The organism is Bacteroidia bacterium (assembly GCA_020852255.1).
Taxonomy (GTDB): domain Bacteria; phylum Bacteroidota; class Bacteroidia; order JADZBD01; family JADZBD01; genus JADZBD01.
In genome coordinates this window covers 1-57,671 of the sequence record JADZBD010000007.1, presented here as the reverse complement: position 1 = coordinate 57,671, position 57,671 = coordinate 1, and the positions used below count along the sequence as shown (strand labels likewise).

Here is a 57,671-nt window from a genome sequence, read left to right as displayed (position 1 = left end):
TCCATATCCGAAATAAGATCCGATCGCTTCCACAAATTCTGCAGCAAACGAGGGGCGGATCAGGATGGTAAAGATAAGGCCGTATACGGAACCCCAAAAGTGGGCGTAATGATCAATATGATCGGCCGACCTTCCTGCACGGTACCAGCTGTAGGCCAGGTAAGCCGCACCGAATATCCAGGCAGGGATGCTCACCGGAATAAACAGAAGACCGAAGCCGGCGAGAGGGTCCATCACGATGTAGGAAAAAACAACGGCGCTTACTGCTCCAGATGCTCCGAGCGACATGTACCCGGTATTGCGCTTATGCTTTTCGTAGGAAGGAAACGCTGAAACCATAATTCCTCCCACATACAGAAGTAAATAAAACAGCGCACCTTTCCACACTCCGAAGTATAGCGCGTAATTCATCTCTACTCCCGCACCTCCGGCATCGGCATTGCGTCCGAACATAAAAAGCGCGAACATATTGAAGAAAAGATGGAAATAATCGGCATGAACCAATGCATGCGAAAAGAGGCGATACATCCCATTTCCCCCGCTCATCTGTGAGGGAATCAGCATGAACCGGTACTGCAGACTTCTGTCGGAGAGTGCCTTAACAGAAACCAGGATAGTTGCGCCAATGATAATATATGTAAGGGGTATTATCATTATATATTATTGTATGTCAGTGCCTTACCCTTTAAATGTCCCACTTTATCATTTTTTTATGCACCACAGGCAACCTTCTGTCCTCTCAGTTGGTCTAATCAGTAGAAACGTGAATCGTTCTTTGAGTTCTGTCACGTAAACAACCAAGAAAGCTTGAGCCAGCCGTAATTAATGCCTTCTTGCTTGTTGAAAAACCCCTCGATCCTCTTCCTGGTCTCGGATTCGAGGGGTTTTCTTTTTCCCCTCTGACCCGGACTACTTCACGTTCAGCATTATATCTTTCTGTATCTCCCTGACATAGGAACTTTTATCCAGCACCTTTATTTTCTCGATGCTGCCAACATAACCGGGAGCATCAACCATGATCTCGTACTCTCCTGGGGGGAGAATAATCACATATTTTCCTGAAAAAGGATTGGGAAGGTAGTTACCGACAATCTCCTGCGAGGAGGAATTGGTCACAGTAATGAGCACATCGGTGTAATTCACTACCTTTTTTCCGCCGTTCACTCCCACGATACCGGTAAAAACAGTGTATTCGGGATCAACTTCATTGAACGTAACCCGGTATATATCATAATCACCGAGTCCCTTTTCACGCAGGGCGGCAATATAGCCGTATCGTCCGTTGTCAGAGATACGGAAGTTCATGTTATCCGCTGAGCTATTGATGGGAAACCCCAGGTTTCTCGGCTGTCCGAAATGGCCGGTAGAAGGATCTGCCTCCGCTTTGAAGATATCATATCCTCCCATGGAAGTATGTCCGTCTGAACTAAAAAAAAGTGTTTTTGAGTCCGGGGAAATATTGGGGAAATCCTCGTTTTTGGGAGTATTAACTGTTGGTCCCAGGTTTTGTGCGGGCCCCCAGCTTCCGTTCGGAAGTTTTTTGCTCATATACAGATCTGTGCCGCCCAATCCTCCGCTGCGGTCGCTTGCAAAATAGATCGTACTTCCATCAGAGGAGATAGACGCAGCGATTTCTGCTCCTTTGGAAGAATTGATTGTTTCCGGGAGCTTGGTGGCGGTTTTAAAATTCCTGCTTTCATCGGAATAAGAAATAAAAATATCTCCGTTGCCGTCAAAATCTTCCGCATAGATCAGCAGGATGTCTCCTTTGGAAGACAGCCCGATCACTTCCTCATGATCATACCGTCCTTCCACCAATTTTCCCAGGGGCTGGGCGTTCATAAAAATACCATCTTTTACTTTGGAGATGTAGATGCGACTGGTATAGGCACCATCCGGCTGTTTTTCTTCTCCGCCTTCCGGTCTGCGGCTATTGAAGATCAGAAAGGATTCGTCCGACGGAATGAAGGGATAAAAATCATTGTACTCCGAATTCACTCCGGCACCCAGGTTATCGAACGACATGTCCATTCCGAAATTGAGAAGTTCTTTCGCATTGAGGCAGAACTGGATCTGGCGGGCCACGTCGTTAATATTTTCCAGTTTGCCTTTATTCATATCCTTGAAGGCATTAAATGTTTTTATGGCATCGTCGTAGCGGAACGCGAACATATAAGCTCTTCCAAGCAGGTACCACGCATCGAACTCTGTTTTAGTAATCCGGGTCACAATCTCCAGATAAGGAACTGCTTTTGCTTTGCTCACATTGGAATTCAGGTAGCAGACTCCGGTCCGGTAGTTGTACTTTTCATTTTTGGGTTCCTGATTTAGGAGCACAAGATAATCCTCCAGGGCATCTTCGTAATTGCCATTCACAAATTTGTCATTGGCCCCTTTCGGTGTCACATCCTTGGATTTCTGGGAGAACAAAAACATGCCTGAACTGAGCAGGACAAGAACAAATGCAAAAACCTTTTTCATGGTATTTTCTTAGGGGTGCAAATATAGCACCCTTCAGTGGATTTACCTTGCTAGAGCCTGGCAAAGACGCCCCAGGTAAAGGGAGTCCAGGGGGCCACTCCTACTCCTGCATCCCTGAGTTTCTGACCTGTCCAAACGTTACAGGTCCTGAAAAGATTATACCTGCATCCGGCATCATAAAATGCATCGTTTTCCCCATAACCGGGATGTGCCACTCTGGAAGCCTTGTCACCCCGCATTATCACATCTTCAGAAATACTGTGAACCAGTTTTTTATACGCGGCAGCGCTAAGCCGGATGATCTTGCATCGTTCCCCCTCTGCAGGCGGATCACTATAATGAGTAATGTGCAATGCTCCTGTACCCAGCCCGAATGCTGCCTGCAAAGCTGTAGCCAGGCTGAGATCTTTCCAGGCGGGTGTTTCAGTATAAAATTTTTTATCACCCCATCCAATGGCCACAAAGCCGTAATTGCTGTCCGCAACAACCGTATTTGCGGGGTCAAAGAGTGTGAACCAGGAGTGTGAACCGGAAATCGCAGGCAGGAGAATGTCTGTGTGCACTCCGTTGGATACCACACGAATCTCAATGTCACCTTTTGTATTATCCGCCTCAGGGTTGGATCGGAAAAAAGTCATGATCCATGCTGTCAGGATATAGAGGCCAACCATCAGGGGAATAATCAGGAGCAGGCGAAGCGCGAGGCGAAGCTTTTTTTTGAATCCGTTCATGATGGGTTTTACGTTTCTGACGCCTCCCGGATTCCTAAATTGTGTTAAGAAAAAATTATCCTCGGCGGCTGTAATTAGGGGCTTCGCGTGTTATCATGATATTGTGGGGGTGGCTTTCCGCCATTCCTGCTGCCGTGATACGGATGAATCTGGCTTTCTGAAGCGCGGGGATATCCTTCGCTCCGCAGTATCCCATTCCGGCGCGCAATCCGCCGATCAGCTGGTAAACAATTTCTGATAACGTTCCTTTGTACGGCACACGACCGGAGATTCCTTCCGGTACCAGTTTTTTGATGTCATCTTCGACGTCCTGGAAATACCGGTCTTTCGATCCGGCCTGCATTGCTTCGATGGATCCCATACCGCGGTAAGATTTGAACTTTCTCCCTTCGAAGATGATCGTTTCTCCGGGCGATTCCTCAGTACCGGCGAACATTGATCCCATCATCACGCAGCTGGCGCCTCCGGCAAGTGCCTTCACAATATCTCCGGTAAAACGGATTCCGCCGTCGGCGATAATTGGAATATTTTTTCCTTTAAGTGCTTTGGCTACCATACTAATGGCGCTTAGCTGAGGTACTCCAACGCCGGCAATCACCCGTGTAGTGCATATAGAACCGGGACCAATTCCCACTTTTACCGCATCCGCACCGGCTTTTACCAGTGCCAGCGCCGCTTCTCCGGTGGCAATATTTCCCACTACTACCTGCAGGTCAGGAAACGCGCTTTTCACTTTTTTAAGAATATCAATCACCCCCTTGGTGTGTCCGTGAGCCGTGTCAATGCAAATGGCATCTACCCCTGCCCTCACCAGCGCCTCCACCCTGTCAATTACATCTGCCGTAATTCCCACCGCGGCTGCCACACGCAACCTTCCTACCCCGTCCTTATTGGCATAAGGCCGCACCTTTACTTTCACAATATCTCGAAACGTAATTAACCCGATGAGTTTGTTGTTCTTATCCACCACCGGCAATTTCTCGATCTTATGTTTCCGGAGAATTTCCTCCGCCTTTCCGAGATCCGTTCCCTCCCTGGCAGTGATGATATGCTCCGAAGTCATGACTTCCCGGATCGGTCGCTTCATTTTCTTTTCAAAGCGCAGATCACGGTTGGTAACAATCCCTATCAATCGTTTGTGTTTATCCACCACCGGTATACCCCCGATCTTATTCTCTCGCATCAGTGTGAGTGCATCGCCAACCACCGCCTCCTCTGAGAGTGTAACCGGATCAATGATCATTCCGCTTTCAGAACGCTTCACTTTGCGCACCTGCTCCGATTGCTGTTCGATCGTCATGTTCTTATGAATCACACCGATCCCTCCTTCCTGGGCTAACGCGATAGCCAGCTGGTACTCCGTTACGGTGTCCATTGCGGAGGATACCAAAGGAGCGTTCAGACGGATTTCGCGTGTGAACCGGGTGCTGATATCAGTTTCTCTGGGAAGAACTTCCGAGTAAGCGGGCACCAGAAGTACATCGTCATACGTGAGACCTTCACCTAAAATTTTTTCAGAATCTAATGGCATGGGTATGAATTTTAGCGAATTCTAAAATTCGTGCAAAGGTATGCAAAAAAGGCCTCCATTATTCAATATTTCCGTAACTTTAAGGTACAATGAACAAGATCACGATCGTTCTATTGATTCTGGCGGCCTTCGCGCTTTCCTGTCACCGGAAATCGCTGAGCACTGGCAGCACCGAAAACAAAAAGGTACCTGGTTCGGTAGAATGGATACGCTTTGAGGACCTGGCCGCAGCCCAGATAAAGGAGCCGAGAAAAGTGTTCATTGATGTATATACCGACTGGTGCGGCTGGTGCAAAAAAATGGACGCCCAATCTCTTACCCACCCTGTTATCGTCAAGTACCTCGGAACTAAGTTTTACGCAGTAAAATTCAATGCAGAGACGAAAGATACAATCCGGTTCAACGGACATACGTACACTTCCACTAATCCGGGCGGAGCGCGTGCCACTCATCAGCTTGCCCTTTCTCTGCTCAATAACAAGCTGGGATATCCAACCACTGTGTACCTCGATGAGGATCTAAAGATGCTCGGCCCTTTGCAGGGATTCCTTGATCCGAAGACACTGGAAGCAGTGTTGCATTATTATGGAGACGAAGCGTATAAAACCACACCCTGGCCCACTTTCCAGGAAACATTCACCGGAGAAATTCAATAACTGACATGAATCTGAAAGAACGGGTGATCCTGATACTGAAAAAGCGCAGTTATACCTATGCGGATCTCGCCAAATACCTTGGTGTTACAGAGGCACAGCTGGATCACACCTTTGCCAATAATTCCATGGAAGTTCGAACGCTGGAACTCATCTCCAAAGAACTACGTATTCCTCTGTACAGCTTTTTCCGCGATCCTTCACGTCCAGGCATCGAATACCGCGAACCATTCTACACGGAGAATATCTGGGAAGATGAGAGCCGGTCGCTGGAACTGGAACTGAGTGCCATGAAAAAAGAAATTGAACAACTCAAAATCATCTGCGCCGAGAAGGACCTGCTGATAAAGGCGCTTGAACAAGAACTAAAAGAAAAGTCATGAAATACATTTTTTTTCTCTCTCTGATGTGGATGATGTTCAGTTGCGGGGAAGCATCATCCCCTTCCGCTCCTGCTGAACCGCCGGCACACACAGATACGCTGTCCGGCGACAGCACTAAAGTCTCTGCTTCCTATTTATGTCCGTGCGGTCACTGCGGATTTGAAGGGAGCTCTTCACCGGGCGATTGCCCGAAATGCGGAATGGAACTGGAAAAAGTAAAACCATAATAGTTTCGAGGAATGGGTGGCGGGGAAGGAAATAAACGGGAAGTACCCCACATAGATGTAGTCGCGCCGTAAACTGGCAATGGCATAAACGTCATACATCTGAAAAAGGAGGGTGGCCAATGGGACTTGAATCTACCTGTCTGGCTGTCGCCAGACAGTCAGACAGGCCCAAGACCCTCAGAACTCCATGCCTTGAACGCACCTCTGATTTTCCTTAATTTTTGCTTCCCCCAGGCGCGCTTCATCTGCTTCTCCCGTGCACGCGCTAATACCCGGGTGGAAAATTCCTCTGAATAAATTAACACGTAAGGTGTGTAATGACATGTGGTTGGTTCGTACCCGCGATTGTGTTGCGTAAAACGCCGGATTACGTGATCCGTGAGTCCCACATAGATGTAGTCGCGCCGTAAACTGGCAATGGCATAAACGTAATACATCTGAAAAAGGAGGGTGGCCAATGGGACTTGAACCCACGACCCTCAGAACCACAATCTGATGCTCTAACCACCTGAGCTATGGCCACCATGTTGGAAAGCTTTGCTTTCTAACGGGTTGCAAATGTAATTCTTTTTATCCTTGTAAAAAAGCCGGGGACAATAATTCGTAATTTTGAATGATGAGCAGTAACAAAACGATCACCCTGAGGATCGAGGGAATGGACTGCGCCTCCTGTGCCAACACTATTACCCAAATTATTCTAAAGTCCGGCTCCAGGAATGTACATGTTGACTTTATTGGCGGGGAGGCTGTTTTTGATACGGTGGATGCAGATGTTCTTAAAAAAATCACCGGCGCCATTCAAAAATCAGGGTATAAAGTCACCGGCACAGGTGAAAAACAGGAGCATAGTCACGATCACACGCATGCTATAGCACCCTTACTTCTCCTATCGGCTGTTTTCACTGCTCCGTTGTTGCTGCACATGTTTTCGGATTTACCTCTGCTCGCAAATCCGCTGTTCCAACTGCTTTGCGCCATTCCGGTAATGATTATTGGGCTGCTTCATTTTGGCCGCAGCGCATGGGGTTCTCTCCGCACAGGATGGCCGAACATGGATGTGCTGATCTTTACCGGCTCTTTCTCAGCATTTATTTACAGCATACTTGGTGCTTTTATTTTTCATCCTGGTGATCATGCCCACCATTACCTGTTTTTTGAAACAGGTGCTACCATTATTACACTGGTGCTGATGGGTAACTGGATCGAACAGCGTTCTGTCAAAAAAACGTCGTCTGCCCTAACGGATCTGTACAAGTTACAGGATACAACGGCAAAAAAAATTATCATTGAAAATGGACGGGAGGTCATCCGTCAGGAGGAATCAGTTAGCCTGGTATTGGGCGACGAGTGCCGGGTGAATACCGGCGACACTCTTCCGGCCGACGGTATCATCTCGGAGGGTGAAGGAGTAACCGATGAGAGTATGATCACCGGTGAAAGTGTGCCAATTTCCAAACAAACCGGCGGTAGAGTGTATAAAGGTACTCTACTTACCTCGGGAAGCCTTCGCATCAGAGTAGAATCGCGTGCCGGAGATTCTGTACTCGGAAAAATCATTGAGCTGGTAAAGGAGGCGCAACGTTCGAAACCGGAAATTCAGCGACTGGGAGATAAGGTAGCCGGTATCTTTGTTCCTACTGTTTTAATGATTGCTCTACTGACCTTTCTTCTATGGAAGTTTGCGCTGCAAAAAGAATGGACGGAAGCCCTCATGCCCGCGCTGGCGGTACTGGTAATTTCCTGCCCCTGTGCCATGGGGCTGGCTACACCAACCGCTGTGATGGTAGGATTAGGACGTGCCGCACGCAGAGGTATTCTCATCCGCGGAGGAAGAACGCTGGAAGAAATGGCGGGTATCAAGGAGATTCTTCTGGATAAAACCGGCACACTCACTACGGGTGTTCTGCGTGTGGAGGCGAGCGGAGTTACCGGCGAAGTCACTGAAGCGTATTGCCTTTCGGTGATCTACCAGCTGGAAATGTTCTCCTCCCATCCCATCGCGCGTTCCCTTCTGGCTTACCTTAAAGGAAAGACATCTCCGGTGACCATCAGTGCCATCCGTGAGAATAAAGGATTCGGAATGGAAGGGACTCTGGAAGACGGCACACCGGTGCAATTCGGATCCGCAAGAATTCTTTCCTCGGGCGCGAATGTTCCGCCTGCTGATTTGTATCTGACGATTGGAACACGAGCGGTTTATTTTATCCGTCTGGGAGAGGAGTGGAGAACGGGAGCGGCTGAAGTCATCGCCGGCCTGAAAAAAATAGGCATCCAAACCACGCTGGTCAGCGGCGACCGTGAGGAAAAATGCAAACGCGCGGTTGAAATCGGGATCACGGAAATCTATTCCGGAAAACTGCCGCATGAAAAGCTGCACATTGTGGAAGAAAAGAAGAAACTGCAGCCGGTGATGATGGTGGGAGATGGAATCAACGATGCCCCTGCACTGGCGGCCGCTACGGTAGGCGTGTCTCTTGGAAGCGGAACCCAGATTGCGATTCGATCCGCTCAGGTGATCCTTACAGGGAAGAGTGATCTCTCGAAACTCACAGAAGCCTGCCTGATCAGCCGCCATACCCTGCTCACCATCAAGCAGAATCTGTTTTGGGCATTTGCCTACAACATCATCGCCATCCCCCTGGCAGCAGCAGGAATGCTGCATCCCATGATCGGGGCGTTGTCTATGGCCTTTTCCGACCTGGTGGTGATTGGAAATTCGCTCCGCCTCAAAACGAAAAAACTTCACTGATGCGGCGACCTCTTAAATATCTGGTACGCTCCTTCGGGTATGATATTATTAAAAAAGGAGTACACCCGGAAGAGGGGGAAATTCCTGCCGATCTCCATGGAACCGGATTCGGAGATCTGTTCATGCGTGTTAAAAACGCCTCGGTCACATCGGTGGAGCCTCTGTATCACCTCTACGAGGCGGTACAGCACACAACCCGTGCAGCTTTACCGGGTGTGTTTGTTGAATGCGGAGTATGGAAGGGAGGAAGTGCCATGATGATGGCGCTCTCATTACTTAAAAATAACAAAACCGATCGCGAGATCTGGATGTACGACACATTTGAAGGGATGAGCGCCCCCGGTGAAATGGATGTGGATTTCCGCGGAGATAGTGCCTCCGACCTCCTTTCCACACAGCCCAAAGGGATGGAATATAAAAACGTCTGGTGCGTGAGTCCGCTGGAAGAGGTGCAGGCAAACATGAATGAAACCGGGTACCCGAAGGATAAAATGAAATTCATCCGTGGAAAAGTGGAAGATACAATTCCGGGGACCCTACCTGGACAGATTGCTTTATTACGGCTGGACACCGACTGGTATTCCTCCACGCTGCATGAACTCATTCATTTGTATCCGCTGCTGGTAAGCGGCGGCATTCTTATTATCGATGATTACGGTCACTGGAAAGGGGCACGCAAGGCCGTGGATGAATACTTCGCAACACTCGAACATCCGCCGATGCTTCACCGGATTGATTACTCCGTAAGAGCAGCTGTAAAACCATGAAGCCCAAGGAACCGCTCCACATCCTTTTTCTGTCCGGATGGTATCCTAACCGGATCCAGCCGACACTGGGGAATTTTGTACAGAAACACGCGGAAAGCGTTGCACGGCTGCATTCCGTTTCTGCTCTCCACGTGGTATCGGATCCAAAACTGACGGTGCCCGTAGAGGTCATTAAAACAGATATCCGCGGTGTCAGAACCTGGAACATCTATTTCAGACCTTCCCGGAATAAACTGCTTCATGCCGCACGTTACTTTCATGCCCACCGTCTGGGCTGGAAACAGATCAGGAGCGACCGGGGAAAACCCGACCTGGTACATCACAACATCCTTTTCCCAGCCGGAATATTTGCCTTATATCTGAAATGGTTCCACGGCCTGAAATATATTGTAACAGAAAACTGGACAGGCTATCTTCCCGCACATAAAGGTGCCTATACGGGCCCACTCAGAAAGTGGTTCACCCGCCTGATTGCCAACCACGCGGAACGGCTGACGCCCGTTTCCCGTGACCTCGCTCTCGCCATGAAAGATCACGGATTCCGGACTCCGTCAGAAATCATTTATAATGTGGTAGAAACCTCGTTGTTTACACCCGGAAAGTCTCCGGCACGTCCATTTACGTTCCTGCATATTTCCACTTTGCTAGATGAACATAAAAACATCAGCGGCATGCTCCGCGTAATCGCAGAGCTGAAGAAAGATGGCGGAAATTACCGCTTTATCATTGCCGGTGACGGGGATTACAAAGCCTGGGAAAGAAGAGCGGAGGAATCCGGCCTGGAAGATGTTTGCCAGTTTGGCGGGGAAATGACAACAGAGGAGGTGGCAGAACGCATGAAACAGGCGGATTGTTTTGTACTGTTCAGTAATTACGAAAACCTTCCCTGTGTTGTGGTAGAAGCGATGAGCGCCGGGTTGCCTGTGATAGCCACCCGGGTGGGCGGCATGCCAGAACACATTCAGGAATGGAACGGAAAAATTGTGAATGCAAAAGACGAAGCGGCTCTGGTATCCGCGCTAAGGGAAATGATACGTGAAAAAGATAAATACGATTCCCATCGTATTCGTGAATATGCCCTGCGCGAATTCAGTTACGAGGCTGTGGGAAAAAAATTTGATGAACTTTACCACCGGATACTGGCATGAGTAAGATCGGAAAGCTATTCAAGGCCCTGCGCATGATCGCAGTCCAACCCTGGTTGCTCAATCATATTGTGGAGAGCGACGGCGAATACCTTTCCCGCATAAAGAGAAAATACGGCATCAGCGCACTTCCCACCCTACCTCTGGAATATTTTCTCGGACGGGAGTGGAAAGTAGAGCCGTACAGCTTTCTCGACGGCACCTCCACCCCAGTGGACCTCGCCTTGCTCAGGGCACTGGCCGCCCGTTTTACCGATTGCAGGTACCTGGAAATCGGAACCTGGCGCGGGGAAAGTGCTGCCAACGTGGCCGCCGTGGCAAAAGAATGCGTAACTGTGAATCTGCCGGATCACACCATGCGTGAAATGGGCCTGGATGAACGCTACATCCACTCGCACCGGATGTATTCCGGAAAACTTTCGAATGTAAAGCATGTGCAGGCAAACTCGCTCAAAGACGACCTCTCTCATCTTGGAAAATTTGATCTGATATTCATTGACGGAGACCATCATTATTCCTCCGTGATATCAGACACCCGTAAACTGCTTCCCCTTCTGAAAGACAGCAACTCCATCATAGTGTGGCATGACTATGCTTTCTCGCCACTGAGCATCCGGGGAGAAGTATTTCTGGGAATTCTGGACGGACTTCCGTCAGAAAAACATTCCCGGCTTTACCAGCCCTCCAACAGCCTCTGTTGCGTAATGTTGCCTGAAGAAGTAAAATCCTATCCGTTCGATCCCTTCCCTGAACACACTAACCACTTCATTATCAACGTTCAAGGCTAAATTCTTAGACCCGTACGAAGATTTGAAAATTGTTGATAACCCCATTGGGTTGGGGAACGCCGTTTTTTATCTTTGCCCTTCCCAACAAAACCCGAATTCATCTAAATGTTAAACCAAACCCAAAAAACAATGAAAAAAACGTTACTGTTTGCCGTAGCGTTCGGAACCGGTCTCGCGCTTTGTGCGCAGAATTCGGTGAAGAAGATCCCTTTCTCTGCACTGCAGGATGGAAACGGCAACCCTAACAAGGTGGTGACCTCGCCGGTTTCTCCTAACAAGAACGGCAACCCATCTCCTAACACGGTGAGTGCCTGTGACACCATCGGACATGCCGGAAACGCATACGGCTCTTATACTCGTCCCGGACGTTCCATGCTATACGCAGATCCGAATTGCGGTGCGATTATCTACACCCATCGTTCGGCTCCTACCCTCGACATGACATCCAACACCGGTAACATCATGTACGATCGCTCCACCGACGGAGGTCTCACATGGACTGCCAACGTTGGACCCGTTTATGTTCCTGCCGGAGAAAACGGACGCTACCCTCAGGGTGTTATCTACAACCCGGGTAATCAAAGCAACCCAGCCAACTGCTTTATGGCCGGATTCGGTCCGAACACCAATGGCACGAATTGGGTATCTTACCACAACTGCGCACAGCCTCTGATGGGCGGAACTCCCGTTCAGCAGGTATTTCAGTTTGGTGTGAATAGTCCTCAGGGCCTGATCCCGTTTAACAGCGATATCCAGCAAGACGGAACCTGGAGAGTGATTGATATCATGAACGTTGGTCCTTCCGGATACGACTACAATGATACACTTATGGTTAACGTAGGTACCTGGAATACCAGTGCAAACCGTTACGATATGAACCTGAGCAAGGTTTATTTCCCGGTTTCTCTGGATGCTAACAACCTCCACAATCTCACCCACGCGGGAGTTGCTTTTGCAAAAACTGGCGGCACAGGGTATCTCATCGTACTCGGTCATGACCAGCAGTCATTTGCTCCACCCTTTGCCGACTCAGCGAGTTACCTGATTATCCGTAAAACCACCGATGGCGGAACCACCTGGGGCACCCCTTCCCGTCTTTGCCTTGGTACCAACATTGACGGTATCATGAATAACGTGGGAAGCGGTATGTACACCCATGGCTTCGATTTCGATGCGATTGTTGATGTAAACGGAAACCTGCACATTGCCATCATCACCAGCCCACAGGCTACCGGCGGCGGATGGTCAGTTCCCACCACATCACTTAAGATTATGTCAGATGTTTACACTACGGACGGCGGTAACACCTGGTATATTCAGAAAATTGCTGAAACCATGACTTTCCGTGGTGATTTCGGAACAACTCCTATCAGCGAAGATAACCGTCCGCAGGTTTCTGCTAACTGGAACCGCGACCGTTTGTTCTTCTCCTGGTTCGATACCGACACTAACACCTTTGCAGGACAGGGTAACGCTTATCCTGATCACCATGTGATCGGAGCAAACGTTACAAATGCTACCGCTATTCAGTGGACTGCCCCGCAGAATACCACCGTAGGTTCTTGTGCTGACGGTATCACTACCTTCGGTTCGGTTCCTCAATATGTGCTTTCTGCTTCAGGAATCCATAACATTCCGCTTTCTTACATGGTACTGATCAACAACGATGACCTCGCTGTGTGCCAGTTCCGTTTCGGTGAGGGAATCACTGTAACAGACGCATCTATGACCGTTGCAGGATCTCCCGTGCAGCTGGGATGTAACATAGGTTTCTCAGAGGAAAACAACAATCTGTTCTCCGTATCGAACCCGTACCCGAACCCCAGCAGCGGAAACAGCACATTCACTCTGAACCTGAACACCGCGTCTCATGTGAACATTACCCTGACCAATACCATTGGCCAGACGGTGAATGTAATCGCTGACGAGCGTTTGGCTGCAGGTAAGCAGGAAATCAATGTAGATGGCAGCAACCTTGAGGCCGGAATCTATTTTGTGACTGTAAAAGCAGGTGAATTCTCCATCACAAAGAAACTCGTGATCAACAAGTAATCACAGATTCTATTAAATAAAAAACCCCGCGGCGAATGCCCGGGGTTTTTTTATTGAACCGGTTGCTTAAAAAACAGCTGAAATATCCGTAACACCCAGTGGACGGATACAGGTATATGCTTCTCCGAATTCCACACCAATCTGACGGCCGTAGGTTCTGGCTCTCCCTTCTACCTGAAGCAAAAAATCTTTCCGGGAAATAGAGGTCTCGGGCTCGCTGGAGCCGGGGGAATAAAACTGGGAAGCATAACACATGATCACTTCGAGTTTCTGCTTCATATATGGCGAGATGTCCGTAATAAGATCAGGCATGAGCAAATGATCCTGCGCATAGTGCAGAACCAGCTGCGGGCGAAAAGCCTTTTGCGTCTTACCTTCATATGAGGTTTCAAGCTTTTCAAGGCCGGAATAAAAGCAGGACTCCGAAATTAAATTACCCGCATGCCCGTGATCCGGATGCCGGTCGGATAGCGTATTACCCAAAACAATCCTTGGCCGGTACTTCCGAAGGATTCGAATAATTGCTGTACGGGACGGAGCATCGTTCACTATCCCGCAATCCTTCATGTCTAACTGTTCATGAACATGCAATCCCATCAACTTTGATGCAGCATCACTCTCTTTAAGGCGCAACGCCGCTGTGCCACGGGTACCCATCTCACCATGCGTAAGATGAAGCACGCCGCAGCGCTTACCCGCCGCGATTTCCCGTAGAAGTGTACCGGAGCAGCTCAATTCCACATCATCCGGGTGGACCCCTATGGCCAGAATATCCAAAGGCTTATTTTCCATCGGAGGAAATATGCTTGGTGATTTCCGTGTCCATAGGACGAACTTTGGAGGCAAAATAACGTACCGTTTTCCCGTCTGCACTCACCAGGAACTTATTGAAATTCCACCGTACTTCTGCGTCGAGCACCCCGTTCTTCTCCTTACGTGTCAGCCATTGATATAACGGATGACAGCTTTCACCTTTCACCACTATTTTTTCCATCATAGGAAATGTGACGCCGTAATTCTTGCTGCAAAACTCTTTGATTTCCGAATTGCTGCCTGGCTCCTGAGAGCCGAAATCGTTCGACGGAAATCCGAGGATGATAAAGTTCTTAGATTTATATACCTGGTAGAGTTCTTCCAGTTCTTTGTATTGGGGCGTGTACCCACATTCGGATGCCGTATTTACAATCATGACCGTCTTACCCCTGAGGGTAGAAAAATCAAACTCCTTCCCGTCTATATCCTTCACTTTAAAATCGTAGAAGGATCCCGAACCGGTCCGAAAACCCATCGTGGCCGTAGTAATCAATGAAATACAAAGTATCTTCCTCATGGTCAAATGTTTAAAAGACAAAGGTACAACGATTTTCCATAGCCTTTCCCGTCCGCCTCGTATCTTTGCAGGCGTGAAAGCAATGTGGAATATACTGGTTCACGATTTCCGGACCGAGCGGCGGCGGAAGTATGCCCTGGGCGGCATTCTTCTCTATGTCGCCTCTGCCGTATTTATTACCTATATGGCCTTTATGCGTATTCTTGAGCCGGAGGTGTGGAACGCCCTTTTCTGGATCGTTCTTCTCTTCGCCGCAGTGAACGCTGCCGCCAAAAGTTTTATGGCAGAGTCCTCCGGCCGGATGCTCTATTATTTTTACACCGTGCCGCCCCGGAGTTTTATCATGGGAAAGACACTTTATAATTTTCTTCTGCTTTTCCTGATCGGGCTGATTTGTTATCTGCTTTTCACACTGCTTCACTCTGATCCTAACCATACACCTTCCCTTTTTCTGGCCGCTCTGCTGCTCGGCAGCCTGGGTATTTCCGGAACGCTCACCCTGATGTCGGCAATCGCCTCACGTAGCGGATCGAATTTCACGCTGATGAGCATCCTGAGTTTTCCACTGCTGCTTCCACTCCTGCTCATGCTCATCCGCCTTACCCATTTTTCGATCTCCGGATTGGAGTTCACGTTGGGTTGGAAATATATGGTATCACTAGCCGCCATGGATGGTCTCGTACTGAGTCTCAGCTATTTGTTATTTCCCTACCTTTGGAAAGAATGAAAGGAGCATGGTGGAAAATAACGTGCGTTGTTCTGCTCTCCTACTCGCTTTTGATGGGATTTTACGGGGAAGTTCCCGCCCGTTTTATCCTTAACGAAACCATACGCAACCTGTATTTTCACGTACCGATGTGGTTCACCATGATGACACTTTACACTGTCTCCCTGGTGTACAGCCTGTTGTACCTCCGAAAAGGAGAACTTCGTCATGATGTGATCGCCAGCCAGTATGCCGAAGCAGGTGTGATCTTCGGTATACTGGGCACCGTTACCGGCAGTCTGTGGGCCCGTTACACCTGGGGAGCCTGGTGGACAAATGACGTTAAACTCAATGGCGCAGCGGTAACCATGCTCATTTATTTTGCCTATCTCATCCTCCGCGGATCAGTAGAGGATGAAATAAAACGAGGAAAACTCTCCGCCGTATACAGTGTGTTTGCTTACATGATGATGATGGTTCTGCTGATGGTTCTGCCACGTGTGTACGACTCCCTGCATCCCGGCAATGGCGGCAACCCCGCTTTTTCCAACTACGACATGGACGGCCGGATGAAACTGGTATTTTACCCTGCCGTAGCGGGCTGGATCCTGCTCGGTATATGGCTAGGCAGTCTCAAAGTGCGGATAAAACTTCTTACTCTGAATCACTATGAAACAACTTCTGCTTCTTCCGGTCCTCTTGACCGTTAATGCGCTGCATGCACAGGACACTCCGGAGATGGCCGACGTACTAAGACAGGACGGCAAATTCTGGGTGGTGGTAGTTTGCCTGCTCACCATCTTGCTGGGAATACTTTCCTGGGTATTTGTCCTTGACCGGAAAATTTCCAAACTGGAAAAAGACAAGAAATGAAATTCACCCACATTATAGCGCTATTGATCATCGCGGCGGGTTCGGCTGTGATCTTTTCCACGCTGTCGGATGCCGGAACCTATGATGTTTTTAACACCGCCTTCGAAAATCCCGGCGATGAATATCATGTGATCGGCACCTGGTCCAGTGATAAGGAACTGATTTATGAACCGGCCCGGGATCCTAATCTTACGGTTTTTTATATGCGTGACACCGCCGGTGTAGAGAAAAAAATTTTTCTTCATAAGGAGAAACCCACCGACTTTGAGCGATCGGACAAGCTCGTAATCATCGGAAAGGCTGAAGGAGATGCATTTCATGCAAAAGAAATCCTGATGAAATGCCCCAGCAAGTACAATAACACCCGGCCGGAAGATCAGCCGGCCAATCCCTGATCAGCGGGTGGAGGACATCACCTATATCAGCGAGCGCACGTGGGCCGGGATAACCGGCCATGCTTTTTTACTCATTGCATTTATCGCAGCATTGATTTCCTCGTATGCGTATTTCAGAGCAGCGCGCAGGCCCGGTGAAGATGCCTGGCTCCGGCTGGGAAGAATCACCTGGCTTTTTCACGCTCTGGGCGTTCTTCTTGCCATCGCCCTGTTGTTCTTTATGCTCGCCAATCATTATTTCGAATACCAGTATGTGTGGCAGCATTCCAGCCTGAACATGAGCATGAATTTCATCTTTGCCTGTTTCTGGGAAGGCCAGGAAGGCTCTTTTCTTCTATGGACGTTCTGGCATGTTGTGATCGCAGCACTTCTGATCCGGAAAGGCGGTGAATGGGAAGCGCCCGTTATGAGTACGTTTATGCTCGTGCAGGTGTTTCTGTCGTCCATGGTGCTCGGAATATATATTCTGGGATATAAATGGGGAAGCAGCCCGTTTCTGCTGGTGCGCGAACAACCGGAAAATATCGGCTTGCCATGGACCCTGATGGAGAATTATCTTACTCTCCCGCAGTTTGCCGACGGCCGCGGACTCAATCCCCTTTTACAGAATTACTGGATGAGCATTCATCCGCCCACCCTGTTCCTTGGCTTCGCTCTTACGCTGGTTCCTTTCTGCTTCGCCGTAGCTGCCTTGTGGAAAAAAAATATTACCGGATGGATTGCTCCTGTACTTCCCTGGACATTCTCGGGTGTTCTCGTATTGGGACTTGGTATCCTCATGGGAGGAGCATGGGCCTATGAGGCGCTGAGCTTCGGCGGTTTCTGGGCATGGGATCCGGTGGAAAACGCTTCACTTGTTCCCTGGATCACACTGGTTGCCGGTGGTCATATTTTGTTCATCATGAAAAGCCGGAACAGGAACCATTTGCTGGGACTATTTCTAATGATCATCACTTTTGTTCTTGTTCTTTACTCCACGTTCCTCACACGAAGCGGTATCCTGGGCGAATCCAGTGTACATGCTTTCACTGACCTGGGTATGTACTGGCAGTTGCTCGTGTTCCTCGGGCTCTTCATGATTTTAGGCCTTGCGCTTCTAGTTATCCGGCGAAAAGAAATTCCCAAAAACACAGGCCCTGATGATCTTAGTTCAAGAGAGTTCTGGATGCTGGCCGGCATGGTGATACTTTTACTTTCCGCCTTTCATATTTGTTTCACTACTTCGTTTCCGGTAATCAATAAAATTTCAGGTCTGACGCTGGCCGGACTTGAGCCGGAAGATTATAATAAATGGCAGGCCGGCTTCACCATTTTTGTGGGAATCATCCTGGCAGCAGGAAAGTTTCTCAAATTCGGGCACAGCGACTGGCGTGATCTCCGGAAAAAGCTGCTATGGCCTCTGATTTTTTCTCTGGTTTCCACCGGTATCATTGGTGCGTTCACGGGGTGGATCGGTCAGGACTTCCATCTGCTCTGGCTGCTCCTTCTATTCTCCACACTCTTCGCCATCTCAGGCAATATCGCGTACATTTTCAGTGTGCTGAAAGGTAAGTGGGATCATGCCGGTGCCCCACTGGCCCATGCCGGCTTTGGCATGCTGATCGCCGGAGCACTGATCTCTGCCGGACGCAGCGAGGTTATTTCCCGAAGCGAACAGGATCGTTTTTCCTGGCTGGGAGAAGATTTCAGCAAGGGAGATAACGTGATGATGGCGCTGAACGATACAGTTCAGCTCGGCGATTATCTGGGCGTTTACAAGGGAAAATCGGCCGACGGAAACAAAGTGGCTTTCCGGGTAGATTATTTTCATCCGAACGGCAGCGAGGCGTTTTCACTGCATCCATATATTCAGCTGAATGAAAGAATGGGGAATTCGGCAGAACCCGATACACGGCATTTTTTGCACAAGGACATTTACACCCATGTAATGTACGCGGATTTGAGCTCACTCACAGATACCACCCAGCTGGGAGAGTATATGGCGCCGAACAGCGAGCAGATGGCTGCCGGTGATACTGTGGCAGGTTATAACTTCTACCTCGTGTTTGAAGGATATGAAATGAAACCGGACACTGCCGGAATGTCTCTCGGCAAACCCGACATCCTCGTGGGAGCACGCATCCGCATTGTAGATTTTTACAAACAGGATACGCTTGTAATGCCCATTTATTACATCACCGGCGACGAGGCCCATGTAAAAGAAGCCGAAATTCCCCGCCTGGGGCTAAAAGTGGTGATGTGGAAAATTGATCCCAACACGGGGAAGGCCGACATCTCCTTCGTAAGAAAAAAGCAGGAAAGAGACGATTTTATTGTATTGAAGGCCGTAGAATTCCCCGCTATTAATTTACTTTGGACCGGATGCCTTGTGATGGCGGCAGGAACATTGATGGCCATAAGGCGCAGAATCAGAAAAAATAAGCATGCATGAGAATCGCTGTCATTGGAGCGGGTAATGCCGGAACGGCGCTGGGACTACAGCTCAAGTACAAAGGTCACCGGATCAGTGCGGTATGGAGCCGCGATATCCGTAAGGCCCGCACCCTGGCGCGTAAGCTTTCATCGAAAGCGTTTGCAGATATCTCTGAACTGCCCAGAGATCTGGATCTGTATTTGATAGCGATCAAAGACGATGAAGTGCGTAACCTGGCAGCCCGGCTCAATCCGGGAAGTGGTGTGGTGGCACATGTTTCGGGCAGCCTGGAGATGGACGTATTCAGGAAAAAATTCAAAAAATACGGAGTGTTATGGCCGGTCATGACTTTTTCCGCTGCCAACCGGGGCAAAAAGCTGCGCTTTCCGGTAGTTATTAATGCCAACAGCACGGAAGCACTCCGTGTACTAAAGCAAGCCGGTAAGAGCATGAGCCCGGGGGTGTATATTATGACCGAGCGGCAAAGGGCGGCCTCTCATCTGGCGGCAGTTTTCGCAAATAATTTCGGAAATCATTTGGTGCATCTTGCCCAACGAACACTAAAGAAAGGAAGCTGTCCTCCCACCCTGCTCAACGAACTGATTCTGGAAACTGCCCGGCTGGCGGTTAGAGGGAGAGCACTGCATTTACAAACAGGGCCGGCGGTACGCCAGGACCTCAAGACCATGCTTAAACATCGCAAGCAGCTGAAAAACAGCAAATTAACAAAAAATATCTATAAGCTTATGAGTCAGTCGATTGTGAAGAACATGGTCTGAGATGTTGATGGCTTTTTTATAATATTGCCGAACACTAACCTCAAAACCTAAACAAATGGCAGTAGTAATTATCATTTACGTTGCGCTGATTGTATTGATGATCGCCAGCTGGTGGAAAATCTTTACAAAGGCCGGTCAACCGGGTTGGGCCATTCTGGTGCCCATCTACAACATCATCGTAATGCTTCGTGTAGCACAGAAGCCCTGGTGGTGGATTTTCCTGATCCTCCTGGTTCCAATCGTGAACTATGTGTTTCTGATCATGATGATCCACGGAATTTCCAAAAATTTCGGTCATGGGGCCGGCATGACTGTAGGAATCATCTTCCTCGGCATCATTTTCATCCCTGTACTGGCTTTTGGCGACTCCAAATACATCGGAGCAACCGCTTCCACTGACGGGCAGCCGCTCGATCAGGTGAAGTAAGGTCGTACTTACCTCTAAAAGAAAAGGCAGATATCTTACCTTTGGGTCGGATATGCTGCCTTTTCTGCGTTTAATACGTCCCTGGAATTTGTTCATTGTGGTGTTCACGATGTACATGGTGCGGTACTTTCTGGTGGCGGCTGTACTGGCCTCCTGGGACATGCATCTGGTGATGCCGGAATGGCTGTTTGCGCTGCTGGTTGCAAGTGTAGTGATGATTGCGGCGGCAGGATATATCATCAATGATTACTTTGATATTAAGATAGACCGGGTGAACAAACCGGGAGAGGTGGTAGTAGAAAAGGAAGTGCCGCGTCGCGCTGCTATGGCGGCACACTTTGTGCTGAATGCACTGGGAGTACTCACAGGTATTTTTGTTTCCTGGAAGAGCGGGATTTTCAGCATGGGTGCCCTGGTTTTTGTTTTTGCTGCCAGCGGGCTCTGGTTTTACTCCACCGATTTCAAGCGAAAGTTTCTATGGGGCAATCTGCTGATCAGTTTGCTGAGTTGCATGATCGCTGCGCTGCCGGTGGTGTACGAATTACCTTTTTTGGTAAATCACTTCGGAAAACAATTTGTACAAACAGGAGTAAGCTACAATTCCGTTTGGGTAATCACTGCCGTACTCTGCGGATTTGCCTTCCTGCTTTCCTGGGTACGGGAGCTTGTAAAGGACATGGAAGATGCGGAAGGCGATCGTCAATTCGGATGCCGAACATTTCCGATTGTGATGGGAATGAGCGCTTCGAAGATACTCGGCACCATTCTGCTGCTGCTGGTGCTGAGCCTGATTGCTATGGTGTTACTGGCTCATCCCCTGGAAGTGGAGATGAACAGTATCTATTCCTTTCTCTACACCTGCGGAATACTGATTCTGACACTCATTCTGGTTTTTCTTCTCTGGAAAGCCAAAGACAAGGAGCACTTCCGGAAGGTCAGCATGTTCATTAAAGTGATTATGCTGGCGGGAATCTGCTACTGGTTCCTGTTTGCCTGGATGCTGAGCAACGGCTACTGGCTGATTCGCTGATGACGCCCGCCTCGCTCTCCGACCATTACCGAGTTATTCTGGGTTCCGCTTCTCCAAGGAGGAAAATGCTTCTCAGGCACCTGGGACTTCGATTTGAGGTGAAGGTGATTCCTACTTCTGAGGATTTCCCTGCCGGGCTGCAGGGCGCTGAAATTCCATTGTTTCTTGCAAAAAAGAAAGCAGAACCTTTTTTTCCCCTCCAGGAAAATGAACTGCTCATTACCGCCGACACGATTGTATGGCTCAACGGAAAGGTGCTGAACAAACCGGGCGGGCGGGCCGAGGCGATACGAATGCTGCAGGAGCTTCAGGGAAAAACCCACGAAGTTTATTCCGGAGTGGGCCTGCACCTGGGGTCTGAAAACCGGTACTTTGCAGTACAAAGTGAAGTACGATTCCTGCCTCTTTCTACAACAAAAATCGAAGAATATGTAGACGCATGTTGTCCGTACGACAAGGCCGGCGCCTACGGTGCGCAGGAATTTCTGCAGGCGGATGTGAACGCATGCTGCACGGAAGAGATGAAATTCATAAGGGAAATGAGGCTTACGGAGCTGGAAAAGGACTGTTACCCTTCGGGAAACAAGCATATCCCCTTCCACGGCGTGGAGTCCGTTTCCGGTTCTTACTTCAATGTGATGGGATTTCCCGTGCGTGAGTGCTGGGAGGAGATAATGCGAATGGTCGCTACTTGATGAAGATCGTTTTCTCGCTTTGCTTCTGGAACTGGAGGGTGCGGTGAGCAGCAAGACCACCGAGTTGGTTTATGTGTGCCTCAATGCTCTTCCAGATAACGATGAGATCGTCATCGCTCAAATGGTCAAAATTCAACCCCTTGTAGAAGTCGTCGGCTCCGGTAATCTGCCCGATGAGTTCAGTACGCTTCATAGGTGTTTCTGTGTTGGTTACGCAAAGCTATTCCCTGAATGAACCGGTTTTGAATATGATACTCACGCACTTATGAACAAGGTTTTTAACAAAGACTTAAAGAGGCACGGTGCTTAAGTGCTGAAAACGAAACGCTAACAGGTTGGCAAAAAGTTTAAAAAAAAATCACTTTTCGAGCATTCCGTGGATGATCTGATCGGTGGTTATAGCCTCCGCTTCCGCCTTATAATTCCGCACTACACGATGGCGGAGAACGGCACTTGCAATGGCATTAACATCTTCAATATCAGGAGAATACTTTCCTTTTAATGCGGCATTGCATTTTGCTCCAAGTACAAGAAACTGTGATGCCCTCGGGCCGGCTCCCCATGCCAAATACTGATTTGCTCCGGGCGAAGCACCGGGGGTGTTCGGACGGGTTTTTATGGCCAGTTTTACCGCATAGGAAAGCACGTTTTCCGGCACCGGAATTCGCCGGATTAATTCCTGAAAAAAGAGGATTTCTTTAGCATCAAGCACCTTTTTCATGTCTACTTTGCGGTCCGAAGTAGTTTGTCGGACCACCTGAAGCTCCTCTTCAAAGGAGGGGTAATCGAGCCAGATGTTAAACATGAATCGGTCTAACTGCGCCTCCGGCAGCGGGTAAGTTCCCTCCTGCTCAATCGGATTCTGGGTAGCCAGCACAAAGAAAGGATCGTCCAGCGGATAGCGTTTCCCTGCTGCGGTAACCGCCCTTTCCTGCATGGCCTCCAGGAGGGCCGACTGTGTTTTAGGAGGTGTACGGTTGATCTCGTCGGCCAGAATAATATTTGAAAACACAGGCCCTCTGACAAACCGGAAGTTCCTGCCTTCGTCCAGGATTTCGGAACCAATAATGTCGCTCGGCATCAGATCCGGAGTAAACTGGATCCGGTTAAAGGAGAGCCCCAGCGTATCGGCCAGTGTATTAATCAGCAGCGTTTTTGCCAGACCCGGTACGCCCACCAGCAAGCAATGGCCTCTTGAGAAAATAGAAATCAGAACATCATGAATCACTTCTTTCTGCCCCACGATGATCTTTCCGATCTCATTTTCCAGTTCGGTTTTCTTTTGAACAAGGGCTTTTACTGCATCAACATCGGAGGAATACATGGAGTAACTATTTACAGAGTTAAGGTTTGATCCAAACTGAGCCGAAAGAACAGGATTTAAAATCATCCGCTATCCAAACGTGCACACCACCGGTTCTTTTATTTACCCAATCGCGCAACAGCTTTTCTTCCTTGGCCGCCTGTGCATCGTCTTTCAGGCGTTGGTAATCCTCTTTCATGTTTGCGCGGTGGGGTTGGGTCCTGCTCTTAATATATATTATACGGAATGCCTGCTTCCCGTCTGTACGGTCGGAAGTTGGAAGAGAAGCGGATACTTCTCCGGAACCGAGTTTATCCACCACCAGAAACAAGGCCGGATCGAACTGGCTGAGCTGCTCCATTTCAAATTTATATTCTCCCGTAAAAGGGTTATAAACTGATCCGCCACTGATCTTGGTCTCCTCATCGTCTGAAAAACGGGAGGCGGCTTCTACAAAAGAGATGGAATCCTTTGCGATCATCGAACCGAGGGAATCCAGAAAAGTGCGCGCCTTCTTCAAATCCTCATCGGAGGTTTCAATGCAAACCAGTACGTGAGCCACATCCACAAATTCTCCTTTGCGCGCCAGCAGCTTCAGTACATGATAGCCAAAGGGTGATTCGAACACCGGAGAAATCTCTCCCGGTTTCAGGGAGAAGGCCCACTGCTCAAACTCGGGTACGAATGTGTTTCGCCCTATATTGGTATAATACGTAGGAGCGCCTTGTTTTCCATTGGATCCGGGGTCGCAGGAATAGGCTTTCACAAGTACAGTAAAATCCTTCCCTGCTTTTGCATCTTTATAAATCTCCTCCGCCTTCATCCGTGCATACTCCTTCATTTCTTTATTCACTACCGGTTTTTTCATAATCTGTCCGATCTCCACCTGGGCGTTGATAAACGGAACGCTGTCGGGATGTAACGATTCAAAATACTGCTGAACCTCCAGCGGGGAAACGTCCAGATCTCCGGTAATTTTTGAAGTCATGCGCTGAATCAGAAGCATATTCTTCACATCGTCACGGTAATCCTCTTTGAATACCTCCACCGGCTTCCCATAGAAATTTTCGAATGCTGCCACATCCCCTCCTACCTTTCCGATAAAATACTTCAGGCGACGATCCAACTCCGACTCTACCTCCTGATCGGACACTTCCACACTATCCCGGATCGCCTGCGCCAGCAGCAGGCGCTGCACAAGCAGTTGTTCGAGCAGGATGCATTTCGCATTGGGAGGAATTGGTTCTCCCTGCCGCTTGTACTCGGCAATTTGTGATGCAATCTCCGATTCGAGTATAATGTTGTTTCCCACCACTGCCACAATCCTGTCCAGTGTTATTGTATCCTGGGCCAAAATTCCTGATGCGGAAAATAAGGTGAGTAATGAAAGTACTAGCTTTTTCATATCAGTAAAATTCTACTTCGCCGCCACTCACGGCTTCATCGTAAAGATCGCCTTTTATACGGGCTATCAGTTCCAGTTTGCGTTTATTTAACAACAGGCTCCGGATATTCTCCCGCTCAAAAGGTAAAGGTGAGAGGGTATTCTTAATCCGGAATCCGCGGATATTCAGGAAATAATAATACGTTGAATCCTGCACTTCCACAAAGCGGTTATACTGTAAAAACGATTCCTTATCATACAATTTGATAGGCACTTCCTTGAGCACATCGTCGAAGAGCAGCCAGGTGTCGTCCAGGAAAAAATTGGCGGCATTCCTCGAGCACCACACCAGCAGGTGCTGCCGGTCGGATTCCTCGTCTGAACGATACCACTTTTTCACTTTATTCAGCTCCGGTGCCTTCCGCTCTGCTTTAACGTAGCTGACCTTTATGATATTGTCCTTCAGGGTAAAAGACTCCGGGTGTTCCTTATAATACTGCTCGATATCCTCGCCGGTAACATTTGTATCGAGGTATTGGGAAATCAGTGCCTTTTCATAGGCATATACGATCAGCGACTGCCGGTAATCCCGGATCTTACGCTCGATATCTTTGATCTCCATGAGATTATTCTCTGCCTTTTGCAACACCACCGCCTCCCGTGCCCAGGTCTCCATCACCTGTTTCACGAGTGTAAGGCTATCCTGCCCGGTCATATCCACCGGAACCATCTCCCTCAATTCATCTTCATACAATACCTGGTCGCCGGCCCGGGCTACTACCTTTCGGTTCACGGACTCTCCGCTTCCGCAGGATAATAACAGGGGAAACAGGATGAAATAAATCGGGCGCTGTAAAAAAACGCGCCCGACTTTTCCGATGAGTGAACTCAATATCACTTGATGGTCTTCAGCACGTCTTTATTCACCTCCACCTTGTATTTTCCCTTCAGCTCCGCCAGCCATTCCTTTTCCAGGTGTGTCTGGTAATCCGCCGTTACCAGCCCTTTACATTCAGCCAATGACTTCGGCGTAGGCTTCACCAGCTTGTTCACATTCATAAAAACAACACGCCCGCTTTCCGTCTGGTCTTTTGTAACACCCGGTGTCCAGTTCGCATCCACGGTTGCATTCTCTCCCTTCATGTAGATTTTTGTGGTAACCGTTACGTTATCCTTTACTTTCTTATTCATCTTTGCCAGAATATCTTTCTCAGACACACCTTTGGCAAGCAACTTCTTAACAGCCCCTGCTACTTTCGCGTCCTTGCACGACCAGGTACTTACATCCGCGCGTTCGTCCCAGAGCCATTTGCCTTTATTGGCTTCATAGTACTTGCGCAACCCGGCGGTATCCTTCACGGCCTTAGACCATACTTTTTTATCTGTAAGATCGAATAGCAGTATTCCGTCGCGGTATTCCTCCATCAGCGACTTGAACTTGGGATATTTCTGCTCCAGCTTGGTCTCCTCGTACGCTACGAGCGATTCCTCTACCCAGGTCTTGTACATGGTATTCAGAAATAGTTCCAGGTCGGTCTTGTTCTTCACCACCATATGCGTTTCAATATATTTAGCGAGATCAAACTGGGTATACGTTTTTCCATCGAGAATGAACAGCGGCTTCACCATCTTGGTGCATTTTTCAGAAGTCCACTTGCCGGTGAATACGGTGCTATCCAGCATCTTCTTCAGTTCCGGAAGATTCATTTTGCTCTCTTTAAAGCCATACCAGTTTTTAATTTTCCCGATGAGCGCATCGCGGCCGGTGTTCGATCGCATATCCTTGGCAACGCGGCTCTTCAGATCGTTCTTCATGTCGGCAAAAGGAGGCAATGTTTTAGCGCTGTTTCGTTTTACTACGTGCCAGCCGAAACGCGTTGTGAAGGGCGGCGAGAAGTCTCCGTCTTTGCCCAGCTTCATTGCCGCTGCTTTGAATTCCTGTGGAAAATTAGAAGACATACTAAGTGCGGGAAGCTCGCCTCCGCGCGATTTTGTGCCGTTATCGTCGGAAAACTGCTTGCACAACTCATTCCAGTCCGCGCCATTTTTCAATTTTTCATAAATCTCATCTATTTTTTTCTTCGCATTCAAAGAATCTTCCTTGGTGGATGTTTTAGAAAGTTTAATCATGATGTGAGATGTATAAATATCCACATGAGCCACCTTCTCTGTAACCAGAATGAGATGATAACCAAATTGCGTGCGCACCGGCATGGTTACCTCTCCTACTTTGGCGTTATAGGCGCCGCTCTCAAACGGATAAACAAATCCGGCCAGGGCAGTGAAATAGCCGAGACTTCCGAGATTTCCCTTTGCATAAGGGTCTTCAGAAACCTGTTCGGCCAGTTTGCCGAAGTTCTCCTTTCCCTTCACAATGCGGTCACGGATCTTCATAATCTTCAGATAGGCGGCCATTGTATCTTTAGGGAGGGCGTTGGGATCCACTTTGATCAAAATATGACTGCATCCCAGGTGAAACTGCATGCGGTCATACGCTTCCTTAAGTAGCTTGTCTGTGATGAGTGTATCGGTCAGGTAAGGCTGGCTTAATTGTTTTCGGTATCCGTTGAGTTCATTCTTAAACCCGATGGTGGTATCCATGCCCAGGGTCTTCGCCTCTCGCACCTTTAGCTTGAAATTGATGAACAATTCCAGATACTCTTCCAGGCTTTTTTGATCCGTAGTATTTGCGGCAGGATTTTTCTTGTACACATTTTCAAATTCACGTACGGTCACGGCATCGCCGCCAACAGTCATGAGAATCTGCTCACCGGAATTATTCTGTGCCGCAAGACTCAGGCCGGTTAAAATCACAAAAAGGAAGACACATCTTTTCATATTCATAGCTTCTGAAGGTTAAACGGTTGTAAAGGGGAACAAAAGTAATCAATCAGGGCCAAAGCATCAAGCGCAAATGGTCTCGCAATTTATTGATTTACAATTTGTTACGCCGTGTCTTCTGGTCGGCCTACCTGAGGTGTCTGAAATTGATCCCGTAAAGGACGGAAAAGACGACGGGAATGATCAGACTGGTGATGCCCGAAAAGCTGAAAAGCATGGAATTAAACCCTGTATCCAATCCCTGTAATTGACTCACTACGGTAATAACATTAATGGTCACCGGGCCGAATTCTCCAATCAGGTAGACAAAGAAACCCCAGCGTTTGAGTTTCCACATACCGAATACCCCGGCGGCACAAAGGATGATCAGGGTGAGTGTGAGCACTTGAAAGAGAATATAATACGCAGGCATTAACGCCCCTACTCCTCCCAATTCCATCACCTGAATCAGAGCCCAAGCACCGGTTAAAAAAGAGAATGCACATCCCGCCCAGGAAAGAATACATAGTCCTGTCAAGAAGGAAGGTCGTCCCTTCTCGAGTGATTCTCCCGGTTCGAGATCCAGTAGTTCGTCTTCCAGCCTGGTCATACTGGTTCCGGCGGCATTTTACACCACCCGGTATAAGCACGTTTCTGTGCTTCAGATAGGGTGGGCTGCATTTGCACCGTCCATCGTTTATAATACGTTTCTTTCAGCGGTATGGTCTTACACATTTTCATTTCTCCCGCGCGAAAAACAAAAAAGATCATGGGATCACCGGCGAAATAACGGCACCACTGCTCCAGGTCATTGTTCACGCGGTATCCATTTACTGAAACAATCTCGTCGCCGATTCGTATTCCGGAAATATCGGCCACGGATCCGGGATGAACTGCAGCGACCCGGCATGATCCTGCGCTTTCCTGAATCTTGAATCCGATGAAAGCTTCATGATATCTCGAAGAGGGCTCTTCCCGGAGTTCCATTCCCATCACATCCAGGCCATGCCGGAGAAGAGGAGTGTAATCCTCTTTCCCGTAAACATACCGCTGAAATACCGATCCGAGATCGGCACCTGCCGCTGCATTCACCGCTTTGATATAATCTCCCTCGGAATAACCTGCTCCTTTTTTTGCGTAATCGTAATACAGTGTACGCATCACGTCATCGAGTGAACGCTTATGATTGGAATTTTCACGGATGAGAACATCCGTTGCAAACGCCAGCAGGCACCCTTCGTCGTAAATATTTGTCTTACGGTTAGGAATGCCGGTGACATAACCATCTACCCAGGTATCAAAGGAGGATTCGGCTACAGACATGTTAAAGCGACCCGGATTATCGAAATGCTTTTGCAGTCGCTCATTGAAGGTTTGTCTCCACTGGCCGGCGCTGAATGCCCCGGAGCGGAAAAGAAAAAGATCGCCGTAATACGTAGTTACCCCCTCATAGACAAAGCCCTGTCTGGAATAATTCTCCTTTGAGTAATCGTAGGGGTGCATTTCTTCCGGGCGAATGCACTTAACATTCCAGGCATGGAAGAGTTCATGCGAACTAACACCCAGAAGATCCTCGTATCCTTTGCCCTGCATAATACTATGGGAGGGTCCGAGCGCAATCACGGTCGAATTCAGGTGTTCCACTCCATGATAAAAACGGTAGGGCAGAATCTGAAAGAGAAAATGGTACACCTTCGTCGGCACTTCCTTCATCATCATGAACTGTTCGTTGATGAAAATGAAAAAATCGTTGATGAGCCTGGGCCAGTCGGGTTTAATCTCTCCCTGGAACCAGAGATTGAATTCCACTCCGTCCATAATGAAGAGATTGTGAAGCAGGGTGGGACTTACAATAAAAGGCGAATCGGCCACTTCATGAAAATTCTCTGCGTGCATGATTTCGCGCTTCCATCCTTCCGGTTCTCCGTCGGTCACCCATTCCTCTCTTTTCATTGCGCAGGCTACTTTCCATACGGCAGGAACGCGAAGCTCAACCGTACATTCCTCTTTCAGCCGTCCGGGGATGTAGAGGGCAAGATTGACCGGGTTCACATACATCTGGGTTTCATCCAGAAAGGAGGAACCCGCATTGATCTCTGCAGCGTAATAGGAATAATCGATGATAAGTGTGTTTACGCCTTCCGTGTCGACCCGCCAGGTATTGCGGTCGGTTTTGCGGTGGTTAAGATTGCGTCCGTTCTCATCCATCGCCTGCCATTGCCGGATATTCCGCGAAAAATTTCCTATTTCATATCTCCCGGGTCTCCAGGCAGGCAGGGCCACCTCGGTATGCTTTCCACAAATATTATCGGCGCGGAAACGGATATGAATGAAATGATCCTGCGGGTGCGGTAAGGATAAACTGTAATGCAACATGAATCCAAAGGTAATAAATAGAGTGTTGAAAATGAGCCGGAAAGATGTCGGCGCAGAAAGCTACGTCCATCGGTAATTTCCTTAATTTCGTCGGGAAATAATCTGATCCTTATGAACTTTGATATTATCATCATTGGCTCCGGTCCGGGAGGATATGTAGCGGCCATTCGTGCTTCACAGCTCGGCTTGAAAACAGCAGTGGTGGAGCGTTCCGAGCTGGGAGGGATCTGTCTGAACTGGGGATGTATTCCAACGAAGGCGCTTCTCAAATCGGCGCAGGTTTTTGATTACCTGAATCACGCAGCCGACTACGGGATAACGGTATCAGGAAAGCCAGTTGCAGATTTTTCCGCGGTGGTAAAACGTTCCCGCGAAGTGGCCGAAGGCATGAGCAAGGGGGTACAGTTTCTGATGAAAAAAAACAAGGTGGAAGTGATCAAAGGGACAGGGAAGGTGAAACCCGGAAAGAAAGTAGAAGTAAAAGACGAGAGCGGAAAGATTACGCTGCTTGAAGCAAAACATATAATTATCGCTACCGGAGCACGTTCAAGAGTACTTCCCAATCTTCCGCAGGACGGAAAAAAAATCATCGGATACCGCGAAGCCATGACCTTGCCGAAACAACCCGCAAGCATGGTGGTAGTAGGCTCAGGCGCCATCGGATCAGAGTTCGCTTATTTTTATCAGACCATGGGAACCCGGGTGACGCTTGTAGAATTTCTCCCGGGAATTGTGCCTCTGGAGGACGAGGAAGTTTCCAAACAGCTGGAACGTTCCTTCAAAAAAACCGGTATGCAGGTGCTTACTTCCTCTGAGGTGCTGTCCGTAGATACACAAGGTACCGGCTGCAAGGTAAAGATCAAAACACCGAAGGGCGAGGAGCAGATTGAATGCGAGGTAGTGCTGAGCGCGGTGGGAATCCAGGCCAACCTGGAAAATATTGGGTTGGAAGAGACCGGCATTGTTACCGACAAAGGAAAAATTGTTACAGACAAGTATTATCAGACCAATATTCCGGGTTATTATGCCATCGGTGACTGTGTGGGCGGGCAGGCGCTTGCGCATGTGGCTTCCGCGGAAGGAATCACCTGTGTAGAAAAGATCGCCGGACACCATCCGGAGCCGATTGATTACAGGAATATTCCCGGCTGTACCTACACCACTCCTGAAGTGGCATCCGTAGGTATAACTGAAAAAATGGCGAGGGAAAAGGGGCTGGAGATCAAGGTTGGGAAGTTTCCGTTCACCGCATCGGGTAAAGCCAGTGCCGGGGGGAACAAAGATGGTTTTGTAAAGCTGATCTTCGATGCGAAATACGGAGAATTACTTGGAGCACACATGATCGGCATGAATGTAACGGAGATGATCGCGGAGATTGTGATGGCACGAAAGTTGGAGACTACCGGACAGGAGATCATCAAGGGTGTGCATCCTCATCCCACCATGAGTGAGGCGGTAATGGAAGCCGCCGCAGCGGCCTATGGAGAGGTGATCCATCTCTGATCATGAAAAGAGCATCTTATATTCTTCTGATTTGCTTCGCTTTTAAAAGCGCTGCTTTTTTTGCCCAAATTCCTGGAACGTTTCCATTTATGGATTCCATCATTGAGATGGAAATGAAACGCTGGAAAGTACCCGGGATGGCCGTGGCTATTGTTTACCACGGAAAAGTTGTTTTCTCTCAAGGCTACGGCGTTCGGGAAACAGGCAAACCCGAAAAAGTGGATGAACATACGCTTTTCGCCATTGGATCCAATACCAAGGCGTTCACGGGAACACTTGTGAGTATGCTGGAACTGCGCGGTAACCTCTCTGCAGACGATCGTGTGAGCAAATTTATTCCCGATTTCCTGCTTATGGATTCCATGGCCGGAAAGTATGCCACCATAGCAGATATGCTTTCGCACCGCGCAGGCTTCAAAACATTCGCCGGCGACTTTGTGGCATGGGGTTCTTCCTACTCTACTGCGGATCTTATCTACCGGCTTCGCTATCTTCAGCCTTCTTACGACTACCGCACACGCTTCGGTTATTTCAACATGGGGTACGCTGTAACGGGAGAGATTCTGAAACGTGCTACAGGAAAAGACTGGCATACACTTGTGAAGGAAATGATTCTCTCTCCGCTTGGGATGACGCACACACTGACCTCTACCAATGATCTGCTTCTGCAAAAAAACGTAGCATCTCCCCATACCTATAATGACAAAGAAGAAGTTATTTCCATCCCTCACCGGAACATTGACAACATTGCGCCGTGTGGCTCCATCCTTTCTTCCGTTTCGGATATGTCAAAGTGGCTTCTTTACCAGCTGGACACACTGAATGCGCCTATTCAGCGTCAGGCAATATGGAACACATGGAAGGCACGCACACTGATCTTCACCGGACTACCGAATGCACAAACCCCCGGGCGGCAGCATTTTGGCAACTACGGATTGGGTTGGTTTCTGAACGATTACCACGGAAAGCTTCTTATCTCCCATTCCGGCGGTGTAGACGGCATGCTTTCGCGCTGTGGTTTTCTTCCCGAGGAAGGCTTTGGGGTAGTTATACTCACCAATTACGACGATCAGGAGCTGTTTGAATGTCTTTTTTATAAAATTCTGGATGCCTACCTGGGCACAAGCGATATGGATCATTGCCGGAAGGCGTATGAACAATTCACCTATTTCAAAGAAAAAAGAGAAGAAGAAAAGAAACTGCTCCTGTCGCGGATCGATCCGAAGGCGAAAATTCCCGGAAATATAAAAAATAGTTTTCCGGGCAAATACCACAACACGCATTACGGTGAGATTACCGTGCAGCCGGAAAAAGATCATTACCAGATGCGTTTTTCGGCCCATCCGAATCTGATCGGTAAACTCCTGTACCTTGGGCCGGATGAATTCTATCTCACTTACAACGATCCGGAGTTCCGGTGGAGTATACTGCACCTGGATTTGAAAGGCGGAAATGTGTCCGGCCTCACGCTCAGCCTGCCGGATTTTCTTGAAACCGGCGATTACGATTTCCGGAAAAAATAAATTTACTTCTTTACGATTCTTCTTACAATCTGCCCTGAGCGTGTGGTAAGCTTAAGGATGTAAACCCCGCTGTTGAATGAAGGCACTTCCCTTACCATGAACCGTGTGGTTGAATTATTTTGCACATGCCGTCCGTCAAGCAGCAGCTCTCTTCCGGCTACATCTGTAAGGCTAACAATGATATCCTGCGTTTCCGCTGAATAGAAATCGAAATAGAATTCTCCGGACGTAGGATTCGGGAAAAGCTGAAGGATCATACTGTTGTTAAACGGGGAAGGGCCGGTACTTCCCACCGTAAGGTTGGCATTGCAGAAATTGGCGATTCCGTATCCCAGCAGGGTATCGGGATTAGCGAACTGCGATGCGGTGGTTTGAATGGCATTAAAAATTGTCATTACGTTATATGTAGGGTGTGCGCCCCAAAGTGCGGCAACCGATCCGGCCGTAAGCGGAGAAGCGAAGGATGTTCCTCCCGATGTGGTTATGCCTCCGGATGGATTGGCTACTACCACACCCGACCCCATTGCCGCCACATTCGGCTTCACACGACCGTCATAGGTTGGGCCATTCGATGAAAAATTTACGTAGGCTCCGCTTCCGTCTACGGCGCCCACCGCAAGTACACTGTCTGCATCCGCGGGAGCACCGATAAAATTCCATGAATTGTTACCGGAATTCCCTGCTGAGTTCACTGCGAACATTCCTTTGCTTACCGCAATGTCTGTTGCAATGGTAATGCGTGTGGTATTCCCATCCATGTCCTGATACGTATGATTCTGGGATGAATTATCAAAAACCGTATAGCCAAGGGAGGTGTTTAGCACATCGGCTCCCACGCTGTCTGCAAATTCTGCACCTGAAACCCAGTTATCCTCCTCGATCACATACTCCGTTGCCGCTTCCTCTGTTCGCAACAGCCAGTATTTAGCATGGGGTGCTGTGCCAATCATCACACCCGGCCAGTTTGCTCCCATACAACTGAGCACCATTGTGCCGTGGCCGTTATCTTCATACACTGATGCATTGTTGCTTACAAAATCCCATGTACCGAGAATCCGGTTTTGTAAAAAAAGACTATCGAAAATCCGCAGAGTATCTGCGTTCAGAAAGCCGGCATCGAGCACAGCGATCACCATGTTGTTCCCCGTCCATCCCTGATTGTGCATACACACCATCCCGATCTGATTCACCTGTGTGTAAGATGTACCGTAATTAAAGGCCGTTGGCTCTTCGGTAAAATCAATACGCTGTGTAAAATCCACAGGCGAAATACTTTGCTCTTCAATGTCGTTGTTCAGCACATAACGCTGTACCGGCTGCACGTTCACCACAAAAGAAAATCCCTGAATTGCAGTAAGGGCATTGGCATCTGAAGTTTGAATTGTAATGGCATTGAACCATTTTGAACGATTAATCAATGTAACCGCCCCGGCATTGAGCACTTGTTGAATGTAATTCGGATCCACCGGCAGGTCCTGCACCGTAACTGGTATACCCTGGTTCGCTCTCCTTTGTATTGATCGGCTGGATAAGAATGCCGCTGGATTGGTTACGGTATAAGGAGTATTGTTCTTGTCCGTGAATTGCACCCAGTATTTGGTTTGTGCAAAGCATTCAACAGAAAGTATCAGCGGAAGAAGGTATAATAGTTTTAGCATGGTGGGGGAGGAAAAATAGGATAAAAGATATAAAAGTTAAGAGATATAAAAGATATAAGATATGAAAATAAGATATGAGAGGAGAGTGTGTTGATGTGGTTAAGATTTTGCGTTTCTACTCTGTGCCATAGGAAAGAATACGTTGTTCATAGATCACTGCCTTATCAGGATAATACCAATACTGGCTTTGCAGTGATACCGTATCTCCGTAGGGAGGAGGCTGATTGGGAAAAGACTGCTGTTTTCCCAGCAATATCAGCTTTTTATATACCAGGCCGAGCCCCGCGGCGTACTTTTCGACACCGTATTTGGTAGTAACAAGGTCCGAATAATTTATCTGCTCTACGGTGGCTACTGAATCAAAAGGTAATCCGTTAATTGTTTCCTGGGAGTGGGCCGAGCGATAGGTGTAGGGCCATTCCTCCATTACATTCATACTGTTTCCGTTCCAGTCGGCACCTGTTTTTACCGGAAAGATCAGGCGTAAGTAGCGCATATCCTCCTCCACCCTTTCTACTCCCCGGGTGGTGCGGGTAAGGTACCAGGCATCGGTGAAAGTCCAGCTCTGCTGGGAATAAGGCACCGCAGGATTAAACTTTTTCTTGTACCGCTCAATACGTATGGAACGGCGTCCTTCGTTATCGGTGAACACGGAACGTTGTACTTCCTTAATACGAAAGTAGTAGGTGGTGTCTTGCCCGGGCGCCCATTGTTCATCCATCACAAAACTATCTGCCTCGTACTCAATATAACTGCCGGTTTTTTCAGGGCAATAACTAAAACCTACGTTGGGTGCCGGCCCGTCCTTTTTACAGGCGGAAATCAGCAACACCGGAACCAGGGCTGTAAAACACCATGAAGCGTGCCTCTTCATTACCCAAAGATACTACTTGAAATGGAAATACGCCAATGGAATGAATCACTCAATAATTCCCCCTCCCACAAGGTCGTTGCCCTCGTAAATAACAGCACTCTGCCCCGGCGCAATAGCCGACACGGGTGCGTGAAAAAGTACCTTCAATTCCTGCCCTTCTTGTGTAATCGTGGCTAAAGTGCCGGGATCTTTATAGCGGATGCGGGTAATGCCCTGAAATTCCCGGGGTAATTCCGAATATTTGATAAGATTGATCTTACCCACTTTCATCTCCTGCTTTTGAAGATCCTCCTGACGACCCAAATACACCGTGTTAGTCTGCGCATCAATATGAGTAACGAATACCGGCTCCCCCAACGCGATATCCAGTCCTTTGCGCTGACCAATGGTATAAAAAGGATAGCCCTTGTGCTTGCCGGCTATGGTGCCATCGGACAGTACAAAATTACCTCCTTCCAACTTCTTGTCCAATCCGCTCACTTTTCTTTTTAGAAAACTCCTGTAATCATTATCCGGGATAAAACAGATCTCATAACTTTCCGGCTTTTTAGCCAGCTCGCCGTATCCTCTTTGCTCGGCGATTCTGCGAATCTCGGATTTTTGCATGTGCCCCAGAGGAAATATCGTTCGCCTCAGGCTCTCCTGGGTGAGTCCCCACAGCACATAGGACTGATCCTTTTTCGTGTCAATTCCCTTTGACACCACATACCTGCCGTTTTCCTTCCGCACCTGTGCATAATGGCCGGTAGCAATAAAATCACACTTCAGCTGATCCGCCCGTTTCAGCAGTGCCTCCCATTTAATATGCGTATTGCACAACACACAGGGATTGGGTGTACGTCCTGCCATGTACTCCTGAACAAAATTGTCAATGATATAATCCCCGAATTCGTTACGGATATCCAATATCAGATGCGGAAAACCATGATCAACTGCCAGCTGACGTGCGTCGTTGATGGAGTCAAGGGAACAGCATCCCGTTTCCTTTTTTGTTCCCCCGGATGCGGCATAGTCCCATGTTTTCATGGTTATTCCCACCACTTCATATCCCTGCTCATGCAACAAAAGGGCGGCAACGGAAGAGTCTATTCCTCCGCTCATAGCAACAAGTACTTTTCCTTTAGACATGGGATGCAAAGATACGGCTACTTCTTCACCCCGTTCTCCCAGAACTCCTCTTTCTCTATTTTGCCATCCACGGAAAACCATGTAATCTTTCCGTCGAGAAGACCATTCTTATAAGTGCCTTTGCATCTAATCTTTTGTCCCTGCAGTACTTCAATATATTCTTCCTTCCCGTCTTCGTTCATTCTGGCTTCCACCACCCACCTGCCGGTTTCGTGATACTCCACAAAGGGGCCGTCCTTCTTTGCACCTTTAATGGTATACGTTGCACGGGGAACCGGCTTTGTTTTGAGAGAATACCCCACCGTGTCCTTTGCTTTGACTTTGGGCGGGAAAAATTCCTCGAGCACCCCGTTATCAATCTGCTTTTTAATTTCCTTTCCGCCTTTATACAATACCTGACTTTCGGGTACGCCCTTCGAGGTATAGTGCTTCCAAACTCCTTCCTTTAGTCCTCGCTTGTATACGCCTTCCGCGCTGATAATATTTCCGGGGAAATAATAGGTTACCTTTCCTTCCAGCGTATCGTTCAGGTAGGCTCCTTTCATTTTGGGAGAACGGTCAGCATAATATTCCGTCACTCCTCCGTTTCTGCGGTCGTTCTTATAGGTGGTTTCCGACGAGACCGTTCCGTCCTCAAAATAACTCTTAGATAAACCTTCTCTCTTTCCCTTTATATAATTTTCCTCCGAGATCAGCCAGCCCTTCTCCGCATAGAACCGCCATGTGCTGTCCTTCTTTTCGTCAACATATTTCCCGGCGGCCATCAGCTTTCCTCCGGTTGTAAATACTTTGGTATGTGCCACCGTTCCGTTCTTACTGAAAACAGCCTCCCGCTTTTTCACACCATCTTCGTAGTAATAGATGAAAAGCCCGACCGGTTTATCATCCTTAAACTGTCCTTCATACGCTTTGGTTCCATTACTGTATTTCCGGATCCATTTCCCCTGTTTTTTTCCTGCAGCATCAACCTGGTTCAGATCCTGAGCCTGTATCTCTGAAAACAGAAACACAGCCAGTACCACAAGGAATAGTTCTTTCACTGAATTCATGTGCATGACAATCTTACCTGTGCCTTAAAGATACCTAAGCGCGTGAGAAGGTCTTTAAGCAATTATAACAACTTATATACCAAGTGGTTATATTTTGGAACAAACTGACAATCAATGCTTTGCCATCCTATGAAAAATGCGTAAATTCGCATCCCTAAACAAAGCCGAATCAATGGATTATAAGAAGACAAATGCAGAGGTAACGACCGTTACCCGTAACGTACGCGAGTTGGACAAGGAAACCGGCAACATTTATGAGAGCATTGCCATTTTGGGCAAGCGGGCTAATCAGATCCAAAGCGACATTAAAGAGGAGCTGACCGGAAAGCTGGCGGAGTTCGCCACCCACACTGACAACCTGGAGGAAATTTTTGAGAACCGGGAGCAGATTGAAATCTCCAAGTTTTATGAGCGTTTACCCAAGCCTTCCGATATGTCTATTGCGGAATTTCAGGACGGTAAGGTATACCATAGAAATCCCCTGAACGAAACTCAGGCGGAGAACAATTAATATTTCCATGCTGTTTCAAGCCGCAGGAACGAACAGCTTCTGCGGCTTTTGATTTTAATGACCATGCTCAGGGGAAGAAAAATCATCATTGGTATTACCGGTGGGATCGCCGCATATAAGATCCCATTTCTTATTCGCCTGCTGAAAAAAAAAGGCGCTGAGGTTAAAGTTGTGATGAGTCCTTCCGCCGGAGAATTCGTAACCAAACTCACGCTTGCCACGCTGAGCGGCAATGCGGTTCACAGTGATTTTATCAGAGACGATCATGGAAGCTGGAACAGTCATGTAAAGCTGGGATTATGGGGTGATCTGCTTATAATGGCACCCGCCACGGCCAATACGCTGGCAAAAATGGCGAATGGGAATTGTGACAATCTGCTCATGGCTGTTTACCTGTCTGCCCGGTGTCCGGTGATGGTAGCTCCGGCGATGGATCTGGACATGTACCGACACCGTACCACGCGGTCGAACATTGCTTTGCTCCAGAAAGATGGTGTTGTGGTTATTCCACCTGGAACAGGGGAGTTGGCCAGCGGGTTGAGTGGAGAAGGAAGGATGGCCGAACCCGGCATTATTCTCGGGAACATTGAAAGTTTCTTTAAGAAGAGCCTTCCCCTGAGCGGAATCAGGGCGCTGGTTACAGCGGGCCCTACCTACGAACCCATTGACGATGTACGTTTCATCGGGAATCATTCCAGCGGAAAGATGGGGATTTCACTGGCCGACGCGCTCAATCGCGCCGGAGCTGAAGTAACCCTGGTGGCGGGTCCCGGATGTCCGGACACCCAAACCGGAGGGATCCATCGTGTGAACGTACGTTCCGCGGAAGAAATGCGAAAGTCCTGCATGAAATTTGCCCCGGCGGTGCGCCTGATCATAAAATCAGCAGCCGTTGCTGATCTTCGTCCGGTGCATATTGCAAAGGGAAAGCTCAAAAAAGAAAGGGCACCCGCCCATCTGGCCCTTGAACCTACGGCCGATATACTTGCGGAGCTGGGAAAAAGAAAAAAGAAAGGTCAGATCCTGATCGGTTTCGCGCTGGAGAGCGACGATGGGATCCGTAGCGCAAGAGCGAAACTTCGCCGGAAAAACCTGGATGCCATTGTACTGAATTCGCTGCAGGATAAGGGGGCAGGCTTTGGTACCGACACTAACAAGATTACACTGCTCACGCGAAACAATAAAACCATTAAATTTGAGTTGAAGCCCAAGGCGGAAGTGGCAAAAGACATTGTGAATTTTGTTATTAAAACTCTCGGAAAATGAAACATCTGGTGGCTCTGTTTATATCCATTGCATGCTATCTGACATCAGACATTTCCCTTCTATCTGCGCAGGAACTCAACTGCAATGTACAGATCCTTTCTCCCACCATTCAGGGCACTACAGAAAAAAAGATTTTCGAAACCCTGCAGCTGGCGATCAGCGAATTCATGAACAATACACGCTGGACCGGCGATCAGTTCAAACAGGAAGAACGGATCACCTGCAATCTGACGATAACAATCAACGACAAACTATCATCCGACGAATTCAAAGGATCGATGCAAATTCAATCCAGCCGCCCCGTTTTCAAAACGTCTTATAACTCACTTGTTTTTAATCACAATGACGTAGATTTCCAGTTCAAGTACCTGGAATACCAGCCACTCGAATTTTCCAAAACCTCGCACTTATCCAACCTCACGTCTGTTCTCGCCTTTTATGCCTATATGATTATCGGAATAGACTACGATACCTTTTCGCCGGAAGGAGGAACACCTTACTTTCAATTCGCACAAACCATTGTGAACAATGCACAGAACGTACCCGAAAAGGGATGGAAGGCTTTCGAAGGACAAAAGAACCGCTACTGGATGGTGACCAACATGCTGGACGGAGTATTCAAACCGATCCGGGAATGCAACTACAAATATCACCGGCTGGGGCTGGACATTATGCAGCAGGATCTCACCTCCGGGAGAAGCGTGGCAGCCGACGCGCTCCTGTTACTGAAGAAGGTACATAACGACAAACCCTTGTCCTTTACCATGCAGGTATATTTTCAGGGAAAAGCGGATGAGATCGTAAATCTCTTCAGCCAATCATTTCCGGATGAAAAAACCAAGATCATGAATCTGCTCAACGAGATAGATCCCGGCAACGGCATTAAGTGGCAGAAAATTATGGCCAATTAAGAACCGGGGATGATGTACGGTAGCCGAGGTAGGGAGTACTTATTCTGCATCTGTTTTATCTCCTGTTCCCTCTTCGCGGGAAATTTCACACCCACCTACGATTCCATCATTAAATTTTACGAGTCGCTGGATAAAAAATATTCCAGGTGCAAACTGGTAAAGGCAGGGAAAACGGATATTGGCGAACCGCTGCATGTATTCATCCTGTCGGCGAATAATGAATTTGAGCCGAAGAAACTGAAGGAACAGGGGAAGTTGATCCTGTTGATCAATAACGGGATTCATCCCGGCGAACCGGACGGCATAAACGCCTGCATGGAATGGAGCCGGGATCTGCTGAAGACCGGTAGCATTCCGAAGGATGTGGTGATCCTGATCATTCCTACCTATAATGTAGGCGGCACATTGAACCGCAGCTGCTGTTCGCGGGCGAACCAATTCGGACCGGAGGAATACGGCTTTCGCGGCAACGCACAGAATCTGGACCTAAACAGAGATTTTATTAAATGTGATTCAAAGAATGCGGAGAGCTTTACGAAACTCTTTCGAAAATGGGATCCGCACATTTTGGTTGACACCCATGTTTCTAATGGTGCCGACTATCAATATACATTAACGCTGATCCATACGCAGCGGGATAAACTCGGCGGAATGTCTTCCAAACAAATGGATCGAATGGATCCCCTGTTACAAGACTACTGCACGAAAAGAGGATTCAGCTATTGTCCGTATGTGAACACCCTGGGTGAAACTCCGGAGAGCGGAATCGTGGGGTATATGGAAACGCCCCGTTACAGCACCGGTTATGCGGCCCTGTACAGCTGCATTGGCTATGTTGTAGAAACGCATATGTTAAAACCCTTTGATCAGCGGGTGAAAGCCACGCGCGTTTTCCTGGAAGCCCTGCTGGATATCTCGGCCAAAGAAAACGCGAATATCCGGAATGCGCGTAATGCCTCCCGTAAGACAGGTTTCGAAACCGGAAAAACCGTGATCCTGGACTGGCAGCTGGACACCGCTGCATATACCCTGTTTGACTTTCTGGGATTTCGGTCCATGAAAAAGAAGAGTGAAGTTACCGGCCTGAGCCGTTTATTTTACGATACCACACAACAAGTAACCTTCCCTGTAAAGTACTTTAACACCTACTCTCCCTCTCTGCAGGTTGAACGACCCTTATGCTATGTGATTCCGCAGGCTTGGGATGAAGTGATCCGGCGATTAGAATGGAATAAAGTTCCGGTGAAACGATTAAAAAAAGACAGCACGATACGTGTGGAGGTATACTATATCGGGGATATTCAGACCGGGAAAAATCCTTATGAAGGACATTACCTTCATTCGAATATTCAGGTGCGGAGAGATACGCAGAATGTACATTATTACAAAGGCGATTACCTGGTGTACCCCGACATGATCACCCGGCGTTTTGCGGTGGAAACCCTGGAGCCTCAGGCTCCTGATTCCTATTTCGCGTGGGGATTTTTTGATGCGGTGCTCCAGCAGAAGGAATGGTTTTCAGATTATGTGTTTGAAGAGAAGGCAAAAGAACTCCTGGACCGAAACGCGGCATTGAAAGAACAGTTCGAAAAAAAGAAAGCATCCGATCCGGTGTTCGCCGCGGATGCTTTCGCACAATTGTATTTTATTTATCTGAACTCTCCCTACTACGAGAGCTCACACCGCAGGTATCCTGTGGCGCGCGTTACTTCGCTACATTAACCGCGCGTGTTTCCCGGATCACGGTAACCTTCACCTGTCCGGGATACGTCATTTCCGTTTGGATACGCTGGGCAATAGTGAACGATAATGTTTCAGCATCCTTATCAGACACTTTTTCAGCCGTAACGATTACGCGCAGTTCACGTCCGGCCTGAATGGCATACGATTTTTCAACTCCCGGGTACGAAACCGCAAGGTTTTCAAGATCCTTGAGACGTTTCATGTATTGTTCCGCCACTTCCCTCCGTGCCCCCGGGCGGGCACCGCTGATGGCATCACACACCTGAATGATGGGTGCGTAGAGCGTATTCATTTCCACCTCGTCGTGGTGCGCTCCGATTGCATTGCACACCTCCGGCTTTTCCTTACATTTCTCCGCCAGTTTCATTCCAAGAATTGCGTGCGGTAATTCCGGTTCATCCTCCGGCACTTTTCCGATGTCATGCAACAATCCGGCCCGCTTGGCAATCTTTGGATTCAAGCCCAGCTCCGAAGCCATAATGGCACAGAGATTTGCTACCTCGCGGGAGTGTTGAAGAAGATTTTGCCCGTAGGAGGAACGGTATTTCATCCTTCCCACCATACGGGTGAGATCCGGATGCAGGGCGTGAATGCCGAGATCAATACACGTTCGCTTTCCGGTTTCTACGATTTCTTCTTCCAGTTGCTTTTTTACTTTTTCCACGATCTCTTCAATACGTGCCGGGTGAATACGTCCATCGGACACCAGCTGGTGCAGCGCCAATCGGGCGGTTTCACGACGCACCGGATCAAAGCAGGAAAGGATGATCGCTTCCGGTGTGTCATCCACTATAATTTCCACTCCGGTAGCAGCCTCAAGAGCGCGGATGTTACGGCCTTCACGGCCGATAATCCGTCCTTTCATTTCATCCCCTTCGATGTGAAAGACAGACACCGAATTCTCAATAGCATGTTCCGTAGCCACCCGCTGAATGGTTTGGATAACAATGCGCTTTGCTTCCTTATTGGCAGTAAGTTTCGCTTCCTCCACCACATCCTTCACATGCGACAAGGCTTCCGTTTTTGCTTCCGCCTTCAGTGATTCCACCAACTGGGTCTTTGCAGCTTCCGCTGAGAGCCCGGAGATGGTTTCCAGTTGTTCTACCTGGCGGCGGTGCATTTTTTCGATCTCGCCTTTTTTGTGCTCAACAAGTTCCAGCTGGTGGGCCAGGTTTTTGCGTACGTTTTCCAGCTCCGCGTCTTTTCGCTGTACCTGCTCGGTTTTCTGATTCAGGGTCTGCTCCTTCTGCCGGATACGGTTTTCAGCAGACTGAATCGAGCTGTTCTTTTCGTTCACGTGCTTCTCGTGTTCGCTTTTGAGCTGAAGGAATTTTTCTTTGGCCTGAAGGATCTTTTCGTTTTTGATCTTTTCTCCCTCCAGTTCCGCCTCCTTCACTTTAAGCTGTGCTTTTTTGAGGACACTCTTGCGAAGCACCGAGGTGGTCAGGATTATTCCCAGTAAGAGACAAACCACACCCGTTACGGCAATGATGATGATGTCCATCATGTCGAGTTGGATATTCATGATACTTTAGATATTAGGGTTCCCATTTAATGAATTAAACGGGCCGGGAGGAATCAGTTCACGCTCTCTCTCTCCTTACGCAGGTAATCGGATACGAAGGCTTCCATTTCCACCAGACGGAAGGCCATGTCCTGGTCTACCATCATCTGCTGTTCTGTATGCAGGTTCTGTGTGAATAGTTGCAAAGCTGACATTGCCAACAGGTCCTGCGCGTCCTTTACGGCGTAGCTGGACCTGAGTTCATCCATTTTACGGTTGATCTGTTCTGCCGCCTTACGCACCATTCCTTCCCTTCCCTTTTCCACCTTAATGGGATACGTTCTGCCGGCTATGTTTATTTTTATGGATACTTCAGCCATCGGATCGGGTATTGCCCTTACCTGTTAAGAAGAGCGATGCATTTGTCTATTTCCCGCACCAGCTCATTAATTTTACTTTTTAACTCTGATTTATCTGTACTATTGACTCCGGTTGCCGCTGCCAGGTTCCGCACCTGCAACTTCTCTTCCAGAGACTTCAGTTTAATTTTTAGGGATTCTTTTTCTTTGCGGAGTGAATCCGTTTCCCCCGTAAGCCGGTGATTCTCTTCCGCCAGCTTCTTATGCAAATGTACCAATTTTTCCACCTTACTTTGCAGGCTGGTTACCGTATGAACAAGATCCTGGCGTTTCACAATGTTAAAGATATACTTTTTATTATATATTCTATTATGCTTATAATCAGCTAAATATAAAACAATGATTCTGCACTGTAATCCTGATAAACCTAATTCAGATGCCATCCGCAGGGCAGCGGAGATCCTTCGCTCAGGGGGCGTGGTGATCTATCCCACCGACACGGTTTACGGGATGGGCTGCGACATGATGAATTCCAGGGCCTGGGAACGCCTTTGCCGGATCGGGGGACTGGATCCTGGGCGGGCGAATCCTTCCTTTCTTTTTTACGACTTGTCGCATCTGGCAGACTACACACGCCCGGTTCCCAACCATATTTTCCGTGAAATGAAAAAACTCCTGCCCGGGCCGGTTACTTTTATTCTTGAATCAAACAACAGGCTGCCCGGAATTTTCCGCAACCGGAAAAAGACCATCGGCATCCGCGTACCTGATAACCTGATCATCCGGGAACTGGTAAAAGAGCTGGGAAATCCGATTCTGAACACCTCGGTTCGCGATGCGGAAGATGAAGTGACAGAACACCTGTCGGATCCGGATCGCATTCACGATCTGTACGGTGATAAAGTGGAATTGGTGCTTGCGGGAGGCTATGGAGGACTTCATACCTCCAGGGTACTGGACTGTACCGGCGGGGATGTGAAAGTGATCAGGGAATAGGAATGGTAATCGTGAAGGTAGAGCCTTTTCCCAATTCGCTCTCGCAGGATATCTTCCCTTTGAGCAATTCCATCTGCTTCACAACAATATTCAGTCCCAGCCCGGTTCCCTGGATACCCGCTGCATTCTTTCCTCTGAAGAACCGGCCAAAGAGATTTTCCTTGTCCTCCTCCGAAATACCGATACCTTCATCACTGACGCTGATCCTGATGCCCGTTTTGCCGGTTTCAGAGCTAAGGGTAATCTTTCCGCCGTCGGGGGAAAACTTTATGGCGTTGCTCAGCAGGTTGATGAGCACCTGCTCCAGAATCTTCTCATCGCTCATGACCACAGGGCGGCCTTTATGTTTTACATCCAGCAGCTGATTCCCCTTAAGCAACAGACGGAACGATGTTAAGGTTTCACTGATCAGCTGTGTCAGATCGAATTCTTCATAACGAACCGCTACCTTACCCTCCTCGAGTTTTCCAACAAGCAGGACATCATCCAGCAGATCGGTAAGGTGATTCACCGCAGATTTAATTCTTGTAATATGCCGCAACTGATTATCCTTATCATTCAGATCGCCGTACTTCTGTACAAGTGTGAGGGATGAAAGCACCATGGCGAGCGGCGTGCGGAACTCATGCGAAGTGGTTGAGATAAAGCGGGATTTCAGTTCATTGAGTCCCTTTTCTTTGACGAGCGCATCGCTGAGTTCTTTCCGGGTTTTATTCAGTTCTTGCACCGCTTCTTCCAGCACGGCAGTACGCTCACGGATGCGTTCCTCCAGGTTAAGATTCAGAAGCTTCTGCTCTTCCTGTATCCGTGCATGCTCCATGCTGTAGCGGATGCTTGATTCCAGCTGCCTGGCATCAATTCTTCCCTTCACAAGAAAATCAGAAGCACCGGCTTCCAACGCGCTGTGATCTACTTGAAAGTCATGCTGCCCAGTGAGTAAAATGAACGGCGCAGTATGATTTCTCGAACGTGCTTCACGGATCAGCTCAACGCCACTTCGTACACCCAGGTTATAATCCACAAGATATACATTGTGATCCTGCTTCATCACCTCCTCCAACCCCCGATCATAATCGCCGGCCCATTGAACAGAATACTTGTGGTGCTCTATTCCTGAAACAATATCCCGGGTGATAATGAAATCCTCTTCATCATCATCAATCATCAACACCTTTATCTCCGGTCCTTTCATTTCATTATTGGCGGGAGTTCAACAATATCAAACCAGTACTTATTGAGGGTCCTCATTATCTCTACCATTGCGTTGAAACTCACCGGTTTTGAAATGAATGAATTCACTCCCAGTCCGTAGGACCGCACAATGTCTTCCTCCGCTTTTGAGGTGGTCAGCACAATAACGGGAATGGAACTGAGGCGCTGATCCGATTTTATTTCACGCAGGGCTTCCCGTCCATCCTTCTTCGGCATATTGAGATCCAGCAAAATTATTCCGGGTAAAGGATAAAGCAGTCTTTCGCTAAACTTTCCTTCATTTCTCAGATACTGGAGCAACTCCTCCCCGTTCTCTACGTGTTGAATAGTGTTCTTCAGCCGGCTTTCATACAACGCATCCGTGATCAGCATCCTGTCTTCAGCGTCATCATCGGCAATTAATATTTCGATCGACTTCGGGATTCTCATTAAGCACCTTGATCTTTTTAATTCTGATTAAAAGTAAAAAACAATTTCGTTCACAGACACTGACCGAAAATATGACAAGTATCATAAAAGCAGTGGGTCCTGGGGTACTTGTTAGGTAACGGGGTGACTCCCATCATTCAGACGCATATCAGATATTCCGAATTTCGCTTTTATGATCACGAAAACCGACAAGAAGATTTCCACGCTGTTTGGCGCCTTAGGGGTGGTTCTGACGGGATTGATTTTGTGGGCCGATATCAGCAGTCCGCAGGGTGTTGCCTGGGGATTTGTTTACGTGGTTGTTGTGCTGCTTACGCTGTGGATGAGAGGAATGATGAACACCCTTCTTTTCAGCGTGGTTTCAGTACTGCTGACACTTTTCGCCTTGCTTATCAAACCTCCCGGCACGGAAATGTACATTGTACTAACCAACCGTTTTCTGTCGGTAGGGTCCATCCTCATCACCTTTGTGGGAATTCTGATCTATAAACGCAGAGAAAGGCTGATTCATCAACAGCAGGAAGTGCTACTCCGGCTCACCGAAGAACTAAAGCTTTCTAATTCCGACCTGGAGCAGTTTGCGTATGTGGCATCGCACGATCTGCAGGAACCACTCCGGAAGATCCAGTCATTTGGTGATCGTCTTGTGACAACTGAGAGGGAGAAGCTTTCCGAAACGGGGAAGGATTATTTAAGCCGGATGATGAATGCCTCGTCACGCATGCAAACGCTGATAGATGACCTGCTCACGTACTCTCGTCTTTCCTCACGACATTCTGTTTTCACTACGGTTGATCTGAATGAAGTGCTGAAAGAAGTGCAAGACGACCTTGAGCACTCCATTGAAAAAAGCGGGGCGCGAATTGAAGCCTCGGGGCTACCTCACCTTCCTGCGGACCGAACGCAGATCCGTCAGCTTTTCCAGAATCTGCTCTCGAACTCCATTAAATTCCGGAAGGAGAATGAAGCGCCTGTAATCCGGATCACGAGCTGTGTCACAGAGGGCCAGCGGACAGGAAATGAAGTGAGCGAGATACGTTTTACAGACAACGGGATTGGTTTTGACAACAAGTACAGCGAAAAAATTTTCCAGTTTTTTCAGCGGCTTGAAGGGAAGAAGTACGAGGGGTCCGGGATCGGCTTAGCCGTATGCCGCAAGATCGCAGCCCGCCACGGCGGAAGCATCAGTGTTCACAGCGAAACGGGCCAAGGCACCACTTTCACGATCCGGCTTCCCCTTGGTAGTACTCGTAGTAATACTTAGTTCTTACGGCTGGCGCTTTTCCCAGAACACAAATCCGTTCTTTCGGAATAACTCAATACATTCCGGGCATTGTCTCTGCAACTCCTCCGCCTTCGTGATCCTGCTTACCAGATACATGTGCGGTGAAGGCAGACCTGTGTTTTTTTTCTGTGCAGCATAAAACAGATGCGCATAGCTCTTGAAACCGTAAGTCTCCACAGAACAATTCTCCCCTGCCTTGCTTTTGTAAAAGGCGATCGCCGCACCCTGACTGTATTCCTCCACCCTTGGAACAACGAGCACCATCATCAATGAGGTAACCGCGAGCGTAGCCAGGGGAATCCATTGAAGCAATGCAACTTTCCTCCCTATCTGAGCAAGGATCAGGTATCCCAGCAGTGCGGCGAAAACAAGTCCCGGTATCCACTCCCACCCCATCCATGCGGCCTCCGCTTCCAGATTTGCTTTGGCGAACTCATCCCGCAACACACCGGGTTTAAGCAGGTAAGTTTCCAGGTGTTCAATCAGAGGTGCTGCAACAAATGCGAGCGACAAGACCCCTCCGGTGAGCACTGCCAGAAAAGTATCGCGGGACTTCCACCGCAGTTCACCGCTAAGCAAGCGCTGCATATTCACTGCTGCGAAAAACGTAAGCGGAAAATAACACAGCGAAGAATAGTGAACAATCTTAGTTTGTACAACAGAGAACAGAATCAGCGTAACCCAGAAAAGTATCCGCATCCATCGGTGGAACTCCTGTTCCAACGTACGGTGCCCTTTCGAAACAGTAAACACCGGCCTCCAGTTTCCGGAGAGTGCGAATACCGAGGCCGGAAAACAGCCAAAGAGCAGCACCAGCGCATGATAGAAGAAGGGGCCTCCGTGCCCCGCATCTTCGGTGGAAAATAGCCGGACCTGATAGAGGATAAATTCTCCGAGCAGCTCCGATTTTCCACTGAGGATAAGATAAATGAACCATGATCCTCCGGACAACAGGAATGCGAAGCCGAAGCGAAGTGCTTGCAGGAATGAAATTCCGCGCCCCCGCACAATAAGCAAATGCACGCCAAGGCAAAGCAATACAATGAGCAGGGCTACAGGACCTTTTGTAAGCATGGCCAGTCCGGTCCACATGCCCGCCAGCAAGGGTCGCTTTCCGGCCGACTCTTCGTGCAGGCCTAGAATAATCTGTTCCGCTCCGAGGAAGATGAACAAATTGAACCAGGGATCAATGATCGCTGACCGGAAATAGAAATGCGGGAGTACAGATCCTGCATAGAGCAGTACCCAATACAAGCCAAAAGTGTGGCCTCGGAGTTTTTTTCCGATTCGGAACAAGGTCAGCAGGGTTAGCACGCTGCACAGCACGTTGGGAAAACGAGCTGCAAATTCGTTGATGCCGAAGGCGTGCATGGAAAGAGCCTGCATCCAAATGAAAAGGGGCGGCTTTTCCCAGAAAGGAAGGAAGTTAATCTGCGGGAAGGCGTAGTTTCCGGTAACGATCATCTCCCGGGCACATTCCGAAAAATTGATCTCATCCCAGTCAAACAAATGCGCCGATCCAAGGAATGGGGTAAAGATCAGGAGCGCAAAGGCTGCAAGAAGGAGAGGAAAGTGGCGCGATGAAGGATTCACGGGACAAAGATAGAAGTATAAAAAAATATCTCCAGTCCGTGCTCAGTCATTACCGGAGGAGATAAATTGCGCAAAATGATCCCGGGTGATGCGTTCCGTTTTGGCGCCCGGGTATGCGTTGAGAAAAGCAGCTGAGAAATTCTTCTTCCTGCCTGACTTCCATTTGAATTCATAGGCATGCATGGCGCCGTCCCTTTCCTCCACGTAATCGATCTCCTGCTGCGCAAGCGTACGCCAGAAAAAACGGTTGCAGGGCTGGCCGGAGTTGTAAAAATACTTCAGTCGTTCCGTTACCAGGAAATTTTCCCATAGCGCCCCCTTATCATTACGCAATTCAACCGGATTGAACTGATTGACCACCGCATTTCGCAATCCGAGGTCATAGAAATACACCTTTCTGCTCTTCTTCAATTCATTTCTGAGATTCCGGCTTAACGAGTGCAAGCGGTACACAATAAAGCATTTCTCCAGCAACGTAACGTATTTCTCCACGGTTTCGTTGTTCAATCCGCAGGTCTGTCCGAGTTCATGGAAAGAAACTTCCTGTCCGGTTTGCAGGGCCAGCATCTGAACCAGCCTCTCCAGGCGCTCCGGTTTCAATATCCGTTCCCAGGTTAGTATATCCTTATAAAGATAGCTGTCGGCCAGCAATTTCAGGCGTTCCTTTTCATCCCCGGGGTGGTTTATCACATCCGGGAAATACCCGAACACGAGGCGTTGCTCCAGGGATCTGTTTTCATTCATTTTTCCATGATAATCTGCCATTTCCTGATACGATAGCGGAAGGAGGTGAAACTCCCACTTGCGGCCGGTCAGGGGCTCATTGATCTTATTAGCCAATTCAAAGGATGAGGAGCCGGTAGCAATGACTTTCACTCCGGGAATGTTATCCACAACCAGCTTAATGCAAAGTCCGATATTCTCGATACGCTGAGCCTCGTCGATCACGAGCAATTGCGTATTCCCGAGGATATTTTTCAGGCGGGCGATGGTAGGGGAAGCCAGTATTTCGCGGGTTTCGGCTTCATCGCCATTGAGCCAAAGAAGTTTCTTCGGGGTGTTTTCCGCCAATTGCTTCACGAGGGTGGTTTTCCCGGATTGTCGCGGACCAAGGATCACCAGGGCTTTGTTATCCTTCATCCGGGATGATATTTTCTTCTCAATAAGACGATTTATCATTTTTACGGATACTTCCGCAAATTTAATACATATTTTACGGATTCATCCGTAATTTTAACATTTCCTTTGTATTTAGCTGTATAATAATAAGTTACAGCTATGATGTTTCCTGTATTACCTTCGCCGCCCAAAAAAAACTGCAAGCATGAAAAAACATCGGGAAAAGTACGATTCGTACATCACCTATTTGTATGCGACAGGGCAGGAAGAAAAGCTGCCCTTGACATTCCGGAGGGAGATCCCCTACACTACGATCTCCAACTGGAGAAAAGAACATTCGAAGAAATTCAAAGGATCGGAATACCGTGATTTGCACGATCAGGCTTTCCGGGTAGCCGGTTTGGAGGATAAGAACCGTCGACTTAAGCAACAGATGAGGAGCATTCTGCGTTCGTATCTCTCTCTTAGAAACATCCTGGGTCCCGTAATCCGGAAATCAGGCAATGATTCTGATACCCAGAGGGAAGTTTTGAGTGCCATCCGGTATTTGATCGAGGTGGCCGGAGTTCATGCGGCCCTACGCATCATTGGGATCTCAAGAACACAATTTCAGCAATGGAAACTGGAATCGCAATACAAGTGCTTTGACTCATTTATCAGTTTGTGCACCAAACGGCATCCACATCAATTGAGTCTGGAAGAAGTAGAAATGATGAAGCGTTGGATGAGCAAGCCGGAGTTGGAACATTGGCCGCTGTCTTCGATTGCGGCACAAGCGCTAAGAAAAGGAAGCATTATCGCTTCGCTGTACAGTTGGTATAAATATGCGAAGCTTGTAGGTCATGAGAGAAAAAAATGGAAGAAGAAATCCAAAGGTACCGGGGTAATAACAACCTATCCGAACGAATACCTGCATCTGGACGCAACGCAGGTTGACACCATTTCGATGGGGCGTGTTTACATCTGCTTCATCATGGATAATTTCTCCCGTATGATACTGGGTTATTCCATCGCCAGGAAAAAGCGGTTCTCGTTAGTGATAGATGCTCTTAAAAATGCATTGGAAGTTCTGATGAAACATCCGAATCATGACGATGTGAATCTCGTGACAGATGGAGGGAGGGAAAACAACAATAAAGATGTGAGCGAATTTCTGAGCCGGTTGAGTGGGATCAAAATGAAAAAGATCACTGCGGTACACGGGTTCATTCCCAGCAACAACCCGGTGGAAGTGATCCATCGGGTGATGAAGTCGTGCTACCTGAACCGGAGGAGTTTTGTAGGTACCGAAGATCTGGACCTTTACCTTCAGGCAGCGGTGAAAGAATACAATGAAGTGAGGCCGCATTACAGGCACCGGCCGCTAACACCGCGAGAAGTCTACTTCAACATCCCGCTAAAATTTTCAGTTAGGCGAAGAATGAGAAATGCGGCCAGAAAACGCCTGAAAGTGAACCGCTGCGGGTCGTGCATACAGTGCAAAAAACCTGCAGACTGTTCAAACTCCAGACATCACGCACACAAGCCTGATAATCAGCACTCTGATAATTTGCTCACGAAAAACCTACCTTCTAAGGTAACTTTGGTTTCAGAAAAACCTGAAATGCAGTAACTTGGTCAGATGAGAGGGTGTTCAATTCCCCTACGGGCTACGAAAAGTTAAAGTAATCGCCTCTAAATCAAATGGTTAGAGGCGATTTTGTTTTTAAAGTAACCAATGAGTAACCAATTCCGTAACTTTGCTATCGCGTGAACGCGATAGGATGACAAAAGAAATCGGTGATACAAGACTGATAAGCAACAGCGGAAAGATCGCGCTGAGGGCACGCTTGATGAGACCGACCTGACATCTCATAAGAGTATTGTCCGGCCAATCGTTATTCCCGGCATTTATTCGAGTATGAAAAAAAGAGTTGCGCGAAGCCAGGGCTATTCCGTTGTGCTGAATGATATGGCGGGTAAGCCGAAATCTGTTACACGTTGAAAAAATAACTTTCGCTTCGTTGTCGGATAATCGTCTAAAAATCTCATTTAGAATACCTTCAATTTCAGATCCGGATTTACCTTCTATTCGTGGGTAAACACAATACATTGCCTTTGGGTTATGAGCCCAAAGGTGCCTGGGTTTTTCGCTAATGTACTGCATCTCCAGTTTTTCTGAAATCTGGACTACCTTACAAGGTAGGTTTTTATTGGATATTTTATTAAGCGTCTGAAAATCAAGTAAGTCTGCACTAGTCGGAGCATGCCATCTGGCATGAGATCCTTTGCCTCAGTCTTCCATCCTCCATACAGATTGAAGAGCGAAGATCGAAACAATATTATCTTGCTGATTTTCTGATGGTTACAAAATCGTTTTAACTATGGATATTTATAGTTAATGTTTATCATCTATATTTAACTATAAATTCGTATATTTAAAGCATGGATCTCAGGGATTTTAAGGCGGGGAAGTATATTCAGCAAAAAAGTCTAAAGAGCTTTATTCCTGAACAGGTAAACCATGCCTGGACCATTACCGATCCGGAGATCCAACAATTGTTAGAGCAGGCAAACGCTGCTATCCATGCACTGAATTCTGTTTCTGAACTGCTTCCCGCAACCGAAGCATTTGTACGCTTACATGTTTTTACCGAAGCTACCTTTTCCAGTAAGATAGAAGGAACACAAACAAGCGTGGAAGAAGCTGTATATGATAAAGACTTCGCTGATCCTGAATCCGGAAACGACTGGCAGGAAGTGCAAAACTATGTGAAAGCGCTCCATCACAGCATCAAACTTTTAAAAAGCATTCCACTTTCATCAAGGCTAATCAAAGAATGTCATAGTCAGTTGATGAAAGGTGTTCGCGGTGCGCATAAAAGTCCGGGCGAATTCCGCCGCTCTCAAAACTGGATTGGTGGTAGAACTATTCAAACAGCCAGTTTCATCCCACCCCCGCACGAAGAACTTTCTCCGCTCATGGGTGATTTGGAAAAATTCTTACATAACGAGAAGATACTCATCCCCCATCTCGTTCGGATCGGTATTGCCCATTATCAATTTGAAACCATACACCCCTTCCTCGATGGAAACGGTCGCGTAGGACGACTCCTGATTATACTCTACCTCATTGAAAGTAAGATCCTGCAAAAACCCACCCTCTATTTTTCTCAATTCATCGAGAAAAATAGAATGGAATATTATGAACGCCTGCACAAAGCTCGTGTAGATCACGATCTCAGTGGATGGATTCGCTTTTTTCTTTATTCAATCAAAGAAAGTGCGCAGGTAAGCCGACAAAACTTGCTCGACAGCCTTGACCTGGATAAAAAATTACGTGAGAAGATCTCTAAGAATTTAGGCCGACGTGCAGAATTAGCTCAAGAACTCTTGCTGCACCTCTACGGCCATCCTGTGATCAATGCCGATGATGTTGTTCAGAAACTGAACATCACCAAACCAACAGCCTATGTGCTCCTGGACGAATTCCTCAAACTCAACATTCTGAAAGAACGTACAGGTTTCAAACGGAATCGCATTTTTGTGTTTGAGAAGTTCCTGAAAGGTTTTGAGAGCGTAGATCAATAGTTCTATAGCACCGACACCCCATTCGCATCCGTCGTTAACACCTCACTCATGTGATCAAAAAACGGTCGAACCCTTTTGTAGGTCTCGCTCATCTTTTTTACAAAGCCGGGAGAAAGCACTTCTTTATCGGTAAAATCGTGCTGGAAATAAAATTGCTTATAACGAAGTAGTTCAATAGCGGGATGATCCTTGGCGTAACCACGTGGGGCTGACTTAACCGTTTCCCCCTTCATCTTCCCAAAAGTGTTCAGGATGGTTTTATTTTTCAGAACTTTTCTCCACTCTGCAAAATTGAGATCGATGTCCTGACGGATCCGCTGCAGATCGGCCGGCTCCGGTCCCCAGAAACCACAGGCCAGAAAACTATTCCCGGGTTTGAGATGAAAATAATACCCTCCCCTCCTACTCTTCGTGGCTCTTCTAAAGGCTCCACTCCAATGGGTATTGTAAGGTGTTTTGTCATTGGAAAAACGTACGTCTTTGTAGATCCGAAAAAGTGCTTTCTTTCCGCTCGGTGTTTCGATTTGGTCGTGACTATTCATTTCCAACAAGAGTGCCTCAGCAAACTGCTCAATGTTGGCTCGTACTGCTAAATACTTGTCTTTGTGCTTTGCAAACCAATCCCGGTTGTTGTTCCGGGAAAGGGATCTGAGAAAACTAAATGCTTCTTTTTCAATCAAACTCAAGGAATCAATGGTTGATTACGATTCTTTTCTGCACCGTACCCTCATCCGCTATAATTTTTAGAAGATAGATACCAGAGGACAAAGCACCAGTTTCAACTCTGGAATACTCGGAATTTATAATCAGTTGTCCGGTAATGTCCGTTACTTGAAGGGAACGCAGTCTCAGCCCGCTCAGTTTCACTTCGACAAAATCGGACGCAGGGTTTGGAAACACAAGAACCAGTTCACCCCACTCATTCACGTCGGCTGAACTGGATATTCCAATTACATTGGATCTCGATGTAGTTACAATCTGCGTATTGAGATCCAGGCGGGCAGGGACACAGGAGATATTCCACAAGGTTTGTACCCTCCAACTCGCAGTAGCTACCCAGGCAGCATAGGCCGGATCGATTATGGTTTGCTGGGTGCCTGCAACACTGTTAATAGCCTGCCAGTTACCATTACTGAAATCGTCACGCATCAACACGTAAGCATTTACCGGATTGCCGGATCCTTCAATCGTATACAGCTGGGTCCAGCTGAATGTACCCGCATTGTTGGAGATATAAATGGTATTATGATAAGGTCCCAATTGGCCAAGGTTCCTGCAAGTGTCAACCGCTCCTAACTTGTAGCGATACGTTCCCGTATTAGGGTTACCTGTGTTGGGAAAATAAAGTGTCGAGGTAGTATCTATGAACAAACTCAATGAATCAAAAGACACTCTCCCAATCGGCTGATAATTGTTGGTGGTGATCTCCCTGAATACAATAAAAGAATCAACATTGTTGTATCCTGTTTTATCCCACATGATCACATTGTATTGGGAGAGAGAATCTACGGTTACCAAGCAAATCGGCGGTTGAATTGAATTACTGATCTGGTTAATATTGAATGGGGTTGACATCCCGGAGCAACCAGAACGCACGGTATAGGTTCCATTTTGGGAAGCGTAATAAGTGGTTCCCGTTGCACCACTAATCGGAGAACTATTCAGATACCACTGATTTCCGGAACTCGCACTGGAGGTTAAAAGTACGGAATCTCCAAGGCAAAGATCAACGGTTCCTGATGGAGAAATTGATGGTGTTGGAATACTGCATGGCGTATATTTCCAAAAATTCATTGATGGAATGTATGCGATTGTACTATCTCCCAATCCTACATACCCGAAATTTCCAATGGAGAAACCTATTGCCCTTGAAGTGGTATATCCGGATATTGCGTAAGGGGTGATCATGGACCAACTATCACTTACTGAATTGTATTCATACACATCACGACTTCCTCCGGTGGCCACGTACCCCAGGGTTCCAATAGAGTACCCGACGGAATGCGCCAAGCCAAAATTGGCAAAAGCTTTTGGACTCCATGTGTTAGCGACAGGGCTATATTCATAAAAGTTAGGATTCCCTAAAAACTGATAATAATACAAGTTGCTCCCAATAGTAAAGGCAGTACCATTATCTGTTGGAGAACCTGGATAATTTGCAATTTGCGTCCAATTATCTGCTACAGGATCGTATTTCCACTGGTCAAAAGGTGTTTGTGCGTTATAGCGTCCGAACATCACGAATCCTAATCCGCTGGCAGAACATCCAACAGCATCACTTCTGAGTGTGCCCGGAAATGCTGCGATAGCCTGCCAAGTATTTGTTGCGGGAGAATATTTATAGAAGTCTGACTGGTAACCGGTACCATCACCACCCAGCCCAATATAACCAAGAGAATCAATTGAAAAACCTACGGCGCTATCACGTGCAGTACCCGGAAAATTTGCTTTTTGGGTCCAGCCATTTGAAAGCGTATCGAATTCCCACGTGTCATTTTTTAGCTGGGATTCTAGTCCTGTGCACACATAACCTTTTGCACCAATGGAGAAAGAAACTGCACCGGAACGGACTGGCAGAGGAAACGGTCCTGCCACTGACCAGCTTCCCTGTGCATTTGTGAGCTGGGAATGAAGTGCCGTAAACAGAATCAGGATTAAGTATCGCATGAGGTAGAGTTTGGAATGACCAATCTAATCTATTTTCAGAAAAGAAAAAATGAGTCCGGAGGGGGATAAAAACAAAAGCCCCAACATTTCTGAAGGGGCTTTTGAAGGGCGGCAACGACATACTCTCCCGGGCTTTAGGCCTAGTACCATCTGCTCAGCCGGGCTTAACTTCTCTGTTCGGAATGGGAAGAGGTGGACACCGGCGAAATAGTCGCCATAGATCGTAAATAAGAATTGACACACTGAAAAGAGAATACAAAAGATTGTAATTGAAACCCTGACAGAAAGCTAACAGGCAATTAGTATTGCTCGGCTTTGGTGTTACCACCTTTACACCTGCAACCTATCAACGTAGTAGTCTGCTACGACCTGTATAAGGAAGTCTCATCTTGAGGTGAGTTTCGCACTTAGATGCTTTCAGCGCTTATCTCATCCATACATAGCTACCCTGCGCTGCCGCTGGCGCGACAACAGGCACACTAGAGGTATGTCCGACTCGGTCCTCTCGTACTAGAGTCAGGTCCACTCAAACTTCCAACGCCCATCACAGATAGGGACCGAACTGTCTCACGACGTTCTGAACCCAGCTCGCGTGCCACTTTAATAGGCGAACAGCCTAACCCTTGGGACCTTCTCCAGCCCCAGGATGTGACGAGCCGACATCGAGGTGCCAAACCTCCCCGTCGATATGAGCTCTTGGGGAAGATCAGCCTGTTATCCCCGGCGTACCTTT

General features: G+C 48.0%; 55 protein-coding genes, 1 tRNA gene and 2 rRNA genes (2 of these 58 only partly in view). 27 read left to right on the top strand and 31 right to left on the bottom strand.

The features are described from left to right. On the bottom strand, window positions 1-5 hold the beginning of the coding sequence (locus IT233_04890; GenBank protein MCC7301956.1) for an HAD family hydrolase. Its footprint begins 478 nt before the window's first position; 5 of the gene's 483 nt are visible here — the first part of the coding sequence; its start codon is at window positions 3-5; its stop codon lies off the left edge, out of view. Beyond that, window positions 1-654: the 5' portion of a rhomboid family intramembrane serine protease gene (locus IT233_04885; protein ID MCC7301955.1), read on the bottom strand. The gene continues 6 nt to the left of window position 1, outside the view; the window shows 654 of its 660 coding nt (coding positions 1-654); it begins with the start codon at window positions 652-654; the stop codon falls past the left edge of the window. The genes IT233_04890 and IT233_04885 overlap by 11 nt, the downstream gene beginning before the upstream one ends. A gap of 255 nt (window positions 655-909) precedes the next feature. Continuing rightward, the gene (locus IT233_04880) at window positions 910-2,481 is read right to left on the bottom strand and encodes a PD40 domain-containing protein (protein ID MCC7301954.1); all 1,572 of its coding nucleotides are present in this window, start codon (window positions 2,479-2,481) and stop codon (window positions 910-912) included. Window positions 2,482-2,531: 50 nt separating this feature from the next. After that, window positions 2,532-3,212, bottom strand: coding sequence for a TIGR02117 family protein (locus tag IT233_04875; protein ID MCC7301953.1), 681 nt, complete (start codon window positions 3,210-3,212; stop codon window positions 2,532-2,534). Window positions 3,213-3,267: 55 nt separating this feature from the next. Next, window positions 3,268-4,743 (bottom strand): IMP dehydrogenase, encoded by a 1,476-nt coding sequence (gene guaB, locus IT233_04870; GenBank protein MCC7301952.1) that lies wholly within the window; start codon window positions 4,741-4,743, stop codon window positions 3,268-3,270. Window positions 4,744-4,832: 89 nt separating this feature from the next. On the opposite strand from guaB, the gene IT233_04865 reads away from it, so the two are divergent. From IT233_04865 to IT233_04855, 3 genes are read left to right on the top strand one after another with little or no spacing between them, the layout of a single operon-like run. After that, window positions 4,833-5,399 (top strand): DUF255 domain-containing protein, encoded by a 567-nt coding sequence (locus IT233_04865; GenBank protein MCC7301951.1) that lies wholly within the window; start codon window positions 4,833-4,835, stop codon window positions 5,397-5,399. A 5-nt stretch (window positions 5,400-5,404) separates the two neighbouring features. Continuing rightward, the gene (locus IT233_04860; GenBank protein ID MCC7301950.1) at window positions 5,405-5,779 is read left to right on the top strand and encodes a hypothetical protein; all 375 of its coding nucleotides are present in this window, start codon (window positions 5,405-5,407) and stop codon (window positions 5,777-5,779) included. After that, window positions 5,776-6,006 (top strand): hypothetical protein, encoded by a 231-nt coding sequence (locus tag IT233_04855; GenBank protein ID MCC7301949.1) that lies wholly within the window; start codon window positions 5,776-5,778, stop codon window positions 6,004-6,006. Before IT233_04860 ends, IT233_04855 begins: the two co-directional genes overlap by 4 nt. A 158-nt stretch (window positions 6,007-6,164) precedes the next feature. Here the strand turns inward: IT233_04855 and IT233_04850 are convergent, their stop codons facing one another. Beyond that, window positions 6,165-6,443, bottom strand: coding sequence for a GIY-YIG nuclease family protein (locus IT233_04850; GenBank protein ID MCC7301948.1), 279 nt, complete (start codon window positions 6,441-6,443; stop codon window positions 6,165-6,167). A gap of 12 nt (window positions 6,444-6,455) precedes the next feature. Beyond that, a tRNA-His gene (locus IT233_04845) sits at window positions 6,456-6,529 on the bottom strand. 93 nt (window positions 6,530-6,622) lie between these two features. On the opposite strand from IT233_04845, the gene cadA reads away from it, so the two are divergent. The 5 genes from cadA (at window position 6,623) to IT233_04820 (ending at window position 13,507) form a co-directional block, all read left to right on the top strand. Continuing rightward, the gene (gene cadA / locus IT233_04840; protein MCC7301947.1) at window positions 6,623-8,755 is read left to right on the top strand and encodes a cadmium-translocating P-type ATPase; all 2,133 of its coding nucleotides are present in this window, start codon (window positions 6,623-6,625) and stop codon (window positions 8,753-8,755) included. Continuing rightward, complete coding sequence (locus IT233_04835) at window positions 8,755-9,522, top strand: class I SAM-dependent methyltransferase (protein MCC7301946.1); 768 nt, start codon at window positions 8,755-8,757, stop codon at window positions 9,520-9,522. The genes cadA and IT233_04835 overlap by 1 nt, the downstream gene beginning before the upstream one ends. Next, the gene (locus IT233_04830; protein ID MCC7301945.1) at window positions 9,519-10,670 is read left to right on the top strand and encodes a glycosyltransferase family 4 protein; all 1,152 of its coding nucleotides are present in this window, start codon (window positions 9,519-9,521) and stop codon (window positions 10,668-10,670) included. The genes IT233_04835 and IT233_04830 overlap by 4 nt, the downstream gene beginning before the upstream one ends. Continuing rightward, the gene (locus IT233_04825; GenBank protein MCC7301944.1) at window positions 10,667-11,455 is read left to right on the top strand and encodes a class I SAM-dependent methyltransferase; all 789 of its coding nucleotides are present in this window, start codon (window positions 10,667-10,669) and stop codon (window positions 11,453-11,455) included. The genes IT233_04830 and IT233_04825 overlap by 4 nt, the downstream gene beginning before the upstream one ends. Window positions 11,456-11,584: 129 nt before the next feature. Beyond that, window positions 11,585-13,507, top strand: a complete 1,923-nt coding sequence (locus tag IT233_04820) for a T9SS type A sorting domain-containing protein (protein MCC7301943.1) — start codon at window positions 11,585-11,587, stop codon at window positions 13,505-13,507. 66 nt (window positions 13,508-13,573) lie between these two features. Here IT233_04820 and bshB1 read toward each other — a convergent pair whose 3' ends face one another. Both bshB1 and IT233_04810 read right to left on the bottom strand, forming a co-directional pair. Then, window positions 13,574-14,299 (bottom strand): bacillithiol biosynthesis deacetylase BshB1, encoded by a 726-nt coding sequence (gene bshB1 / locus IT233_04815; protein MCC7301942.1) that lies wholly within the window; start codon window positions 14,297-14,299, stop codon window positions 13,574-13,576. Continuing rightward, complete coding sequence (locus IT233_04810) at window positions 14,289-14,837, bottom strand: glutathione peroxidase (protein MCC7301941.1); 549 nt, start codon at window positions 14,835-14,837, stop codon at window positions 14,289-14,291. Before IT233_04810 ends, bshB1 begins: the two co-directional genes overlap by 11 nt. 73 nt (window positions 14,838-14,910) lie before the next feature. Between IT233_04810 and IT233_04805 the strand changes: the two genes are divergently transcribed. The 9 genes from IT233_04805 to IT233_04765 all read left to right on the top strand — a co-directional run bounded on the left by IT233_04805 (window position 14,911) and on the right by IT233_04765 (window position 22,155). Continuing rightward, window positions 14,911-15,564 (top strand): heme exporter protein CcmB, encoded by a 654-nt coding sequence (locus IT233_04805; GenBank protein ID MCC7301940.1) that lies wholly within the window; start codon window positions 14,911-14,913, stop codon window positions 15,562-15,564. Next, window positions 15,561-16,253, top strand: a complete 693-nt coding sequence (gene ccsA, locus IT233_04800) for a cytochrome c biogenesis protein CcsA (protein ID MCC7301939.1) — start codon at window positions 15,561-15,563, stop codon at window positions 16,251-16,253. Before IT233_04805 ends, ccsA (IT233_04800) begins: the two co-directional genes overlap by 4 nt. Then, window positions 16,213-16,416, top strand: a complete 204-nt coding sequence (locus IT233_04795) for a CcmD family protein (protein MCC7301938.1) — start codon at window positions 16,213-16,215, stop codon at window positions 16,414-16,416. Before ccsA (IT233_04800) ends, IT233_04795 begins: the two co-directional genes overlap by 41 nt. Next, on the top strand, window positions 16,413-16,811 hold the full coding sequence (locus IT233_04790; protein MCC7301937.1) for a cytochrome c maturation protein CcmE: 399 nt from the start codon (window positions 16,413-16,415) through the stop codon (window positions 16,809-16,811). Before IT233_04795 ends, IT233_04790 begins: the two co-directional genes overlap by 4 nt. 7 nt (window positions 16,812-16,818) lie before the next feature. Further along, on the top strand, window positions 16,819-19,242 hold the full coding sequence (ccsA, locus tag IT233_04785) for a cytochrome c biogenesis protein CcsA (protein ID MCC7301936.1): 2,424 nt from the start codon (window positions 16,819-16,821) through the stop codon (window positions 19,240-19,242). Beyond that, on the top strand, window positions 19,239-20,003 hold the full coding sequence (locus tag IT233_04780) for a DUF2520 domain-containing protein (protein MCC7301935.1): 765 nt from the start codon (window positions 19,239-19,241) through the stop codon (window positions 20,001-20,003). The genes ccsA (IT233_04785) and IT233_04780 overlap by 4 nt, the downstream gene beginning before the upstream one ends. Window positions 20,004-20,058: 55 nt before the next feature. Continuing rightward, window positions 20,059-20,430 (top strand): signal peptidase I, encoded by a 372-nt coding sequence (locus IT233_04775; protein MCC7301934.1) that lies wholly within the window; start codon window positions 20,059-20,061, stop codon window positions 20,428-20,430. Window positions 20,431-20,482: 52 nt separating this feature from the next. After that, a complete protein-coding gene (locus IT233_04770) occupies window positions 20,483-21,460 on the top strand; it encodes a geranylgeranylglycerol-phosphate geranylgeranyltransferase (GenBank protein MCC7301933.1) in 978 nt (325 codons plus the stop codon). Window positions 21,461-21,525: 65 nt separating this feature from the next. Beyond that, window positions 21,526-22,155 (top strand): Maf family protein, encoded by a 630-nt coding sequence (locus tag IT233_04765; GenBank protein ID MCC7301932.1) that lies wholly within the window; start codon window positions 21,526-21,528, stop codon window positions 22,153-22,155. Here IT233_04765 and IT233_04760 read toward each other — a convergent pair. The 7 genes from IT233_04760 to IT233_04730 all read right to left on the bottom strand — a co-directional run bounded on the left by IT233_04760 (window position 22,148) and on the right by IT233_04730 (window position 30,038). After that, window positions 22,148-22,348 (bottom strand): hypothetical protein, encoded by a 201-nt coding sequence (locus IT233_04760; protein ID MCC7301931.1) that lies wholly within the window; start codon window positions 22,346-22,348, stop codon window positions 22,148-22,150. The two genes, IT233_04765 and IT233_04760, sit on opposite strands and share 8 nt — an antisense overlap. 165 nt (window positions 22,349-22,513) lie before the next feature. Further along, window positions 22,514-23,479, bottom strand: coding sequence for an AAA family ATPase (locus IT233_04755; GenBank protein ID MCC7301930.1), 966 nt, complete (start codon window positions 23,477-23,479; stop codon window positions 22,514-22,516). Between the two features lie 19 nt (window positions 23,480-23,498). Next, window positions 23,499-24,863, bottom strand: a complete 1,365-nt coding sequence (locus tag IT233_04750; GenBank protein MCC7301929.1) for a peptidylprolyl isomerase — start codon at window positions 24,861-24,863, stop codon at window positions 23,499-23,501. Window position 24,864: 1 nt separating this feature from the next. Continuing rightward, window positions 24,865-25,734: a hypothetical protein gene (locus tag IT233_04745; protein MCC7301928.1), complete on the bottom strand. Its 870-nt coding sequence runs from the start codon at window positions 25,732-25,734 to the stop codon at window positions 24,865-24,867. 2 nt (window positions 25,735-25,736) lie between these two features. Continuing rightward, on the bottom strand, window positions 25,737-27,686 hold the full coding sequence (locus tag IT233_04740) for a peptidylprolyl isomerase (GenBank protein MCC7301927.1): 1,950 nt from the start codon (window positions 27,684-27,686) through the stop codon (window positions 25,737-25,739). Window positions 27,687-27,810: 124 nt separating this feature from the next. Then, window positions 27,811-28,272 (bottom strand): hypothetical protein, encoded by a 462-nt coding sequence (locus IT233_04735; protein ID MCC7301926.1) that lies wholly within the window; start codon window positions 28,270-28,272, stop codon window positions 27,811-27,813. After that, window positions 28,269-30,038, bottom strand: coding sequence for a M61 family metallopeptidase (locus IT233_04730; protein ID MCC7301925.1), 1,770 nt, complete (start codon window positions 30,036-30,038; stop codon window positions 28,269-28,271). The genes IT233_04735 and IT233_04730 overlap by 4 nt, the downstream gene beginning before the upstream one ends. A 111-nt stretch (window positions 30,039-30,149) precedes the next feature. On the opposite strand from IT233_04730, the gene lpdA reads away from it, so the two are divergent. Both lpdA and IT233_04720 read left to right on the top strand, forming a co-directional pair. Continuing rightward, the gene (gene lpdA / locus IT233_04725; protein ID MCC7301924.1) at window positions 30,150-31,541 is read left to right on the top strand and encodes a dihydrolipoyl dehydrogenase; all 1,392 of its coding nucleotides are present in this window, start codon (window positions 30,150-30,152) and stop codon (window positions 31,539-31,541) included. 89 nt (window positions 31,542-31,630) lie between these two features. Continuing rightward, window positions 31,631-33,064, top strand: a complete 1,434-nt coding sequence (locus IT233_04720) for a serine hydrolase (protein ID MCC7301923.1) — start codon at window positions 31,631-31,633, stop codon at window positions 33,062-33,064. Window positions 33,065-33,066: 2 nt separating this feature from the next. Here the strand turns inward: IT233_04720 and IT233_04715 are convergent, their stop codons facing one another. The 4 genes from IT233_04715 to IT233_04700 form a co-directional block, all read right to left on the bottom strand. Beyond that, entirely contained in the window at window positions 33,067-34,722 is a 1,656-nt protein-coding gene (locus IT233_04715; protein ID MCC7301922.1) for a S8 family serine peptidase, read from the bottom strand. Between the two features lie 115 nt (window positions 34,723-34,837). Continuing rightward, window positions 34,838-35,596 (bottom strand): hypothetical protein, encoded by a 759-nt coding sequence (locus IT233_04710; protein MCC7301921.1) that lies wholly within the window; start codon window positions 35,594-35,596, stop codon window positions 34,838-34,840. Between the two features lie 45 nt (window positions 35,597-35,641). Continuing rightward, a complete protein-coding gene (gene mnmA / locus IT233_04705) occupies window positions 35,642-36,724 on the bottom strand; it encodes a tRNA 2-thiouridine(34) synthase MnmA (protein ID MCC7301920.1) in 1,083 nt (360 codons plus the stop codon). Window positions 36,725-36,741: 17 nt separating this feature from the next. Next, entirely contained in the window at window positions 36,742-37,773 is a 1,032-nt protein-coding gene (locus IT233_04700; protein ID MCC7301919.1) for a hypothetical protein, read from the bottom strand. A gap of 172 nt (window positions 37,774-37,945) precedes the next feature. Between IT233_04700 and IT233_04695 the strand changes: the two genes are divergently transcribed. The 4 genes from IT233_04695 (at window position 37,946) to IT233_04680 (ending at window position 42,183) form a co-directional block, all read left to right on the top strand. Continuing rightward, window positions 37,946-38,284, top strand: a complete 339-nt coding sequence (locus IT233_04695) for a DNA-directed RNA polymerase subunit omega (protein ID MCC7301918.1) — start codon at window positions 37,946-37,948, stop codon at window positions 38,282-38,284. A 63-nt stretch (window positions 38,285-38,347) separates the two neighbouring features. Then, on the top strand, window positions 38,348-39,550 hold the full coding sequence (gene coaBC / locus IT233_04690; GenBank protein ID MCC7301917.1) for a bifunctional phosphopantothenoylcysteine decarboxylase/phosphopantothenate--cysteine ligase CoaBC: 1,203 nt from the start codon (window positions 38,348-38,350) through the stop codon (window positions 39,548-39,550). Further along, complete coding sequence (locus tag IT233_04685; GenBank protein ID MCC7301916.1) at window positions 39,547-40,461, top strand: DUF4835 family protein; 915 nt, start codon at window positions 39,547-39,549, stop codon at window positions 40,459-40,461. Before coaBC ends, IT233_04685 begins: the two co-directional genes overlap by 4 nt. A gap of 12 nt (window positions 40,462-40,473) precedes the next feature. Next, on the top strand, window positions 40,474-42,183 hold the full coding sequence (locus IT233_04680; GenBank protein ID MCC7301915.1) for a hypothetical protein: 1,710 nt from the start codon (window positions 40,474-40,476) through the stop codon (window positions 42,181-42,183). Here the strand turns inward: IT233_04680 and rny are convergent. From rny to IT233_04665, 3 genes are all read right to left on the bottom strand, one after another. After that, the gene (rny, locus tag IT233_04675; GenBank protein ID MCC7301914.1) at window positions 42,167-43,711 is read right to left on the bottom strand and encodes a ribonuclease Y; all 1,545 of its coding nucleotides are present in this window, start codon (window positions 43,709-43,711) and stop codon (window positions 42,167-42,169) included. The genes IT233_04680 and rny overlap by 17 nt on opposite strands. A gap of 71 nt (window positions 43,712-43,782) precedes the next feature. Next, window positions 43,783-44,088, bottom strand: coding sequence for a cell division protein ZapA (locus tag IT233_04670; protein MCC7301913.1), 306 nt, complete (start codon window positions 44,086-44,088; stop codon window positions 43,783-43,785). 17 nt (window positions 44,089-44,105) lie between these two features. Further along, entirely contained in the window at window positions 44,106-44,402 is a 297-nt protein-coding gene (locus IT233_04665) for a hypothetical protein (GenBank protein MCC7301912.1), read from the bottom strand. 64 nt (window positions 44,403-44,466) lie between these two features. Between IT233_04665 and IT233_04660 the strand changes: the two genes are divergently transcribed. Then, window positions 44,467-45,063 (top strand): threonylcarbamoyl-AMP synthase, encoded by a 597-nt coding sequence (locus IT233_04660; GenBank protein MCC7301911.1) that lies wholly within the window; start codon window positions 44,467-44,469, stop codon window positions 45,061-45,063. On the opposite strand, the gene IT233_04655 is transcribed toward IT233_04660, so the two are convergent. Together IT233_04655 and IT233_04650 are read right to left on the bottom strand one after the other, a co-directional pair. Then, window positions 45,053-46,255 carry a hybrid sensor histidine kinase/response regulator gene (locus IT233_04655; GenBank protein ID MCC7301910.1) on the bottom strand — a complete coding sequence of 401 codons (1,203 nt, stop codon included), beginning with the start codon at window positions 46,253-46,255 and terminating at the stop codon, window positions 45,053-45,055. The two genes, IT233_04660 and IT233_04655, sit on opposite strands and share 11 nt — an antisense overlap. Continuing rightward, window positions 46,252-46,704, bottom strand: a complete 453-nt coding sequence (locus IT233_04650; protein ID MCC7301909.1) for a response regulator — start codon at window positions 46,702-46,704, stop codon at window positions 46,252-46,254. Before IT233_04650 ends, IT233_04655 begins: the two co-directional genes overlap by 4 nt. 172 nt (window positions 46,705-46,876) lie before the next feature. On the opposite strand from IT233_04650, the gene IT233_04645 reads away from it, so the two are divergent. Continuing rightward, window positions 46,877-47,968, top strand: a complete 1,092-nt coding sequence (locus IT233_04645; GenBank protein MCC7301908.1) for a hypothetical protein — start codon at window positions 46,877-46,879, stop codon at window positions 47,966-47,968. Window positions 47,969-47,971: 3 nt separating this feature from the next. On the opposite strand, the gene IT233_04640 is transcribed toward IT233_04645, so the two are convergent. Both IT233_04640 and IT233_04635 read right to left on the bottom strand, forming a co-directional pair. After that, a complete protein-coding gene (locus IT233_04640; protein ID MCC7301907.1) occupies window positions 47,972-49,582 on the bottom strand; it encodes a glycosyltransferase family 39 protein in 1,611 nt (536 codons plus the stop codon). A gap of 42 nt (window positions 49,583-49,624) precedes the next feature. After that, window positions 49,625-50,761 (bottom strand): ATP-binding protein, encoded by a 1,137-nt coding sequence (locus IT233_04635; GenBank protein MCC7301906.1) that lies wholly within the window; start codon window positions 50,759-50,761, stop codon window positions 49,625-49,627. A gap of 145 nt (window positions 50,762-50,906) precedes the next feature. On the opposite strand from IT233_04635, the gene IT233_04630 reads away from it, so the two are divergent. Then, window positions 50,907-52,313, top strand: coding sequence for a transposase (locus IT233_04630; GenBank protein MCC7301905.1), 1,407 nt, complete (start codon window positions 50,907-50,909; stop codon window positions 52,311-52,313). An 812-nt stretch (window positions 52,314-53,125) separates the two neighbouring features. After that, window positions 53,126-54,271 carry a Fic family protein gene (locus tag IT233_04625; GenBank protein ID MCC7301904.1) on the top strand — a complete coding sequence of 382 codons (1,146 nt, stop codon included), beginning with the start codon at window positions 53,126-53,128 and terminating at the stop codon, window positions 54,269-54,271. A gap of 2 nt (window positions 54,272-54,273) precedes the next feature. Here the strand turns inward: IT233_04625 and IT233_04620 are convergent, their stop codons facing one another. The 4 genes from IT233_04620 to IT233_04605 form a co-directional block, all read right to left on the bottom strand. Continuing rightward, window positions 54,274-54,966, bottom strand: coding sequence for a DUF2461 domain-containing protein (locus IT233_04620; protein MCC7301903.1), 693 nt, complete (start codon window positions 54,964-54,966; stop codon window positions 54,274-54,276). After that, window positions 54,962-56,938: a T9SS type A sorting domain-containing protein gene (locus IT233_04615; GenBank protein MCC7301902.1), complete on the bottom strand. Its 1,977-nt coding sequence runs from the start codon at window positions 56,936-56,938 to the stop codon at window positions 54,962-54,964. Before IT233_04615 ends, IT233_04620 begins: the two co-directional genes overlap by 5 nt. A 106-nt stretch (window positions 56,939-57,044) precedes the next feature. Then, window positions 57,045-57,157, bottom strand: a 5S ribosomal RNA gene (gene rrf / locus IT233_04610). 59 nt (window positions 57,158-57,216) lie between these two features. Continuing rightward, window positions 57,217-57,671, bottom strand: a 23S ribosomal RNA gene (locus IT233_04605); the annotation flags it as partial.

Coding starts and splice junctions, on each gene's coding strand:
- IT233_04880 (MCC7301954.1), bottom strand. CDS start 2,481: ATGAAAAAGGTTTTTGCATTTGTTCTTGTCCTGCTCAGTTCAGGCATG.
- IT233_04875 (MCC7301953.1), bottom strand. CDS start 3,212: ATGAACGGATTCAAAAAAAAGCTTCGCCTCGCGCTTCGCCTGCTCCTG.
- guaB (MCC7301952.1), bottom strand. CDS start 4,743: ATGCCATTAGATTCTGAAAAAATTTTAGGTGAAGGTCTCACGTATGAC.
- IT233_04865 (MCC7301951.1), top strand. CDS start 4,833: ATGAACAAGATCACGATCGTTCTATTGATTCTGGCGGCCTTCGCGCTT.
- IT233_04860 (MCC7301950.1), top strand. CDS start 5,405: ATGAATCTGAAAGAACGGGTGATCCTGATACTGAAAAAGCGCAGTTAT.
- IT233_04855 (MCC7301949.1), top strand. CDS start 5,776: ATGAAATACATTTTTTTTCTCTCTCTGATGTGGATGATGTTCAGTTGC.
- IT233_04850 (MCC7301948.1), bottom strand. CDS start 6,443: ATGTATTACGTTTATGCCATTGCCAGTTTACGGCGCGACTACATCTAT.
- cadA (MCC7301947.1), top strand. CDS start 6,623: ATGAGCAGTAACAAAACGATCACCCTGAGGATCGAGGGAATGGACTGC.
- IT233_04835 (MCC7301946.1), top strand. CDS start 8,755: ATGCGGCGACCTCTTAAATATCTGGTACGCTCCTTCGGGTATGATATT.
- IT233_04830 (MCC7301945.1), top strand. CDS start 9,519: ATGAAGCCCAAGGAACCGCTCCACATCCTTTTTCTGTCCGGATGGTAT.
- IT233_04825 (MCC7301944.1), top strand. CDS start 10,667: ATGAGTAAGATCGGAAAGCTATTCAAGGCCCTGCGCATGATCGCAGTC.
- IT233_04820 (MCC7301943.1), top strand. CDS start 11,585: ATGAAAAAAACGTTACTGTTTGCCGTAGCGTTCGGAACCGGTCTCGCG.
- bshB1 (MCC7301942.1), bottom strand. CDS start 14,299: ATGGAAAATAAGCCTTTGGATATTCTGGCCATAGGGGTCCACCCGGAT.
- IT233_04810 (MCC7301941.1), bottom strand. CDS start 14,837: ATGAGGAAGATACTTTGTATTTCATTGATTACTACGGCCACGATGGGT.
- ccsA (MCC7301939.1), top strand. CDS start 15,561: ATGAAAGGAGCATGGTGGAAAATAACGTGCGTTGTTCTGCTCTCCTAC.
- IT233_04795 (MCC7301938.1), top strand. CDS start 16,213: ATGAAACAACTTCTGCTTCTTCCGGTCCTCTTGACCGTTAATGCGCTG.
- IT233_04790 (MCC7301937.1), top strand. CDS start 16,413: ATGAAATTCACCCACATTATAGCGCTATTGATCATCGCGGCGGGTTCG.
- IT233_04780 (MCC7301935.1), top strand. CDS start 19,239: ATGAGAATCGCTGTCATTGGAGCGGGTAATGCCGGAACGGCGCTGGGA.
- IT233_04775 (MCC7301934.1), top strand. CDS start 20,059: ATGGCAGTAGTAATTATCATTTACGTTGCGCTGATTGTATTGATGATC.
- IT233_04770 (MCC7301933.1), top strand. CDS start 20,483: ATGCTGCCTTTTCTGCGTTTAATACGTCCCTGGAATTTGTTCATTGTG.
- IT233_04765 (MCC7301932.1), top strand. CDS start 21,526: ATGCTTCTCAGGCACCTGGGACTTCGATTTGAGGTGAAGGTGATTCCT.
- IT233_04760 (MCC7301931.1), bottom strand. CDS start 22,348: ATGAAGCGTACTGAACTCATCGGGCAGATTACCGGAGCCGACGACTTC.
- IT233_04755 (MCC7301930.1), bottom strand. CDS start 23,479: ATGTATTCCTCCGATGTTGATGCAGTAAAAGCCCTTGTTCAAAAGAAA.
- IT233_04750 (MCC7301929.1), bottom strand. CDS start 24,863: ATGAAAAAGCTAGTACTTTCATTACTCACCTTATTTTCCGCATCAGGA.
- IT233_04740 (MCC7301927.1), bottom strand. CDS start 27,686: ATGAATATGAAAAGATGTGTCTTCCTTTTTGTGATTTTAACCGGCCTG.
- IT233_04735 (MCC7301926.1), bottom strand. CDS start 28,272: ATGACCAGGCTGGAAGACGAACTACTGGATCTCGAACCGGGAGAATCA.
- IT233_04730 (MCC7301925.1), bottom strand. CDS start 30,038: ATGTTGCATTACAGTTTATCCTTACCGCACCCGCAGGATCATTTCATT.
- lpdA (MCC7301924.1), top strand. CDS start 30,150: ATGAACTTTGATATTATCATCATTGGCTCCGGTCCGGGAGGATATGTA.
- IT233_04720 (MCC7301923.1), top strand. CDS start 31,631: ATGGATTCCATCATTGAGATGGAAATGAAACGCTGGAAAGTACCCGGG.
- IT233_04715 (MCC7301922.1), bottom strand. CDS start 34,722: ATGCTAAAACTATTATACCTTCTTCCGCTGATACTTTCTGTTGAATGC.
- IT233_04710 (MCC7301921.1), bottom strand. CDS start 35,596: ATGAAGAGGCACGCTTCATGGTGTTTTACAGCCCTGGTTCCGGTGTTG.
- mnmA (MCC7301920.1), bottom strand. CDS start 36,724: ATGTCTAAAGGAAAAGTACTTGTTGCTATGAGCGGAGGAATAGACTCT.
- IT233_04700 (MCC7301919.1), bottom strand. CDS start 37,773: ATGAATTCAGTGAAAGAACTATTCCTTGTGGTACTGGCTGTGTTTCTG.
- IT233_04695 (MCC7301918.1), top strand. CDS start 37,946: ATGGATTATAAGAAGACAAATGCAGAGGTAACGACCGTTACCCGTAAC.
- coaBC (MCC7301917.1), top strand. CDS start 38,348: ATGCTCAGGGGAAGAAAAATCATCATTGGTATTACCGGTGGGATCGCC.
- IT233_04685 (MCC7301916.1), top strand. CDS start 39,547: ATGAAACATCTGGTGGCTCTGTTTATATCCATTGCATGCTATCTGACA.
- IT233_04680 (MCC7301915.1), top strand. CDS start 40,474: ATGTACGGTAGCCGAGGTAGGGAGTACTTATTCTGCATCTGTTTTATC.
- rny (MCC7301914.1), bottom strand. CDS start 43,711: ATGATGGACATCATCATCATTGCCGTAACGGGTGTGGTTTGTCTCTTA.
- IT233_04670 (MCC7301913.1), bottom strand. CDS start 44,088: ATGGCTGAAGTATCCATAAAAATAAACATAGCCGGCAGAACGTATCCC.
- IT233_04660 (MCC7301911.1), top strand. CDS start 44,467: ATGATTCTGCACTGTAATCCTGATAAACCTAATTCAGATGCCATCCGC.
- IT233_04655 (MCC7301910.1), bottom strand. CDS start 46,255: ATGAAAGGACCGGAGATAAAGGTGTTGATGATTGATGATGATGAAGAG.
- IT233_04650 (MCC7301909.1), bottom strand. CDS start 46,704: ATGAGAATCCCGAAGTCGATCGAAATATTAATTGCCGATGATGACGCT.
- IT233_04645 (MCC7301908.1), top strand. CDS start 46,877: ATGATCACGAAAACCGACAAGAAGATTTCCACGCTGTTTGGCGCCTTA.
- IT233_04635 (MCC7301906.1), bottom strand. CDS start 50,761: ATGATAAATCGTCTTATTGAGAAGAAAATATCATCCCGGATGAAGGAT.
- IT233_04630 (MCC7301905.1), top strand. CDS start 50,907: ATGAAAAAACATCGGGAAAAGTACGATTCGTACATCACCTATTTGTAT.
- IT233_04625 (MCC7301904.1), top strand. CDS start 53,126: ATGGATCTCAGGGATTTTAAGGCGGGGAAGTATATTCAGCAAAAAAGT.
- IT233_04615 (MCC7301902.1), bottom strand. CDS start 56,938: ATGCGATACTTAATCCTGATTCTGTTTACGGCACTTCATTCCCAGCTC.